This is a genomic window from Lentilactobacillus kribbianus, assembly GCF_013184075.1.
Classification (GTDB): Bacteria; Bacillota; Bacilli; order Lactobacillales; family Lactobacillaceae; genus Lentilactobacillus; species Lentilactobacillus kribbianus.
The window spans coordinates 1-57,543 of the sequence record NZ_JABEQQ010000002.1 but is presented as its reverse complement, the minus strand read 5'-3'; the positions used below and the strand labels follow the sequence as shown (position 1 = coordinate 57,543).

Genomic DNA, 57,543 nt, shown 5'->3' with positions numbered 1-57,543 from the left:
TCTAACCTTTTCCCCCACTTTTCTACCACCATTAGGATATTTACTGATAGAATTTTCAGCTGCTGCTCCACTACCGATAAACCAACTTAGCGGCTTGTCGTTGAGCAAACTTGCGTCAATACTTTGCCCAATGCTAGTGAAGTAGTGATTTGAAGAGTATTGCCATAGTACATGCTGACGTGCGGGGCGATAACTTTGATAAGCCGCAATCCAGTAACCATCATAGCTTGAAACAGCGGTTGAAGCGTAGGTTTGCATGAATCCTACATATGAATAAAAAAGGATTGGGCGGCTAGTCAACTTATTCATTTGGGTGTACCAAGCCTTGGTAGTTGCATTAGTTCCACCACTAGTAACAGTTTGCTCTTCATAATCATTGACGTAAAACTTGGCTTGTGGCGCTCGTTTATACAAGTCTTTGGCTTCTTGTTTAGCGTCATTCGGATTCAAATATTGACTAAACGAGTAAACCCCGTAAGGTACTTTATATTTTTTTAGTAAAGCAACGTTGTGATCAAAAGTGCGATCATAGTAATTACTACCATATTGAACCCGCAAGATTACAAACGGCGATTCTGACTTAAGTTTTTTAACTTGCCCTGCTGTCAAATTACCTTGCCATTCTGAAAGATCTGGCACTGATTGTGCCGCAAAAACGTTGGTATTTAAGGTAAATAAAAACGCCATAGCCAACGCCATGACGCCAACCACATATTTAATTTTATTTTTCATCTTTTTTCTTCATCTCCTGTTTTGGTAAATCCACTTTAGTTACATCACTTAAAACTCCAAGTGCGCCTAGGAAAGTAAGCACCGAATTTATTGTTCCAACAATTCCTTGCCAGTCAACGGGTACAGTAACCCCAAAAATAGATATTAGCTGCTGAATTAATACAATCCCCAAAGCTATAAGACTAGCCCATAATTTTCCATCTCGCCAATTAATTTTAGTCAATTCTCTATTCCTTTCGATCTTGGTCATTTTTTTCATTCAGTTGTTTCATAAGTTCGTCACGTTCGATCTTCATTTCAATATAAAGGTTTTGCCAGTTATCGAGTTCGTCTTGGTATTTTTGATGTTGCGATTTCTTGTTAGATAGTCGGTAGGCTAGGTAGGTCGTACATAGGGTGGGAATCAAAGCTATCAGTTGACTAACGATGTGATTCACTGAGTGTTGCTCCGATAACAGAGAATTAAAATGAACACCGTTAGCGCCATGTTTGAAATCCAAGGCATATCTATGCCTAAAACAAACCAATGGACTAACTGGTACATCGTTAACAATGAAGCTCCAAAAGTGGCCACAATTAATAAAAAGTGGTCTAGCCTTATGGACTGATATTTTGAAAGCACCCAATAAACCATGCCAACACCTACCAAAATGTATCCTACTCCAACATAGTTATTATTTACGAACGTAACTGCGGCCGGTGGCCATAAAAAATAGTGGTCATTGACCACTAAGAAAATACCAATGCCAATTAGCCAAAAACCAATAATTGAGTGAAACGGATTGCTTTTTAGTTGGCGCCAAATCAACATAAATAAATTCATGTCATTAGCCCCCTTTTATCTAGTGAGTGGTTCATTTAGTCACCTACTGTATTCTGATCAATGATTTTTCTTTGAAGCGTCAAAACAACCCCTTTAGTCATATCATCAACGGTACCTTTACCAATAGCGGTTAAATACTCCTCGTTTGTTAGATAAATTGTGCCGTTTTCACTATTTCCAGTAAGTGGATAATTAAACGCGTAAGAAACGTTCACACCTTTTTGATCACTATCAGGCATAACACTTCTAATATAGAAATTATTTTTCATTTTCCTTAACCTCCAATTTGGCTAATCGCAAATTCAGTTCTTCAATTTGTTTGGCTTGGTATTGATTTTGAGCGATTAAATAACCAACCAAGCTCCCTACGTCAATCGGACCTTCTCCATCATCTCGAACTAATTCGTTAGGCAATCCATACTTTTTTTGTCCGTGGTCGTTAATGTCATCAATGACCACACCGGTTTGCTTATTAATTTGATCAGCAGTGTTGATATAACGCCACTGCTGAATATCAGCTCCTAAAAGCACTTCGTTAGCGTGTTCAGGATCTAGCTTAGTAATGTCTTGCTTAGTACTTAATTTAGACGTGGAAATTAATGATTTCGCGTGAACACTAACTTGGTCGCTGCCAGTAGCACCACGAAAATAATAATCTTTGTTATTCATTTGGAAAAAAGCATTAGCTCCAGTACCGCCAATTTGCATACTAGTGCCACCAGAACCATTTACGTACGCATTTCCAAAATACAAATCAACGTTAGGATTTCCGGATCCAATCCCCTCTTCAAAATAAATAGCCCCGCCATCGTGTGAGTTAATGACGTGACCACTCATTTCTAGATTTCCACCAACAATTCTTGTATCGCTACCAATATCACCAGTTGAATACAGCGAACCATTAACTTGTGTAAATGGTAAAACCGCCTTGCCATTACTTATATAAATTTGATTACTGGCGGTGCTGGTATTAGGACGACCCGGTCCTTGAATAAAAGTAATTCTTCCACGACTAATCCAAACTGAATCATTTTGAATGCTTGCATTTTCCCCCATCGAATATTTCTCGTGAAAACCGTTAGGATCAATCCAGTATTCTTCATTCCACAAACGTCCGTTAGTCGGATTAGTTCCAGTAGCTTGAATGTACAAACTACCACCAGCAGTTGTTGGAGTGGCGTCAGGAGATTGCTCAACTGGCGGAGCAATCAGTTTCATAGTAGCGCCGTTAATATCGACAGCATTTAAAGTTCCAGCATTGATTTGACCTAAGTCAGCCGACAATGCGCTTAACGTTTTAACTGATAGTGCTTCTTGATCCCACTTATATAAGACCCATGCGCCATCAGTTAATTGATACATTCTGATAACTGTTCCATTGTCATCTACCACATACCACTGATCACCATCACTATAAGGCGTTAAATCATCAAGCGGTGGTTCGCTGGTGCTTTTATAAAGGCTACTCTTGTGCTTGACGGCTTCATTAGCATTATCAGCGCTATCTTGAGCTAATTCACCAGTCGCCTTGCTATCAGTAAAATTGGTATCTGTTGTTCCTGCTATCACGTTATCACCCCCTTTCTAGTAATCGAAGTGGCGATCTTCACCAGCGCCATAACGGATTAAATCCAGTTTTCTAGCTGCTGGATCTACCACAATAACGTCCCAGCAATCTTCTAATTCATTACCAATTTGACGCCCCTTAATGTTGCCACGATTGTAAATGGAGCAACACGTTTCGATGTTCCAAATACCATCTTTTTTAAGTGCCTTATCTTGATGGGTATGACCAGAAAAAACACCAATAATACGGTTAGAATTCTTGCCAGTAAAATCAACTGAAATTGAAGATTTGAAAAGGTGATTGGATTCAGCTTTTTCAGTCCATTGATTAGTTTTAGAATCGTAGGTAGAAAATCCGAAACCATCACCTTTATACTTTCCACCCGTTTGAAAGGCTTTTAGTATGCCCCAAATTTCGTTACCACCGTGTTGATCGTCCGCAAAAGATTCAAGGTTAGACGGATCACGGAAAACACCGCGAATTGAAGAATGACTAAAAAGCATAACTTGGCTGGTATCCGGAATGGATTTCAAGATAGCAGCTAACCAAGTAATTTGTTTTTGCATAAACGAAGAACGCCCATGAGTGATATAAAGCATAGTGCCATCGTCATGTGCGCCCTCTGGACCATCAAAAGAGTTCAAGAAAATAGCCACAATGTTTTTACCAGCGAAAGTATAAGATCCATAAGGATTTTGTGTTTCACCAGTATTCATTGAGGCGTGATTTACGAATTGTGATAGTCGAACGGGATAGGCTTCATGATGATTGATCTTTCCGGCATTTTGTTGGTTCATTATGTCACGTGCATAGCCCGAATTATCATCATGGTTACCATCAAGAATGAAATAAGGTGTTTGAGATAAATTCATCGCGCTTACAGCCGCCTTAACGTCTGCGATGGTATCTTCTTTGGGTTCTGTCCCATCATCAATATCACCGCCATGAACAATATAATCAAGTTTAGATAAAGCAGCGTAGTAACTAATAACTTTAATATGGCGCAACGCGTTAATAGTTCCGTCATTCTGTTGTAAATCTATATGCGTATCAGTAATAAAACCAACTGAAATAGTATCTTCATTTCTGACTTGTGCAACTCGATTTTCTAAATTATCTAGCAACTGAAGTTCCATTTCCGTAGGGGTTAATGACTCTAACGGATTATCAGGCTCAATAGTAACGTCTTGTCGCTCTATCATATCCATTTTATAAATTCCGTTGGTGCTATCCATTAAGAGATGTAAATTGTTTTTGAAATAAGAAATGGCAATCGCATCATTAATGCCAGTATTACCAGTTGTCATCGTGTAGGTAAAAATGGGACTTTGATTAATGATATTAATCCCCATCAACTTGCGTTCATCACCAATAATAAAAATATTGGGATACTTGCTAGTAATGGAATCTATGCTGCCTGAATAACCTAATTTTTTAACATCATAAATTTTATAGGTTGGAATAATACCATTGAAAATATCGCTACCATTTACAGCATAAATTGTTTTGCCGTCAGTAACGATAAACATGTCGGCACCCTCGTCATAGGTGAATAGGTAGTTGTCAGGCAAAGTGGTGATAACGCTAAGGGTATTAGCGTCAATCGTTGCTCCCGACTTAAAACCAGCAATGACAATCTGATTGTTGGCATTTAGTAGTAGCAAATTATTTTGACGGTAAGCGATTGACTTACCACCCAAATTATTAACCGTCATGACGTTTCCAGTTGATTGTTGGATAACTCGATTATCTGCTAACTTATACAATTCTTTGTTAATGGCTACTAGGTTTTCAGCTTTTACCGTGTCACCTGACTGGTTAGCACTGGATTGCGTTACTGATTGATGAGAATAAATTGATGGAGTAGTACTAATTTCATCAGTATCAATCGAAACCCGAAGCGTACCTTTAAAGTCATCATTCAAAGTTTGCATATACCCCACTTTTGATGTGTCAAAGCGATTAGAAAAGGCTTCATCTACTTTTCCGTTTTCGTCAATGTGTTGCCAAATAAAACCGTCTTTTTCGATGTAATTAGTTACATACTCCGAATTAATTAGCACCTGTGCGATTGCTCTTTTCTGTTGATCAGCCAACGCAAAATCTGTGCCATCTGGTGTTAAAACATTAACCTTTAACGCCCGACTATCTTTCTTAACAGCGTCAATCAAGGCTTCGATGTTTGATTGGTCTTTCATGTTTTTGATTAAGTTGGGAGTAGTTGGATTTAGCGTTCTAAATTCACCCAAAGTAATGACATTACTAGCAGGGTTATCATCATGAGTTTCACGGTCAACCACTTCTGCTAAGACTATCATTGCTGGCGTAATATCAAAATTAACGATCAACACTGTTTCACCACGATTAGGCATGTCTTCGGGAGCCATGTACTCCGTAGTGATTTCATAAGTGTAAGCCGGGTGATTATATTTATTCTTTTCGGTTTTAGCCCAATCTAGTAAGGCTTGGGGTTGTGCAATATCTTCACTGATCAGTTCGCCAACTGGATAGTTAGGACTACCACCGTTGTAGCGATCGTTAGCTTCTTCATCCACGATATAAGATTTACCGCCATTAACTGATGTGATTTGCGCGTCATTTAATCCAGATACATAAAACTTAGTATAAAATTGCGTCCAATCTTCGGTACGCGTAAAGCCAGCCAAACCATTATAGTATGACAATGTTCTACCGTTGTTTTCTGATACAAGTTCAGTAACATCGGAGTTTTCTAGTACCGTCCCCGTTTCAACGTCTACCACATTAGCAAAACCAGCATCAACTAGTGGATATAGATGATTGACCACATCAACGTTTTTAACCATGTTACCGAATTGGTCGAAGTCTATCCACGCGTCAACTTCGGCATTAAAAGCCGTCACTGCTGCCACAAAAGCATTCAACGCACCAGATTCATTAGCCCCCGCAACTTCATAACTGCTGGCACCATTATTCATAGTATCAACTTCATGCAAGTTCCAACCTGATCCAGCCATAATATATTCAAACACTTGTCTAGAAGTAGGTGTCATAAAAGTGTGTTCTTCAATCCTGCCTGCTAAATCAAACGAAAAAGCATTGACAGCGTTAATTGTTTCGGTTGGAGTTGGTCCAGCTCCAGATGTTGTTGACTTGCTTTGAATTCTGTAAAGGTACTCGCGATTATTACTATCAGACCAAATCAAATAAACGGCACTTGCTAAAACATCGTCAGTATCTTCATTAATTTTGACGTCAAAGCTAAAATTATCTTGCCACAAACGCCCGTTATCACTATCCGCAATTTGTACCTGTCTTGTGTGATTGAAATAAGGCGAACCTTTGCCAATCAGTGAGTAGGTATAAAGATAATTCATATTCACGTCATATAAATCAATTTGTTTCAAATTTTAGCCTCCTTAAATCCTAACTGGTCTGTGATCAATCAGCCAAGACGCATCCTTAATGCTTGGATAAAAACTATAAGTCTTGTCCGCTGCGTTATCTATCCCTAATCCTTGCAAGTTACTGCCGGGGGCTTTTAAAAGATGTCCATCAATAGAATTAAATGGCTTCCCGTTCTTATACACAATTCCGCTTGATGTATCAAACTTAATTTCATCACCCATTTTAACGATTGGCGTTGGGTTAATAACTTCGTTTTTACCGCCATTGATAATTTCAAAAACCTTAATATCTTCAAGTAACATACGGTCTTCTTTATATTCTACCTTTGGATTTACAAGGTCTTCTGTGATAGGCCATTTCCCAAAGAATACTGCTAAGCCACTTAATTTGTGGCCATCATAGTCACCTTTTTTGTCCGTCCAATTAGTAGTAATTGGAGTTTTCCAAGGCTTATCACCAAGTTTGGTAATTTCAGCTTTGTACTTGTGGCCAATCTTAGTAATGCTAATTTCGCCATAAAAGTTGGTAAATGTACCCGTTGCGGTGCTACTAGCTAATGATTTAGTGACGTAATCTACTTTGGTTTTGGTCTTACCTTTGGATTTATACTTAATAGTTTTCTTTTTATTATTGCGGTAATACTTAATTTTTTTATACCTGGTTTTCCCTTTGCGGACGGTTTTACCCGTAGAATAGTAAATATCATGGTGTTTAGCGTGATTACCCACTCGAGCCTGAGCATAAACTTTTTTGGATTTATCGCGATCTTTCAACATAGTTTTGACCATGGGGTTTTGGTTTTCATCAAGACCATAAACTTCAATTTTTCCCATAGCTCTAGGATCTCGGTTCTGAATTTCAAACCGAACAACTAATTGAAAGTCTTCATAAGATCCTGGTAGAGAAATGTGCATGGCACCCGGACCATTCCAATAACCCTTAGTTAAAGTATTACCAAATGAATAGTGACCGTCCTTTAACTTTGGTCTGACGGAATTAGATGTCGATTCTAGTTGTGCGCCAGTGTTAATCATGCCGTTTTCAATTTCAAACGGCGCTGGATAAGATGAACTAAAGGCGCGCCAGTTTGCCATAGTGTTGCAACGATCCCATAACCGCCTTGGCTTATTGTCAACAATTTCATGTGGTGCTTCTTCATCTATTTCAGTACCCATGTAAAAATAATCATCATCATCAGCTGCCGTAATAGCGATCTTAGTAAGTTCTGACGGGCAAATTAGTGTAAAAACGGGATAACTAGTTTCATTGCTTAGATCGTCATGCAAAGTAACGCTAGTATCGTCATTTACCGTAACTAACGTTTCGTCCACCTTGCCCGTGTGCGTATTAACTGCTTTTTCATTTGCTAATTGATCAGATTCGTAAATTCGTAAATTACTGATGGTTAATTGCCCGCTTGATGTGATTTGTGTGATCTGCAATTTGACCGCGGTTGTATCAGGTTGAATGCCTAAATTAACAGCACCTTCAAAATGACCATCAGCAGCGTTTAGAACGCCAGTTACATCATTAGAAGACATTTCCCCATCAAGGCTTTCTAAAATTGCTACAACCTTAAATGTGCCTGCATTTTGAGCAGTATAATCAAACGACAAAAAGTTAGGCTTGATTGTCGTTACGCTATTAAACAAGTCGTAAAGTTTAAAGTTGTCCGCCGTGCTACTAACTGATTCACCCGCTCCGATAGCTAAATTAAAGCCGTTAATTGCATACTGTTTTTGTTCACCATACATGTGTGGATCAGAACAGCTAAAAGGAATCACAAACGCAAAATCATAAACACCAACTGGTGTAATTTCAAAAGATGAACTTACATGGGCATAAAACATCCACCGCGGGATAATGTCTATTCGTAATTCATCTTCGTTATCATCAATGGGCTTTAACCAATCGGCAATCATGTGAATGCGTTCTTCTTTTTCTTGATTAGACTTAATACCAACAGTACGAAAGCCAATGTTGATTGCTTTGGATTGCATATTTACACCCTCGTAAACATCACCAATAATGGCTGGCACGTCTTGAATTTGTTCAGTCATTGTTCCAAATGGCTGGTCAGCAACGGTCTGGAGCTTCAGACCGAAGTTTCGGGAGTGAATGCCCCGAAACACAACCCCTAATTCGTTTGGAGAAATTAAAGGACTTAGCATAGTTAATTGTTCTGTCATTATTAGACCCCCTTATACTTTGCCAACTTGACCTGTCCAATACATAGACCGCGCAAGTTTTTCATTACTTCGATTATCCATAATCTTTCCGACTTTTTTGCCATCAAGGAATACATCGCCTTTGACCGCAACATTGCTAGTACCATTTGATAATTTATCAAGCAATTGACCCAGTTTAGATTCTGCTTCAGTATCAACAGAACTTCTTGCAGCTGCGTTAGGAACTGATGAAATGGTTGGTAATCCTTGTTTAACTTTGCCTGCTACCATTGCCATTTTTCCTGAAAAACTGTTAGGAGCTTCTTTGGCACGGGCTTGAATAGCTTCGGCAATATGACCGTCAGCAGTTGCCCGCTTAGGGTTAATTGCAAGTTCAGGTTCGCCCGGAACTTCTCCAAAGATATTAAGTAATCCGGGAACAGCCCAACCACCATTAGCAAATCGGCGATGACCAATAGGACCAGAATGTAGCCAATCAATCTTGTTGGTTCCCCAAATATTAGTGTGTCCAATTGAATTTTTCCAATCGCTATTATTAAAGAAAGCCAGCAACTGATCATATGGATCCATGATGTTTTTGTGACCTTTAACAGCGAAAGTATTAAAGGTACCCGGAGTAAATTGCAAGATCCCACGCGCTTCATTACCACCAGAGTTCACATCATGAATCTGTTGAACAATGTTTCGCCCACCTGATTCTGATTGAATAGTAGCTTGTAACATTTTAATAAATGCGTCAGTTGGATTAACGTGCATGGCGTGAGCTGCTTTTAAGATCATATCCTTGTTGTAGTTACCGCCACCAGACCCAAAGTCATCTTTAGGAGCGAATTTATCCGCTAACTTTTGAATGAACTTGAAGAATCTACCACCAACTTGACCTTTAATCTTCTTTTGAAGACCCTTATCAGACTTACCTTTATTCTTTTTAGAAACTCCGGAAGATCCACCACTCATCTTCATAAGGTCTTCCCAACCTCTGGTAGTCAATCCGTTGTTATTAAATGGTGGATTCTTTGAAACACCAATGTGGACATGCGGACCAGTTCCAAGACCAGAATTACCTAATCTCGCAATCTTTTGACCAGTTTTGACGGTGTCGCCCTTAGAAACAAAGGCGTCACTTGCATGACCGAACTCTTGGTAAATAACATATTGACCGTCATCGCCTTTAGTAACGATGTTATAGCCAACAGGACCCCAACCGCTAGGCGCGCCACCAACACGAGTGACTTTGCCACCGTGAACAGCGTGAATTGGAGTGCCTTGTGCAGCTGAAAAGTCATTACCATCATGCGTACCGTTAGCACGACCAGAACCAAAAGTATCCGTATGAGACCAACCAGACCCCGGACTATGTGACCAGTTTCCGCCAGCGGCTGATCCATCTAAGTCTGCCATTGACCAAAGATTTCCCCACCAGTTTTTGGCTTCTTTGCCTACCATTTTTGCGCTACCGGTTGCAATATTTTGAATAACACCGGGAATCTTTTTACCGCCAAACTTAAACGAACTAGCAAATGCTTTCATCGGATCATCAATGATCTTTTTAGCGGTGTTATAAAGATTCTTTAATCCGTTTAAACCAGATTTAACCCAACCACCAACGGTTGAAGCTGCTCCACCAACTGCCTTGCCAATGCTACTGGTGACATCACTTAAAAAGCCACGAGATTGTTTATCTTTCTTGTTATCACCTAGCAAGCTGTCTAATAGATCACCAAAAGCGCCAGTACCAGTTGCAAAATGTTCTATTCCAAGCATAGGAGCCATAATAGCCGATTCACTTGCGCTAGCAACTTCATCGCCCGGCATAAGCAACGTCTGCGCGTTCTTGTGGTTAAACATTTCAACAGCGCCAGAACTACGGAAAATTAATTCACGATTATCAGATTCCATACCATCATTAACAATGGCTGGTGTTGGCTTAGTAATTGCACGTCTAGGAGAGTTACCAAAGGCACCAGTACCAGTTGCAAAGTGAACAGTTGGAATAGTACCGATGGCATTACTTTTACCACCAAATGCTTTGATTACTTTGTCAATACCTTTAATGCCATCATTCAAGAACCCAATAACACCGTTGATTCCATCTTGAGCAGTCTTTTTAATGCCTTTCCAAATGTCACTAAAGAAACCAGCAACACCTTTCCACGTACTCTTCCAAGTTTTAGCGATAGAATTACCGATTGACTTCATCGAATCACGTAATTTACCAAAAATCTTTTTACCAGATTTATAGATTGAATTAGCAACATCTTCGATTGTGTCTTTAATCTTTTTCCAAATTTTTCTAATCCACTTAAGCAGCGGGTTGAAAATATCATGAATAGCGTTAGAAAGACGGTTAAACCATTTCTTAGTATTTTTCCAAATGGATTTAGCAAGATCAACAATGGTGCTTTCAATCTTTTTCCAAATCTTCTTAACCCACTTGGCTAATGAATTAAAGACATCATGAACGCCGTCAGCAACACGTTTAAACGCCTTTTTGACTGGCTTCCATAAACTCTTGGCAACATCAGTTACCGCATTACCAATTTTTTTCCACGTCTTTTTAACCCATTTCAAAAGACTATTAAAAACGTCACGAACAGCGGAAGCGATACGTTTAACTGTCTTAGTTACAGTTTTAACCGCGCTTTGAATTGGACTAATGATGTATTTAGAAATAGCTTTCCAAGTGGATTTGGTAAATGACTTAAGCCCTTTGAACGCTGACTTAATGACTTTAGTAATTGCATTAGTAACGGCAATAACTGGCTTTTTAATTTTGCCCCAAACGGCTACTACGGTAGCAGCAATCAAAACGATAGGAGCTAACAAAATAATTTTTAGCCCTTTAACAAAAGTGTTAATGCCAATTTCAATGCCTTTCCAAACCAAACTAAATGCTTTTCCAACGGGAACAAGAATTTTACCGATACTCTTACCCCAACCGCTAATGACTTTAGTTACCGACTTCCATCCTTTGCCAATGGCTTTGGGCGCACTCTTCAAGGCATTACTAAACCATTTAGAAACACTCTTACCTAACTTAGTGTCAGATAAAAACCATGTAGCTAATCCCGCAAAGGGGTTAATAAGTGTGGTGATAATCACTTTTTTGTTTTGACTAAACCACTTAGCAAGTCCTTTAAAGAATTTAAACGCTGCGTCAGCACCAGCACGAGCATAATAGCCCGCACTTTGTAGAATACCTTTAGGTGGTTTAGCGTCACGACCTTTTTTGTTCCAACCGTCAGTAAATGACTTAATAGCTTTACCGCCCCAACCGCCAATAACTTTTCCGAATGTGGCACCTAGCATGGCACCCATTGGACCACCAAAGAATAATCCAATGCCGCCACCGATAGCCGTTCCAATACCTTTACCAGCATTCTTGAATTTCCCTTCCGGGTTTTTAGCTTTAAACGCCTTATAAATATCAAGTCCAGCGTCAGCCGCTACACCAACACCAGCGGCGGCATTAACTGTTTTAGCCATGGTAGACGCACCACCAGCTTTGATTGCCTTCCCACTTGCGCCTTGATTGCCTTTCCATAAGGTTTTAGCACCGCCGCCAATACTTTGCACCGTTGAAGCAAGACTACTTAATCCACTCTTAACTTTAGTGTTGCCAATGGCTTTTAATAATCCCGGTAAATTTCTTAAACTTTTATAGCTTCCTACCATTCCTCTTAATAAAGAGTCAACAACATTTAACCCGTTCTTAGCAACTTTGTAAGCCATCATAGCAATAATAGCATCACTGATAACCTTAACAGCAGTCTTATTTTTAGCAATATGACCGATTATGTCACTTACTGTATCGAGAGCTTTATGTTTGCCGTCTCCAGCAATTCCAAAGAGATTCCCAAGTGTTTTAACAATGCTACTTAATATCTTAACCGCCGATTTAATAACCGTACCGCCGATAACACCAATAAGTTCACCCGTTGCTTTATTTAAGGGTCGAAGTGCAACATACCATTGATTAAAAGCAGCGGCAATCTTAGAAACTGATTTGCCCATTTCTTTACCATCAAAACTTTTCTTGACGCTTCCAAAACCATTAGCAATGCCTTTTAATAATCCAGCAAACGTTCTAAAAATGCCGGCACCAATAACCCCAGCTAACCCGCCTACGGCTACACCAACTGGTTTAACCTGTTTTGCTAACTTGGAGAAACCATTGGATATACCATCTAAAGTTTTGCCTAATGACTTACTACTTAATGGTGTAAAAAGATTTGCTTTAAATGATTTTCCAAACGTTTCTAATGTTTTGCCAATTATGCTAAAAGCAGAACCAAAAATTTTACCAAAATCATTAATAACTGGTTTACTAGATTTAACACCATTAGTTAACGACTTAAATAATTTTCCGGCCATTCCAGTAACGGAATTAATTGATCCGGTTAATTTGTTTTTTCCGAAAGCATCAATCATGCTACGAATTCCACCAGTTATTTCAGCTTGAAGGCTACCAAATGCCCCCTCAAATGTCTTGGTTGATTTAGCTGCTTTTACAGCACCTTGGTTCATACCTAATTGGGTAATAGCTTTATTGAACTCGTCAGAACTGATCTGACCTGCTTCCATTGCGTCACGAAAATTACCTGTATAAGCACCATTTTTTTTCATTGCTTTTTGCAGTACCCCAGATGCACCGGGAATGGCGTCGGCCATCTGATTCCAATTTTCAGTGGTTAGTTTACCAGCACCAGCAGTTTGAGTTAGCACCATGGCAACTGATTTGAAAGTGTCAGCAGTTCCACCGAAAACAGCGTTCATATTTCCAGCCGCTTCTGTAAGCTTCATGTAACCTTTAACACCGTTAGCAGCTAATTGTGCTGTCGTATTAGATACATCACCAAAATCATACACAGTTTCATCAGCATATTTTTGCACTTCTTTGCTAGCAGCCTGTATCTCTTTTTTACCAAATCCGCCTGCATTCATGGTAGCTTTAAATTTATCCATCGCATCAGAAGCATCTAACGTTTCAGAAATAAGATCACCAAAAGATCCCCCAACTGCTTGTATACCTTGAAGAACTGCTCCACCTAAGAAAGTGCCGGTAAAAACATCTTTCATTTTTAAACCGCTGTTCTTTGCTTCTTCGGTATTATCTTTTAACTTGGCAAGATATTCGTTGGCATTCCCCTCGCCATTAACTTCAACATCATGTTTACCGGTTAATTCAAAAAGATAATTTTTCATCTTTTTAAAGGCGCCAACCGAATCACCTTTGACGTCAATTTTAGAAACGTGGTCACCAGCGACTTCTTTAATTGCTTTTTCGCTTTCTTTGGTGGCTATTTTAAGTTCTCGATCGTCTAAGGTAACTTTAGCTTTGACGGGTTTGCCTAGGCTAGAATCGATGTTTTTAGCCGTTTTAGTTGCTTGCTCTTCTACTCTTTGGGCATTTGATTTCATGGATTTTTCCATTTCATCGCCAGCGCCTTTGCCTAGATCTTTAAAACGATCATTAATCTTATTGATTACGGAACTAACGTTATCTTCAACGTCTAGCGAAATTAAAACTGTACCATCTGCCTTATTCATTTACTCACCTCCCAAAATTTTCAACAGCTACATTACGATCGTAACGACTGTTTTTTAGTCCATAAAACTTCTTTTGTCGATTAAGAGAAACCATAAAATCAGCGTCCTTAATTTCTTCTTTAGACGGTTCACGTTGCCGAATTGACATAATTTGTTTGAACATGGATTGTTCCGGCATTGCCATAAGTAGCGATTGAAACTTATCCCAATGAAGTCTTTCACTTGGTGGCTTCATCAACTCTTTATAAAGGTCAATACCCGCATACATTTGAAATGCCGCATAAATAACGCCTGCGTCTTGTTCTAGATCGTAATACTTGCCGTTGTTATCACGGTGCATAACTTCGCCAGTAATATCTACATCGCTTTGGCTACTGCCATATGGCGTGTAATTGATGTAGTCCAGCAAATAATCCAGCAATTCAATAATTTCATCAGGCGAAAGTAAATCATGTGGCAATTTAGGGATCAAACTAAAAAATGCCCGAACGATAATTTCTTCGTTCAAGGTATCGGGATCAATCAAGTTATAAAAGCGAATAACATTATCGAAACTCAAATCAATAAAATACTTTTTGCCGTGGATAACTATGCTATCTAGCGGCGTTTCAATTAAAGAGTGTTGACTGGCAATGTCCATAACTATTCATCTTCTTGGGCTTTTTCATATGCGCTCTTAGTTAATTCAGATAATGAATCGTTGGCACTATCTGTAATGTTGTCTACCATATCGGCGATTTGATTAAAGAAACTAGCCAGTAAGGTATAATCATCAAAAAACGCTGCAATCTTTTCGCCAGCTTCACATGGTTGATCGTTTTCATCAAGCAACGCCTTGTCGAAGAAATCAATATAAACAGCTGGAGCTTCCTTTTCAATTTCTTTGGTAGCTTTAATCATTTCATCGCTATGATCATTAGCAAACTTAACGTATTTTGCCATAGTAGTAATGTTTTCAGCCTTATCAATTAAACTTACCTGCTTAGTGTGGCTACTAAGAATCTTAGCCTGTGCGCCACGTGCAATTTGAACAAGTTCAGTCAATTCAGAGTTATTAACTAAGTTGTAAGTTACTCCGTTAAATTGGATTTGGGTTTTTGGTGCTTTTTTAAAATTATCAAGATTAATTACAGTCATATTTTTCATTTCCTTTCGTATAACAGAAAAAAGGGTGAACAGCATTTTAACAGCTATTCACCCTTTCTTTTTATTTAACGTATTAAGTTAAGCTCCAGCTTTAGCAGTAATTTCGATTGGAATCATAGATACTTTAGATTCATCAGATTTAGCAAAGACTTGAACCACAGTCTTACCAGCAGCCACACCAGTCAAAAGACCATCAGCGCCAATAGTTGCGATAGTTTCATCTTGCACAGACCAATCAACGGCGTTGTTGGTTGCATATTCAGGCGCGATAGTTGCAACTAATTGAACAGTAGCACCAACTTCTGCTTTTGGTTCTTCTGGACTGACAGTTAATGAATCAATTTGGCATTCAACACTACCATCAGTATGAATAACGTAAGGTTGTCCATCGATGGTAAGAGTAAATGAAACTGGTGAGTTAGCATTAACAGCACCAGAATAACCCAATGGAGTTGTAATGGTTGCTGCACCAATTCGAACAGTGCCGTCAGGGTCAATAATAACTACCACAGTCTTTAATTCGTTACCTAATTTAGAAAACTTATCAAAGATGTAGTCTTGGGCAGGGTCACCAATGTAACGATTACCAGTAAATGCGTAAGTAATCGCTTTGGCTGAAACTTCGGAGCTTTGGAACCCAGCACTTAGCATATCGGATTCAGTATCAACAGTTTCAGCAGCGGCTGGAGTTAAGTCAGTAATGCCTTTCCCCAAACGCTTCATATTTGTTCCTTCTGGGAACTGTTCAGACATAATGTCTTGCAATTTTGAACCATAGAATTTAGTAACGTCAACATTACCATCTACGTCAATATAGGCACGAGCTTGGTAACCTCGTGAGTGTCGTTGTGTTAAAGCCATATTTTGTCACTCTCCTAATCTTTATTTTGAAATTCAACAAGTAAACTAATGTCAATGCTGAAATAACGATAGTTTTCGTCCCATGAAGTTAATTCAGGGTCGGTAATATCAGGATCTTCAACAATTTCAAAAGAACCATTACTTGATTGAACTTCGTTGATATTGTCAGAAATAAAAACCGCAACCTTTCTAAGCTGCGGGATCAAATTATCCTTGGATTTAACTGTTAGTTCATACGTTAGTTGTTTTCTTACGTTTCCTAACATGTCTTCGGATATTAAACGTTCATTTGGTAATTTTTCTAAGCCAACAAAATTTTGAGTAGCTGGGTAAATGTAACCAAACTTGCCATCAGGTAAATCAGGGCATTGCCTAATCACATTTCCCAAACTTTCAAGAATATCATTTGGCGTTCTAGCCATACTTACTCAACCCTTTCCTCATCGTATCAGTCCAACCAGAAATAAATAGTGGCTTGGCTTTTTCGTCCCAATGATCTCCAGTACCCGGAGTAGTCCAACCGATTTTAGGCTTTGATCCCGGTGAATATGGATGAATTGGATGTTTACCACCATGTCCGTCAATAATTTCTCCTTCATACATTCGTCGAGCATATTCAGTATTGTAAACAATGCCAGAATTATCACCTAAGATAGTGGCTGACCCACGCAAGTTAATACGATCATTGCGCCGTGAGTACGGAACAAACTTATTCATATCAGCTTTCATTTTTTCTAATACGCCATACTTTGCCTTATCAATACCACGTTTAGAGAAACGGGAATTAATGCCGTCCATTTTTACGGTAGTTTTGACTTTCATCTAAGCCACCTCAATTTCGTAAGCAAACACTTTGTTACTAAACGGCTGTCTAACAATGTTCACATTGACCACGGTTCGGGGTTCTCCGTTGACCTCAATTAACCAGTGGTCATTAGTTGCCAATGATGTTAAATCGATGTTAAGCGGCTCGCCATTGAACAGTGAGTAGTCAGCGTAAACAAGGTATAACGATGAGTAACGCACGTTTTCAGATTTTCCAGTAGTGAAACCAGCCGTTGGATCAAGACGCACCTTAGTAACGTCATAGGCAGTCTTTTCACTAGCATTACCCCAATCATCGTTTTCGCCTGTATGAATCAGCGTAAAAGAATCAACTAGCATTTTCTGCATTAGCAAAGGTAGCTTAATATCTTGCATATTAAAGCCCCCTATACAATAATCCAGTGCCAATTAACACTGATCGCGCTTCGGGTGCTAACATTTCTTGGAGCGGTGAGCTATTGCTGTAAGTTACCGTAGTATCTTTCTGATAGCTAATAGTTGTTCGCCCCATAGAAATCGATTGTGGTTGCTGGCTAGATTCCAAACTAGAATCAGTACCAAGCTCGTTAAAATACGATATTTGTAGCGCTAACGCCTGTTTAAAACGTCCAGACCTAATTGTATCTGGATCGTCATTTAAAGCGTGTAGCTGATAAAAATTGCGGGTTAATTCATCAAGTACCAGCGAAGACTTACCAATAAACTTCTTGAAAGTCGTTTCGTCTACCGTTTCATCGTGAATTGGTAGTGATTGATATTCTTCAAAGGTCAAATATCCCATTATCCCGCCCCCTTTAGTCTAATCGTGATAGTAACTGCGCTTTAGTATCACTGGAATTCCAGTCAACATTGTTTTGGGTTAAATACTCTTGAATTTTGCTCTTGTTCCAAGTTATATCGGGAGTTTCGCCCACGTAAGCAGCAGGCGCTACTATTTTCCCGCTGTTTCACTTGGAGTTGTTGGCTTTGATGGAATAAATTGATCAGCTAATTTAGCCTTGTACCCGACGACCTTGATGTTACGTGGGTCAGTAATTGAAGCCCATGTTTTACCATTACTCAATTCTTCAACGGTTACTGTTTGACCAGCTGGCACAAAGTCTTTAGCAACACTTGTACCATTTACGTGCATTGATACTACTCGGCGGTTAATAACGTTAGTCATACCACCTTTAGAACGTGCTTCACGTTCAGTTTCAGAAGCATTAGTTGGTAATGCAACTGCGTATTGAACAGCACCAGTCATGGCAATATATGAAGTAGTAGTTCCGTCTTCATTTACTGGAATTTCGTCATCAACCACAATTTGCATTCCGTTATAAACGTTGATTGGAGTTACTGCGTTACTTGGTTGAATAGTGTCAATCATGTTGAGTAACTTCATGTTTGCGTAAGTTGCGGAGTTGACAAGGATCTTGTTGAATGAAGTGTCTTGCAAGTCACCCATGAGTGAGATTGCGCCTAAGAAACCGGCTGCGCCAAAGGTATTGCTTGGAGCCTTAACGGTTTCGTCATACATCTTAGTTGTTGCAATATCAGTATTTGACAATACACCTTGCAAAAGAATAAGAAGCTGATGTTCGTCAACAGTATTCCAGTAGTTGGAGAAACGCTGACCAATAGTGTTTAATGCACCAGCACCCGATACCATGTCAGAAATATCAGTTGCACCAAATGCTTGTGCTTGGCGGAACTTGAACATGCGTTGTGTGCCAGTAGTAAGTCCATTAACATCAATATCTTTGGTGTCGTCCCAAGTTTGGGGATCGCCAGTAAGATCATTGATATATGGAGCAGTAACGTAATCGCCTGGTTGTAATAGTTGAATGTTTAATTCGTCTGATGAACTAGGGGTAATGATTCCACTTTGAATAAGACGGTTTGTCTTTGTTGATTCATTTAAAACATAGTTAGAAAAAATCTCTGGGACGAATGTGTCCGCTAGCGTAAATTGTGCCATGTGATAGCCTCCTATTTATTTGACAATTCCTTATATTTGGTTGGGTCATTTCGGTACAATTCCATTTGTTCCGCTAAGGTTAGATCATCAAGGCTTTTAGCTGATGAAAGATGACCATCAGGATTGCCGCCAGTCGTGATTTTGACTTTGGTTTTATCTTCCTTAGTTTGAAACAAATAGGCGTCTGATTCTTGTAACGCCTTTAATTGATCGTCCAACCCAATCAAGTTTTCTCCGTCAACACTGATCGCGTCTGAATTTAGTAACGCCTTAACAGCCTTTGGGTTACGTGCGCCAGCTTGAATCAAAGCCATTTCTAGCTTGCTGTTCTTGGTAATTGCTTGAATTTTATCTTCATAAGCATTCTTAGCAGCGGCATTATCATCTTGTAACTTTTGAAGTTGGTTCTTTAATTCTTCGTTATCACCAGCCGACTTCTTAAGCGTGGTTAATTGCTTATCACGATCAGTAATTTGATCATTCAAATCTTTAACTTGTGCCTGAGCAGCTTCTAATTGGGCTTGTACTTCGTCCAACTTTTGACCTTTGGTGATGTCTTTGCCAACTTCTGTCATAATTTTGTTGATAACATCTTCGCTAATTCCTTGTTCAGATAAAAATTCTCTAGTTAATGCCATTATTTGTACTTCCTTTCGATATTTTTACGTGGCGACGACCACGATGTAGGTACAAAAAAAGAACAGTTTAACGACTTATTCAGGTCGAATATTTAATTTATAACTTTTTCACGTCTATAATCACGGGCTAAAACTTCCGAATGATCATCGATTAAACTTCTCAAAGATCCTTGTTTGATACGAATGTCAGACTTAAATTTATTAATTCCCTTTTTATCGCCCAACGCTTCGGCAGCTTTGAGCTTAGACTTACTTTGACGAATACCAGCTTCTAGTCTTCGTTGTTGCTGCGTAAGTTCGTAATTTTTAACTGCTTGTTTGGGGTCAACGGGATCAAGATTATTAGTCATCGTATCGGGATCAAACACCGTATAGTGCCAATGACTACAATTAATGCCTAACGTTCCACCAGCTTCACCATATCCGTGATCATAAACCGTGGGGTAACGTTTGTCATAGCCTTTAGCACCTTTGGGCAATAGATTAACTACCTTACCTTGTAACGGCGCACAAGCTGGACGTGATGAAGCATGAGCGGGATATAAAACTAAATGGTAATCGTAATCGTCCATACGCTGCTTAACTACTTCACCATAGATACGTGGTATAGTCGATTGAATGACGGTGTTTGCGTAACCTTGTGCCGTCCAATGATGACCACCTTTGTCAATTAAACCCGATTCTAACCCGCGATCTTGCCATTTATAAACTGTTTCGGCAAGTGCTTGTTCAGGCGACTTCATACCAGTAGCAACTTTGGCAACGGTGTTATTAACGATGTCAGTATAAGCCTGCGCTTGTGCCGTATCGCTAAAATTATCGCTAATCAGCTGCTGATTAACAAAGTTATTTAATTGCTTTTGAGTTTGACCCAAAAAGGCGTTCATCATCATATCTATATGGTTTGTCGGCTGATGAGTTTTACCAGTAACGCGCTGTAGCTTGCTATCAGTATCGCTTAAAGCCAGCTTGCCAATACTGTTTAATAATTCTTTCAACTGCGTGTTAGCTCTACCCACTTGTTGAGTAATGTAGTTGATTGTATCGCGGTTAAGCAGATTCAATTCAGATAATTTTTTCATCTGCCATTCCAATACATTATCACTGGTTAAATTGCTAAAATCAGCCGTTTTAAGGCGCTTAATGATTTGTTTGAGTATTTCATCTTGCAAGTCTGTATAAACACTAGAAAGAGTGGCTTGTTGGATTGTGAGCTGATGTTCACTAATCTTCTTCGCCATCGTCATCACCGCCTAAATTAAACGGGTTATCAGCACTTTGTTGTTCTTGAAATGACGTAGGCATAGCGTCAGCTTTTGATTGCTTGATTTCTTCCGCCCATTTTCTGGCTTCTGATTCAGGCAGATCATTAACTTTCATGATTGCGTACCAATCTGGTACCAAGCCATTATTAGTTAGCTCGATCATTAAGTCCGCTTGGCTCTTCTTATCAACAAAAACACCATCATCAAATTGAACAGTAATGTCCAAGTCATCAAAATCAACGTTACTTGTATCGATTGGAGTGTCATCAGTAAATAAATCAGGAGTGATTGCCAACTCTAAAATGGCTCTAACCATTTCTTTAATAACTTGTTCAACCTTAGTTAAGTAACTGGAACGAGTTTGATACGTCATTGAGTTATCAGAAACAACTTGAGTAGCTGTTACTGTGCCTAAACTATCAGCTTGACTGAAAGTGCCAGTAGATAAACCAATTTGAATTTCAAATTCTTTAATCAATCGATCCATAGCAGTGTTATAGGTATCCACTCGAATATCGTTAGTGATGTCTGTAGGTTTAAAGCCCGGTTCATCACTACCAACACCAACATAACCCTCTTCATAAGAATCAAAAATTGGGCGATGTTTGTCATCATAACGAACCATTTCTTCCGGAATGATTTGACGGCGTTTGCCCAACTCGATTTCACGAACAAAATTATCGTGGGTTTCATTGATTGCGTCTAATACTTCTTTAGAGTTATCAACTAGCCCAACACCTAATGGACTTTCTAAACTCTTGTTATTAGCGCCAGGAGTTTTAAAGTAAGCAAACAACGGATAGTTTAACCCGTGCAAGGTAACCGTTTCTTCCAGATCTGGATATTGTTCAGCTAATGAAACACGATCGCCAACAATAGCAGGATCAGTAGATTTATAAAGCTCGTTAGTAATGATGTAATCATCACCTTGCCACTCATGAAACTCTAACAAAGTATAATAAACGTTCTGATGATTTTCGATAATGGTTAAACGGCTGCTGATACATGCTTCGGTAACCGCATTGGTGTTAGATCGTAATGGATAAAACTGATCTGCTCTAATCCATGCAAGTTTAATCTTGTCATGGTCAGTTGAATCAACATAAGGACGGATAGCAAAATCACCAATCGCAATTCCTTTTTCTAGCTCTTCTTCAAAGCGGTTTTTAAAATCATTGTCTTCAAGCACGGCTTCAATAAAATCTTGAACCGCTTCGGATTTATCAGTCGTATTCACTGAATCGTCATCGCTCGCGGCAGCCGTTAAGCTACCGATATTAACTTCACACTTTTCATTAAAGATAATGCTAGCTAAACGTCTGGCAGCTGTTTTAGTCATATTTAATGGCTTAAATTCTCTTTGTTGCCGTTCTTTATAAACGTTAATAAAACTTACCATTGGGTACTGATCAGCGTAATAATGAATATTATCTTCAATACGTTGATACTCCCTTGGGTCAATACTAACTCTTGGATCATCTGTAACCTTAGTTAATGAATTTCCTTGCACTTTGTTCACCACCTTGTAAATATAATTTCTAATATTTGTAAATAATCCCAATTTAATCACCTACCACTTCAACCCAAAGTCTACTAGGTTATCCATAATTAGGTACATAAAAGCATCACATGTATGGTCGTTTTCTTTGATAACTTTTGGCTTATCAGACTGGATTGTTTTATCGTCCCAACGGTATTGTTGGTGTTCTTTGATAAATATTTCATTCTCTGGAATATCTAAATAATAAAAACGCCCAGTACCTAAAAGGTTCTGAACGTTATCAATCATTTTAGTTTTTTCAGTTTTAGCAACATGGTGATAACGCCCATCTTCTGGATATTCTTTAAACATTTCATGGTCCAAAGCAAAATCAGAAGTAGCACTATCAGCAGTTTTCTTCCAAGGGTTCATACCCCACTGTCTTATCCATTGATGTTCCACTTCGTGTAAGTCCTTAGCAATATCGCTAGGGGCTTTTTTGTTAGATTTACCAACTGGAGAATAGTAATAAGTGTTTAACAGAATTACCTTGCCAGCGTTAGTTAATCCGTAACAACTTTCAGTGGTTGCTGATACTTGTTGACCGCTATCTTGAGAAAAATAAATATTAACAAGATATTCGTCATCAGGTAGTGACTTCAATGGGTGAAATAGTGTCATGTTGTAAATATTAGTACCTAAGCCAACAGCTTCACCAAGATACAAATAGCGGTAAAGTTCTCTATCGTTATTCTTATACGCTTCAATCAACTTTAGTTGTTGCTTGTTAGTGATGTTTAACTCGTCATCGAGGTAAGTAGAATGGTCTATCAAGTAATCATCATCATTACGAACAGTTTCCACCCACTTGTTGATCCAACTATACGGATTACGTGGTGGGTTGTAAGAATAAAATATTTGAACCTGATTAACGAATGGTGACTGTTGCCGAATAAATGTCGGGTTAGTTTGGTCAAATACTTCAGCGGACTTAAAGTTAGCCGCTTCTTCGTACCACACAGCAATTACATTTCTAACAGTATTTGACTTAAGTTTTTCAGGTTTATCACCACCATAGAAATAAAACGTGCTGCCAGATGATTTATGAGTAATGCGCATTGGACTGACTGCGTAACTAAATTCATTAGTCATATGGAGCATATCCAACGCCCAAACAATTTGACCGTAAACAGAATCACGTAAATTGACTGTGTTCTCACGAATACAAATCACGTTAGCTTTATGACCAAGTTGTGCCTGCTTTTTCATCATCATAACCAGTTTCAAACTAATGGTTGATGACTTAAAACTACCACGGCCACCCTTAGCAACAACATATGGTTTCTTAGTACGCCATAACTTGTAAAAGTGTGGATTGATCATGCTAGTGATGTTTAATTGAGTTTCACTCATTTAAATCACCATCACCTTCACTTGGTACATCATCAACAATTAACGTGCTATCTTCAACGCTGTTAGCCCTGTTAATAGCTTTAGCCTTACCCTCGGCGATGGCAGCTTCAGCACTAGCTTTTCTAATTTGGGCTTGTCGCAACGCTGGGTCTGTTTGGTCATCAGTGTACTTTTCACGATAGTTGTTCTTTAAAAAGAATATCATTGCGGTAACATTGCCACTTTTAGCTTTCTTGTACAACTCATTTTCAATAACAAAGTTAGCTACTTCCTTACCGCCCTTTATAGCCTGTCGAATCTGACTATGTTCTTTCTTCCAGCGTTCGAACGTACGCGGTGCCACGCCTATATTTTCGGCTATCTGTTCATCAGTCAGCCCCTGCATTTTCCAGCCATGAAGAAGTACAATGCTTTCAGGTTCTAGCCATTTTTTATATTTAGCTTCTGCCATAACACACTCTGCACTCCTCCTTTAAATAACGAAAATTAAATCATGCTAGTTTAACTTCTCCTTAATTCCAATTAAGATACCGCCAAACATAACTAAAGGTAACCAACCTATTACAATGATTTTTAATAATTTAGCAATGAATAAAATCACAAGGAACACCCACGAATAATTATTGATTATTTTTAGGGCTTCTTTTTCGGTTTTGTTTAATTTTATTTTCTTCACGTTCCTTTTTCTCTCTCAACCACTTTTCTAATTCAGCATCAGCGTTGGCCCACTCTTGAGTTTCATAGCCGAACTTTGTATGGATCATTTTAGACATGGTAAATCTCCAGCTTCTCACTATTAAACTTGGCGATGTCGCCACTATGTACTCGGTGACCATTAATCAATAGCGGTGCGTGCTTTTTACTGTAATCAATATCAATTTTCACGCTAGCCATTGCTCGGTCTGAAACATGCCCTAGAAGCTCACAAAGCATGGCGTGACCATCATCTACTGAACTATATAATTCTAGGTGTCTCATATTTAAACCTCCTGTCTTAATGAGCGAATTGCTTCAATATTAACTATCAGGTCCTCGCCATCGTTGATAATGAATTTAACGAAAGCACCTAACTTGTTAGACGTTAACTTTTTATAAGTAGTAATTGGTACTAAAACATCACATGAATGTACAACACATATGCCGTCTTCCCAGGTATAGTAGAGTAATTCATACTGGCCTTTCATCATTATCATCAATTCACCTTCCTGATTTTTAAGCAATCAAAAAAGGACTGTCCCCAGTCCCTTAACCCGCATTTTGAATATGTCTGTTAATTTAGTTTTTATGCGGTGACCGCAAGTTGTTAATTTTGACCAAAAGAGGAGTAATCCTCCTAAGTCTTTATTTGGATAAATGCGATCTATGAGGTAGCAAGGAATCGAACCTTACAAGTGGGATATAGGCACTAGTAACCCTTTTTACGCACGTAGCAAACCTATGGCCACGCATCAACCAACTATGTAACCGATATTCCATGACGTCCATAGAAACCAGCTCATACGTCTAACCTTTCCGCTATACCTCAAAATTGCCCCATAGAGTTGTTGTTTTATTTCACTTGGTTTATTTTTGTTTGGGGCAAATAACTCATTGCGGAGTTGAACCGCACCTTGAGGCAAATCAATCCTTAACCGTAAGATGAGTTACGGGGTCATCGCTTGCTCACCGCTCCTAGGTGGCCGCTCTCCCAATTTCAGGTGTGAGTTATCCTGAACAATCACTACCAGGCGTGATAGTGATAATAACTTAGCAGTGGAATCGAACCACTCTTCTGCGTCCTACACGTCTAAGTTAGCTGACTAGATGAAATTGGTATTTGGTTTTGAACACATTGCAAATGTATTTATACTTTAGAAAGGAGTTTTATCAATGGAATTACTTTCTAGTCAGCAAATGTTGCCAGCTGGAATCGAACCAGCTTGAAGCTCCTAGCGACAACTTCGAGGCGTTCCTAATTATTTCACGGTATCATAATACCGCTTTATTACTATCATTTGCCTATCATGTTTCTATCAATTTACTATCATCTGAAAGCAAGTAGTTCGAATGTTTTCTGCATATCATTGTCGATGTAAACCGGAGGACAAACCTCAGCGAAACAAATTAACGCCTCATTTTTAATGCGATAAAATTGTGCTTCTTCAATTCGGTTACCGCTACTTGCAATATGGTCCATTACGCTACGATTACCTTGAAAGTTTGAAACCAAATATGTATCTTGCAAAATAATTCGGTAAACTTCATTTTCAATGACTTCAATAGCATTTCTAACCGTGCTACAGTACGATTTCGCTTGAACAAACCTGATAGCCTTATCTTCACTTGAATTATTAACATTTTGCGCTTTAGGTTCATCACTCATAATTGGTGATTGAAGCGAAACCAATTCTCTCAACTCTATATTGTGCATGTATTCATATTTTTCTAAAACTCGTCTGGAATTTTCTATTGTTTTATCTTTATTAATTCTTCCAAAATACACTAATAGCGCCTCTTTCCTCTATTTCAATTAGTTATTGTGAATGATATAATTAGGTATTGGCTAATTGAAATAAGAAGCTCTATTAAGTCGCCTGCCGGGGCGGCTTTTTTGTTATCTGCAATGCTATTGTGAATGTAATTCTTTCTGTTTAGGTTGATGACTAATTAAGAAATCAATATCTCCTGGTGATAAAATATCATCAAGAAAAATATAGTCGCCGTTTTGCTCCAATTTTTCAGCTACATGTTTTAGTAAGCGAAACTGGCTATAAAATGCCTTTTTGACATCTTCAATGCCGTTCTTCTCTGGAAACCGTAAGTTATATTTCCCAATGTTTCCCACTAAAAAACTTTCTTCAGGATCCAACTTTGGACTGGCTAACTTGCCAAAGGCGTCATACCAATCCAAATCACTATTGCGATAATAGCTTGGCTTAATGGTTGTCATTGCTACTCTCCCTTTTTAATGCCTTGTCAATTTCTTCATCACTAGCTCCCATCATAGATAGAAACGCCGCATACTTCTTTTGATCTTCCGTTAATTCATCGCTATTCATAATTTTCTCCAATAAAATTGTTATTTTAATGCCATCGCTTCACTTAGCAACGTTATAAACACATCGTCAGACTTAGATTTAAACACCCAATCACTGAAACTATACTCAAGAATATGAGTTCCTAAATTTTTAGCTGTATATCCAAGTAAAGTTTCACTCGGACCGAATTTTTGGATAATATCGTCCATTGAGTAAAGTTCAGCTTTGTTAGGATCGCTTGTATATCCGCCAAATGAACGTTTTTCATTATCTTTAGTGCGACTACCCCAAAACAAAGGGTGTTCTACCGACGCATGCTTAGAAGTCATAAGTACATATTTTCGTTCTGAATTTTCCATCGTTATTCCTCCACTTCAACCGGTGTTACGGTGTAAATTAACCCTTGGGCGTTATTTGAAATAAAATCTTCAATGATGTTGCCAGATTTAAACTTCATAGAGTGATCAATTTGAGATAGATCTTGAATAACGCTAACAGCCTTTTTTCTTGTTTTAAAAACTCCTATCGGATTAGTAGCACCGACTTCGTTGTTTTCACTGGAATACTCGGTTGAATATGCTAAATACATAATCATGGTTTCACCTCACTGAATGTAGTTACATAACCGTTGACATCTTCAGCCACGTCTTTAGCTTCGTCATAATTATCAAAGAAATAAATATCAGATATATCACTTGTGATCATGACCTCGTCAACCATATACTTGTATTTTTTCAAATAAACAGCGTCATTAAATTTCACAGCATAAATTTCCATATTGGCTCTCCTAGTTCATTCTTATCACTCGGTAAGAGTGATTTTTGTTATTCCTTTGGGCATAGTGAGCAACTTGACTTGGCTTGCAATGCAAATACCTAGCAATCTTCATGGTTGCTCCATATGCAATTAAATGGTGATTTTTATAAACTGCGTAATCAGTCATCTTCACCGACCCCTTTCAGTAAATCCTTGCTAACAACAATTTTTCTACATAATTGAATTTTGATATTGTCTGGCATACTATCGGTTTCGGAAATATCCAAACAGACGCTGTTCTCATAAACTTTAATGATGGTGCCAGCTATATTGCTTATTTTTAGCCATTAGCTACCTCCTTATCTATTTCGTTCATCCATTCTAACCATTTTGGCAAACAACATACTTGTGAAACCATTTCTTTCTATTTACTGCAGATTTTCTGCAGATAATAGCTATAAAAGTCGATATAACAGCACTTTTTTCTGCAGGTTTACTACACCTCTGTCATATCTTTTAGAATTATTTTCTCTGGCAAAATATTGTGACAAATGTAGTTGGATTGATAAGTTGGCGAATTTAATTCCAAATTGTCTGGATTAATAAATTTAACTCTTGGATACATCACTAAAATTTCGTATTCGTGTTCTTGAAACAATTTTAATCGTTTCTTCGCATCAAACAATCCGGCCATGTTACCAATCATTGCGAACGGTTTTCCTAATTCAAATAGTCGTTTATAAATTTCATTTTTCTTGCTGAAAGGCGGGTTACTCACAATAGCGTCACAATCTTTATATGTGCTAAAGAAGTCCCCACCCTCAGAAATATGGCTGTAAACAACTTCATGGTTTTTCGACAACACTTTAACAAACTCACTTTTTGAAGTGTCAAACGGGCACCAGATTTTTTTGAAGTCTTTAACGTAAGGTTCGATAACCTTAACGGCACTTGCGGGTGTGTACCATTCATCACTCTTTGCTTTTTGTCTTTGCATTTATTTTCTCCAATCAAATTATTATTTCAATAGCCTTAACAGTCGCTTACTAACGACAATCCGGCGACATAATTGCGCTTTAATCTCATCCGGTATGTTCTCAGCATCCGAAATATCCAAACAGACGCTGTTCTCATAAACTTTAATAACCGTACCAGCTATATTGCGGTAGGTTATCCTATCCCAGCGGAAATTATCAGCAACGACATTTTGACCAATCTTATAGTTAGCATGATTAGCAAACTTGTCGCCGTCCTTTAAAAAATAGCATTGGGTTTGCTTGTTAAAATGCTCTTTGGAATAAATGTTTGTTCCTATGGTTCCTAAAGATAATCCAGTATGAAGTGCCGCTTGCCGAACACTATAGTAAATGTGTAGCAAATGCTTATTTTTGTCGTACTGCCTAATTTTTATGTTTGCCACAATGCTCTCCAATCTGGCAACAATCGCCAATCTTCATGATGACAATGCCCTTAGGATTTTTATTATTTCTTCTCGAGCGATATCCTTCAGCTAACGTTGAAGAAACTTCTAAAGCTTTGGCAATATCGGATACTGTTGAACCGTCCGCAATAACCGTAGTACCAACAACCGCTTCATAATGCGAATAAGTATCTTTTCTAGGATTTCTTGGAGTATATGTTTCCTTTGGTTGAAACAGTGACTGTAATTTAGCCAACTTGGAACTATCTTTATTTCTTTTTGCCCAGTCCTTATCTTCGTCTTCTAGTTGATACAGCAACTGATACATTTGCTTTTGTTTGGGCTTTAATCGTTTTTCAGCTGCCTTGCTAAAAGTGATTGGCAATTTAACTCACTCCTTCATCAATTTCATCCATTCGTTTTCTGGTCATGATGTGTAACCTAATCAGGTCATCGTTCTGGCATAAATCATTAATTTCATTTTTATAATATCTTCCTCTTAAAACATCACTTATGGTGTTCTGAGAAACACCTATTTCTTTACTGATTTCTCTTTGAGTAATTCCTTTGAAACTCAGATGAAAAATATTTTGAATATCATCTATATTCAATTTTGAATCCCAATGCTTAACACCACTTCCGATTAAGCCTTTTTTATAAGCATGAGTAATGTTCCCTTTACGATCAGTCCACTCTAAATTTTCAGATTTATTATTGCTTTTATCTCCGTCTTTATGATTTATTTCTTTTAAGCCTTTAGGATTTTCAATAAAAGCCTCTGCCACAAGTCTGTGGACATATCCTAATCGATTTTGATTATCACCGTGAACATATAGATATCCTTTACCGTTATTTCCTGGGATTAATAATTTCCAATCAGTATAGGAGTTATTAGAGTAGTCAAATACCCTTCGATTAGATCGAATACGCCCCATATTAGATACTTGATACATAGAATTAATGCTTTTCCAAACTTCGCCTTTCAAACTTGGAAACGGAACATATCTATTGAAAGTTTCCGCTACTAGAACGTGTAAAAAATGTGTATGTGTTTTTCCTCTTTTATCAGTCAATCCGTAGGTGAAAGTTCCGGGACATCTCTTGTTAACACTCGGTTTCAATATACGTTCCTTAACATGGTTTATAGTTCCCCCTCTGTTAGTGAACTCCCTATATAAGCTTTTGACCTGGCCCCTTTCATTAACTTCATACAACCCTTCATATCCTTTTATTGGTTTCCAAATCATACTAAGACCCCTCCATCTCGTATCGCTTATTCCAATAAATAATCTGCTTTCTAGTCATAATTCCCAGCATTACAAGATCATCCTCGGGTATTTTGATACCTCTAACTTGATATTTTTGTGCAAATTCTAATGCTGGAATATTTTCGGCTTCTTGATGATGAATTCTACATAATGGTAAAAATCTAAATTTACGGTGATCTGTAAAATTACGTTTACGATTCCCTAATACATCTACATGATGTAAGTCAGCGTGCTTACCACAAATAACACACTTTCTATGGATGATACATTGAAGTGTAAGATGATAATCAACAATAATTGAATCCCACAATTTAGTTCTAAAAGGAATATCCCACTCAAAGCAGAAGTCCAATATAAACGTTAAGAACTGATTAGCCGTAGTTACATCACAGTTAGACATTGAGAAGCTATCAGCGCCCGTTTTAGCGTAGTAGCGATACTTTAATACCATCTCGGCATCTCTTTCGTCATATCCGGTAAACTGGCTCACATCGTGAATTAGAGCGAATATCTTCTTACGTTGATCTGGACTAATCATCCGTTCATCTTGGATCGTTAACTCAGCGGTTGGTTGCTTGCCATTGGCGAATCGCTGGAGCTGATCCATATTCAATTCGTCATCTAGCTGCAAGGTTACTTGGTTGCCCTGCAGGCTAATTATTTTGGCAAACAACACTTAACCTCCTATTACACGGGAACATTTAGAAATTTATCGATAAAATATTGCTGCCCTTTACCGGTGACTTTAGGCGTCTTACTGATCGATGTATGCCCATCAGAATGATTAACCACCGTTTCCTTGACTTTAAATAACCCTAAATCCATCGCTCGCTGAGTTGGCATATTGCGATCGGTTCGATTACCGCTGATCAGATAACCGTTCTTTCTCATCCACTCAAACAATCGGTTGGCACCGATATTTACTCCGTTACCACGCAAAATCTTTGCAAGATCGCCAACTAAAATTGATGTATGACTAGTGGCTACTGAATCAGCAAATAATACTTTTGGCTTCTGCAACTCAATTTGCTCCGCTTGATCAGCTGCTAATTTTAATGCTTCGGCATAACTGCCCGGAATTGAATAACCCGTTTGAATTTGTTTTTCCATTGAATTAAAGGCTTCAATGTATTTTAGTTTGAAAGTTAATGCTTTCTTACCTGTGAAGCCCATGGCTAACAATGTGAATCCGTCTCGGTTCATGTAGATAACACGATATTGTTGTTTATTTTGGGGGTGAATGTAAGCATCTTCATAAAATAGGTCTGTCCAATTTTGGACACCCTCTTTTAAATTATCCAAATCTCGTAAAACATGTTGATGACTTTTCCCAAATGTTTCTGCTACTTGCAAGCTACTCGTTACCGCTTGCTGGTTTTTCATAATTACTAAGTCGTTCATTAAAATTCCCCATTTCATTTTTAAAATATTTTGATTTACTTTTAGCCTAAGTCTTTAGCCTGTTTCCAAAAACCTTTGCTACCAGCATTTTTATGTTTTCGATATTCCATGGCGTTTTGGTATCCATATAGCCCCAATTCCAATAATTGTTGCTTTCTTAATTGCAAAATCCTAATACATAAATCATTTAAATCATCGGGATTTAAGTCATAAAACTCGCGTTTCCAACCATATTTCGAAGCCATATACCTTGGGCCTTGGTAGTTTCTAATTACATTAAATCTGTAATTTAAGTGCTGCTTACCTTTGTGGTCACTCAAACGAATGCTGTACAACAGTCCATAATCAAGTTTTAAGTAGATGCTGTTGGTTGAGTAAGCGTCATATCTCATGACCTTAATTCCTTTACTTTGAAAAAAACTAATTAAAGTTTGAGTCACCTTTTTTAATTTCATAAAATTACTCCTTAAGCGATTCTCGCCAATCATAATTTGTATTTCTGACGATTAACGCTTCGCATGGATTACTAGTTTTGCGAGTTTTAGTTGTCCCAAATCCAATCACTTTGAAGTCATGCGTTCTAACTACCACAGCTTCCACAGGAATGCCATATTGGCTCGCAAATAAAGTGAACCGTAACTTTACCACTGGATCAATCGAATACACCGTAAAGCCGTTTTTAACGTCATAGACGTGTTCAATATTTCCTTGATTGTCGTAGGTTACTACATCTGGTTTATAGCTAATAGCTGGGGAATTAAATTCATCTTGCTTAACTAATGGCTTCAGCATAAATTTGGGGTGAACTTTAAAGCTTTCAACCTTGCCTTCAATAAATCGTTTGAAGAATTTGTATTCTTTTTCGCTATCAAAGACCCAATCTTTGTAGTAAACCTTGTTTCCATGCTTATTTAAGGCTGTTGGACTAACCACAATGCACCTCGTTATTTGTAATAATGGCTTCACAAGCATTTAAAATTTGGTCGAAAACTCCATCTGATTCTTTAAAACGTCCATCAGTAATTGCTATAAAATGTTCTAATTTTTGCAAAGAATCATCGTTACCATCGTTTTTAACTGTTAACCAGGCGTCTAAAATACGATCGTCATTAATTGTTAACTCAGTCATGGACCACCTCATATGTTACTTTCTTGACCACATACCAACCCCTGGATTTATCGCCTTTATTAAGTGCTTCTGCCTGCATTTAGGCTTCCCACTTTCGTTCGAATTCGGTGTTCATTGATTTACCATCTCCATATGAAAAATGTGTTGTCGCTTAACAAGTACACGCCAATTACTATCTGGATCATTAGCATTTAACAGTTTGCAACGTTCTTTAACTTTGAGCAGATTATCAAAATAATATTTATCAGATTTAATCATTAGATTTTTGTCAATTAGTAGTCCGCAATAATAAACATATGGGTAATCATTCATTAACTACACCTCCAGATTGAAGCGCTGCTAATCTTTGATTTAATTGATCCTGTTGTTCAGAAGTTAAAGGCGTTGGCTTAGCGGGTTCGTTAGATTTAGACTTGCTAGCCCAATCAGGTAAAGTTTCTTTAACTTGGGTACTACCTTTTCTTCCTTTTTTATTTTGGAAATTTTCAATTGATCTTTTAGCTTTATCAATCGTATTAACATTGTGATTTCGCCAATTTTCTAGCATTCGTTTTGCATATGAAAATCCTGCGCCGTTATTAGCAGCATACATAAAAGCTAAATTAACAATATCGTTGCCAAACTCATTTGCTAAATCACTGATTGTATTCACTAAAACTCCTTTTGCTGATATTCCAAATGCCTCTTGATAAGTTGATAATGGATGTTGATCTTCTTTTTTTGTTTTCGAAGAATGCAAATCAATATCAGGCAATTCATCTGGACTATTTTTCTGAATATCAAAAGAATGTTTACTTTTATTTACTTTACTTTTATTTACTTTACTTTGTGCATTAATGTTTACATTAATGTCACTTTTACTGGGGTTAATGTTTGCATTAACTCTTTTAGGCTTAGTTTCAGTTGGAATTAACCAATATTCAGTTGGTTTCTTACCTTTTCTTCGTTTGATAGCTTCAATATAAGTTTCTTGAATGCGAAGGCTTGTTAATACCTTAGCCGAGTTGAACAGATCTTTATCAAAAGTTCCGTAAACAACTAAGCGGTTAACAACTTGATCAACTAATTCAGGTTTTGCATTGACCCGATTAGCTAACTGCATCTTAGATAGTTCATTCCACTGCAAGAAGTATCCTTTGGAGTAAACCGCCGGCAGCAGATAAACCATGACTAAAACACCTTTAGCACCAAACTCACCCATAATGGCTTCAGTTTTTTCATTGGTAGGAAAATCAACATCAAATGGAAAGTAATCCAGCCCTTGCTTAATTGGTCGGGCCAATTATCATCACCTCCCTTAATTCATCAGAATGGGATATCGTCATCTGAAATATCTATCGAATCGCCGGTACCACCGAACGGATCAGCAACGCCGTTTGATGAGTTCCCCGATTGATTGCCGTAACCTGCAGGAGGCGGCGTCTGTGAAGCACCGTTTTGACTGTCATTGCGACTTTGAAGTAAGGCAAAGTTATCAACTACTAATTCCGTGACATAAACGCGAGTTCCTTGGTTGTTTTCGTAGTTACGGGTTTGAATACGTCCGTCAAGCCCAACTAGTGAACCTTTATGAACGAAGTTAGCGAAGTTCTCTGCTGACTTACGCCAAATGACGCAGTTAACGAAGTCCGCTTCTCGTTCCCCTTGCTGGTTTTTAAAACTGCGGTCAACAGCTAGAATGAAGCTTCCTACTGCTGTTCCAGATTTGGTGTAACGAAGATCAACGTCTTTAGTCAATCTTCCAGTTAAAACTGCTCGATTTAACATAGATACCTCCTAATAGAATTCAATATTATCAATACTAGTAATGCTTTCTAGTTGCTTAGTAGCACGACAGTAGTCGCAATGCTCACAGCGTTTAGGCTTCTCTTGACCATTCTTAATAGCTTCAATACGAGGCTGTTTTTCATTAATTTCTTTCATGCGATAGTCCATCAAATAATCAGGAATACTAAGAACTGCTTTGTCTGGAATATCTTGCTTAGATACAGCGATAATATAAGGAGTACATTCAACCCCTAAGGTCTGCTTGATGAGTTCTTGATAAATTGCCATTTGCATATCATAGCCACGAACTTCAGCAAAACTAACATAAGCATGCTGTTCTGCGCTCCAATGTTTCTTATGGATATCATCAACTGTTTTTAAATCTAGAAAAATGTGTCGATCAAGATCAAGGCAATCGATTTTGCCTTTCCACTTAACTCCAAATAGTTCACCTTCAACCGGAACTTCTTTATTTCCTTGATACAATGCGCGGAATTTTTCATCTTCATCAAGTGCCGTAATCATTTTATTGGCTTTAATAAAATCGCTCTTTAAACCTTTTTCAGGATTACCGTACTTAAATAGTTCTTCTGGGTGTTCGTCAAGAAATGACTGATGAGCTTTGCTATTCTCAAAGTAGCTATGAAGATAATTACCAACTAACAATGGGGTCAAGCTTCCATTAGGTTCCCAATCACCTTTAAGCTCTGCTAATGCTTCAGCTTCACAATTTATAAATTTGGTAAACCAAGTTTTAGATTGATATTCCCAGTCACTTTCATTGGAATAGTAATTATCACTATTCAGTAAGGTCTCCGATGTTTCTAAAGAGTTCTCCTTGGTTGCTGTTTCCATTTGGTTCTGCCTCCTTATCAACTGAATTACCAACTTCATCCAGAGGATCATCATCGATAATGATTTCATCATTGGTTTCTGGCTCTGGCTCTGGTTCTGGTTGTTTACTAAGCAAATCATCAACCGTTTGTGCTGGTTCAGTTACATCTTTACGTTCATCTTCATATTCACTGTTAACAGTATCGTTTAATGAAGCAGCTAATAAATCTGAGTCATCTGATGTATTAATGAAATTCTTAGCAATTCTATTGATAACAGTTCTCTTTGCCATTTCTTCAGGAAATTCTTGTTGCACTTTTCCTTTGTTTTCACGATGGCTCCATGATTGTTCAATCATTTTTTTAGTCATTACTTCATATACTTTTTCATCATCTGTTTTTTCAACAATCGCATAAGCACCAACGATTGGTTTATCCATATTTTCAAATTTGGGCTCAAACTTCTGAACAACTACTCGTCCATTTTCATAACCAATTTCGAAAATGTCATTTTCGTGAACTGTGTTTGCCCAAACATCTTTAACGTTATCTAATCGTTTAAGCGCTGCTTGTTTACCGAAATAGGATACTTGAAGTTGTAATTGATTGCCTCTAACAATGAAATAGCATTGAGTTTTTGCTGGAGTTAATCCTTGGACAACCATGTCCAAAAGTGCCTTGCTTACTGAACTAGCCGTAACAACCTGCCAAGCAGGCCGTTTGTTTCGATCAACAACTTTATCAATAGTTAGTAATGCACTTTTCAAAGCGTTAGATGGACTATAATTAATCGGAACATGCAATCCTTCTGTTCGCATTTTTTCAACTTGCTTTTGAACGTCTGAAACGATTTCAGATGGTTTTTTTGTCGATACTTCATTAGCCATTATTCAAGCACCCCGCTTCTTTCTTTAATTCGAACTTCGTTATTCCGAAAATTAATCAATTCAGATAACGTGTCCTCATACTCTTTGACTTTAATGTCATGTAGCAACATTTCTCGGTCATAATCGTGATTTATCTTATCGATAACTTTATTAATGCTTGCAATTCTTCGATCAGAATCATTTATCATGTTTTCACTAATTACCATCCGTAACGATCCTCCTCGTACAATTCTTTTTCCTGGGCTTTTTTATCAAAATCTATCGGATCTTCGTATTCATCAGCTTTACGGTCGTAAAATTCATCTTCTGGATCTATATTCTTAATCATGACTACGACCTCCTAATAACCGTTGCGTCCAAGTTTTTTTCGGTTTAGAATAGGTGTATAAAACATTTGAAATATCAATCAACTTTTCATTTGTGGTCTTAGACAGTGCCAGCTGTTTAAGACTATTTTTTTGCTCATTTTTCGAATCCGAAAAAGTCATGAGTTAGCTCCTTCCATACATACTTAAGTCTTGGTAAGTCAAATAATGTTTTACGATGTTCAATCGCAAGCATGATTCCCCCATAAAAGCCTAGACATAAAACAAAATTGAAGATTCGTTCCAGCATACTGTTCACCTCCTTAAACTGGTTGGCTGCTGTTCAACATCCACCGTTCAACAGCTAGCCGTGAAAATACTTTCTGTTTTCCTTTGTGATTAACTGGAAAGCCCGGTTGATACAAATAAAAATTTGTAATCATTTCTGGCGAACAGTGAAAGACTTCTTCAGCCAGCTGTTGAGCAGTTAAAAATTCATCGTTCTTAGTTTTTTCGTTGATCTTTTCAGTTACGATTGGCAACAACTTTTCAACCACTCGATCGGCTAGCATTTCAAGAAACACATCGTTGCTAACATCTACATCAACTGCGATAGCCATTTTCTCATCTCCTTTTAAATTGCCCGTTGCGGAAACTTATTAACCTGCCTATCACGCTTATAAGCCATTTCCTGCCAATTTTCATCTGGATAAGTGCTATACAAACTAGCAAAAAAATTAGTTAGAAATTTGAAAACGTCATACGCTTGCTTGAAAGCTTCAACAACATCACGCCTATCAGTTACCACGCTAGGCATTGACCTTAGTTCGTCTGCGGCGTCATTAAAGGCGATAATCATTTGTTTAATCTCGTCTTCAACACGACCAGTTAAATCATAAGGATCAACCCTTATTAGCTCACCGCTAACAGTTGACGGGATTATGTGACCTGTTATTTCAGAAGCAAAGTTAAACGATAGTAGCGCCGCTTCTCCCGGCTTCAGCTCCTTCATTAACCTTGGGAAATCCTCAATTTTTAACTTCATATTTCCTGACTTCATTTTGGAAATAGAAGATTGATCATACCCTAAAACCTTTCCGGCTTTAACTGTGGTTAAATGTGAACGCTCCATAGCATCCGCTAACACTCTGCTAACATCAGCTTGATCCGATATTTTAATTGTGTTCATCGGTACCATCTTCTTTCATAAAATTATGTTCAGTAGGCTCATTTATGGCACTACAATTGAGTTAAGCAAACATAGCTCTTCGTTTCCTTACCTCCTAGCTGGGTTTCACCTCTGTTAAAATGGAACAAAGGAGGTGAAAAATAATGCCCAAACGTATAAAAACAACTAGTGAAAGTGCTTCTGGTAGAAACGAGCAATTTCACGACAACTTTACTGGTAAAGATATGTCCCGTTCACAGTTCGTTAAAGAAATTAAAAATGGGAACTACGATAATTATTCGGTCAAAAAGATTAATGGTTTAGATACCCCAGTATCAAAACCAGATAAGACAAAGAATAATAATCTCGATTAATTATCTTCACCAATGTTGAATAAAACATGGTAGCCATTCAACTCAACGATTTCTTCTGGATCAATAACTGCAACGGGCTGGTTATCGGAATCTACTACCGTGATGTTTTTATAGATGGCATTGCCAATTACGATTTGGCTTTTGCTATCTATTTTTTCTTCATTCACATAATCACCTCCTAGCTGGGTTGTTTTGAATCAAAGTTCGATTATCGCACGTTTGAAGTGAAAAATTTTTCAATCGGTGTTTCTAATACTTCTGAAAGAATAGGAAGTTCATCGCTTTGAAATTTGTACTCACCATTTTCTCTTCTCGTGTATTTTTCAACAGACTTAAATCCAAGTTGATTAGCCATATAAGATTGAGAAAAGTGTTTATCTTCTCTAAGCTTCTTAATATAGGAAACGTCAATAGTTTTTCTTTTTATTGGAGTCAAAGTAACAGATCACCTCTTTTGTGTTCTAATATCGCAACCTATGTACATAGTATACTGTGCGCTTATCGCACTGTCAATAGTTTTGTGCGAAAAAAGCACAAAATATTTTCTTTTATCGCACCTATGCTAGAATGATAGTGCGTAAAACGCAAATAATTAAGGATGTGTTTTAATTTGGATGAGAAAACTCAAAAATTCGTAATAAGATTAGAAGACTTAAAAGAACAGTCTGGATTAACGCAGACCGAAATTGCTAAACGTATCGGTATCGATAGGACTGCTTACAGTAAAATAAAAAACGGAACTAGAAAGTTATCCAGTTCTGAAGCTAAAAAGCTAGCCAACTTATTTAATGTTTCGACAGATTATTTATTAGGAGAATCTTCAAAAACATCTGACAGCACTCCCGATTGGGCAACAGAAAAAGATATTAGCGATTTGCATGATTTCTTAGCAACTAATGGTCAAATGACATATAAAGGTATGGATTTAACCCAAGAGCAACGCGAACGTGTAGATCAAATTATTACCCAAGTTTTCTGGGAAGAACTTGAAAAGGATAAAAGAAAGAATGAACGATAATCAAGTAAAAAGTTTGGTGGAACTATTGGGACACCGGTATAGTACGTTTAATCCCTTCACTATTGCTGAAAAACTTAATATCGACATTCAGTATCGTCCCTTTCTAAAAGCTCCTCTGGGTGACACTATTGACTATTTAGGACGACCTATTATTTTGCTAGCTGATAGCTTGAAATATTCTAATCAAAAATATTTTGTTTGCGCTCACGAGTTAGGTCACGCTATCGAGCATGCAGATATGCAGGCTTACTACATATCAAGCAAATTTGCATCAACTCATTACGAAATTCAGGCTGATAAATTCGCTGTTAGCCTACTAGGACAATTTTATATGGAAGAACATGGACACGTTCCAGATAATTGGATGGATCTTGTTCATACATACGGGTACCCTAGTTTATAAATTAAAACGACTAATAAATCGTTTTTTTATTTAGTTAAGCATGTGAACATTCGCACTATATCTTATTAAGAATATAAGAATTACGACCAACAATCTGATTGTCGTTAAAAGCTGTTTAGTTTGGAGGAGTTTTATTATGTCAAAGAAGACAGTGACTGGTGAAGATGGAAAAACATATACCGTTCAGGAGAAGAAGCCATGGTATAAAAGATTTTGGGTTTGGGCTTTAATAGTTTTAGCTATTATTATTATTGGAGGTTCAATGGGAGGAAGCAGTGATGATTCAAGCTCATCAAGCGACAGTGATACTAAAACAGAATCATCCAGCAAAACGGAAGCTTCACCACTTGATAAGACTTATAAAGTCGGTCAAACAGTCACATATAAAGGATATTCATTTAAAGTTAATAAAGTAAGCTATTATGATGGTGACGGCGACATGAATACTCCTGATAAGAGCGGTGATCAATTCGTTATTGCTAACGTTACAATCACTAATAAAGGTGACGAAAAGCAAGACTATAATTCATATGATTTTCAGTTAAATGCTGATGGTAATTCTACTGATTTTGATGGAATAATCACGGATGGAGAATATGCCGACAACGATTTAGACAGCGGTACATTGGATAAAGGTGCCAACGTTTCTGGTAATTTAATTGGTGAAGCAAAACCAAATGCAAAACTCAAACTAGAATATAAGCCTTCATTCTGGGACGATAAAACTGTAGATGTAAATCTCAACTAAGCATCATCCCCCACTCTGGTGACTAGCAGCGGTTCGATTCCGCTGGTGGGTATTATTTTAATAATTAAGGAGATAATATATGGCACTAGAAATTGTAAATAACGAAAAATTAATTGAATTAGATGGAAGTACTCATCTTAATGCTAACCATGAGCTGGATTGGTTTAATTTGAATTTGGAAATTGAAAAGAATAGACAGGCTTTCAATTTAATTAAAATTAACACCAAAATACGGTTTAGTGGGAATGAATATTTGGTCATAGATTTAAAACATGAAAAAGATAATACCAATCTATATACAATAACTGTGAAACCTAATTTTGCACCATATGAAATGGTTCAAGAATAAAAATATATCCCCTTTTGGGGTTTTATTTTTAAAGCAAAAAGAACATATGTACCCCTATTTTTTAATCATAGTCAAGATAGTTTTATGAATTTGGAGATGAAAACGATGAGAGCTTGGGAACCGATGAAAAAACACCCTAATATTTATGTTTACGAAACTAAGAAAGGCAAACGCTATGGCGTTAGAAGCCGCTATAAGAAATCAAATGGTAAATTTTCAGAGTGGACTAAATCCGGATTTTTAAGTTGGCGTGACGCTGATGTTGCTCTAAAACGTTTTGAAGTTGATCTTGCTAATGGCTTAGTTGGCAAAATCGATAGCAGAAATGTTTCTTTAGACGCCTACTTTACTAATATCTATGAACGCAAAGTAAGACTAAAGATTTGGCGCCCCATCACTGCTAGAAGTATGAAAAACTACTATAATGAGTGGTTTAAACAGCCGTTTGGTAAAAGCAACTTGCAAGATATTAATCGTATAAGTTATCAGGCGTTTCTAGATGATATTAGTGCCAAGGGTCTTGCTGAACTTACTATCAAGAGAATTGATTCAGTTATGCAAATGATTATGAATGACGCTGAAACTAATGACATCATTTTTAAAAATAAGCTGCGGCACATGAATATTAATGGCAAAGCTCCCAAAAGCCAATCTCTATCCAAAGAAGACTACGAGAAATTTATGAATTATGCAAAGGAACATCTTACTAGGTACAACTATTGTATGATCTACATGCTTACACTAGGTGAACGGCGCTCTGAATTAATGGGGCTTAAAAAATCTTCATTTAAATTTGAGTATGACAAACAAACAGAAAGAGAAATATGTGGTATCACTTTTGACACTGGTAGAACACAAGACGCAAAAAAAGGCGGTCCACTAAAGACCCCCTCGGCTTACAGAACTATTTGGGTTTATGGTGAAATTGTTGACCTAATTAAGGAAGCCATTGAATATTCTGACAACATACTAAAAAACAAAGGTATGGAAGTTACACCCGATCACTTTCTGTGGCTTAATCCAGCAACCGCCAAACCATACCACCCTACTCAACCATCTGCTTTAATGAAACGTTTATCAGAACGATCTGGAATTCAGGTTCACCCACATTTGTTGCGTCACTATTTTGCCACCCGTGCTATGGCTAACCGAATGTCTAGCACCGAAACTATGCACTGGTTGGGTCATGCTAATATCCAGCAAACGGCTGACTATACCCGGGCTTCCAAAGACGGAGCTTTAAACTTATTTGGCGGAGTAGAAGAAGACGTGAAGAATTAAGCTGTTTTTGTGGTACATTTTCTAATTTTTTGTACCACAAAATGTACCACAATTTCATCGAGTTTTATCAAATTTAAATAGATTATTGCAAATAAAAAAAGACTGACAAATCAATGTCAGCCTTTGATATAATCCCATCCGATTCGATAGAATTTTTTGGGGAGCTATTCCTTTCCAATTGTTGGATCTATCATAGTCAGTTGAATACGATTCCGATTAGTATCCACTGCATCAATCCAAACCGTAACAATGTCGCCCACTGCGGCAATTTTAGCCGGTGAATCAACATAATGATCACTCATTTTAGAAATATGAACTAATCCGTCTTGCTTAACACCAACATCGACAAAAATACCGAAATCAACGACGTTTCTAACGGCTCCTTGTAATTTCATTCCTGGAACTAAATCACTCATTTTCAACACATCTTGCCGCAATAATGGTGCTGGCATGGTATCTCGTAGGTCACGACCAGGTGTTTTCATACCATTTAAAATGTCAATTAACGTGGGTTCACCAATGGCTAAGGCTTGACTAGTCTGTGATAAGTTAAGTTGATTCAATCGTTGTGCTAATTCTTGGCTACCCAACTTATCTATGTCTACCCCTAGTTTTTTTAATACTTTTTCAGCCACTGAATAACTTTCTGGATGGATATCAGTATTATCTAGTGGATTGTTACCACCAATAATGCGCAAAAAGCCCACGGACTGTTCAAAAGCTTTCGGTCCCAATCGAGGAACTGACTTAAGCTGTTGTCGATTATTAAAGGGACCATTTTCATTTCTGAATTGAACAATGTTATTAGCGGTGGTTTTAGTCAGACCAGCAATATGTTCTAATAATTCAGCACTGGCCGTATTAACATTGACCCCCACTTGGTTAACCGCCGTTTCTACCACTTGATCCAACTTAGTAGCCAAATTCTTTTGGGATACATCATGTTGATATTGTCCCACTCCGATAGCTTGCGGATCTATTTTTACCAATTCAGCTAATGGATCTTGCACCCGACGACCAATGCTGACCGCTGAGCGTTCTTCAACATTAAAATCGGGAAACTCATCTCTAGCCACTTGACTAGCTGAATAAACGGACGCCCCAGCTTCGTTAGTAATTACGTAATAAACTGGCCGTTGCATTTTTTTAATAATGGTGGCAACAAATTGCTCCGATTCGCGACTAGCCGTTCCGTTACCAATTACAATCATTTCGACTTGATACTGCTCTATTAAATCAATTAATTCACCCTCAGCAGCTTTTCTTTTAGATTCACTGGCTGGCTTATGAGGATAAATGACTTTTTTAGCTAAAAACTTACCATTAGCATCTAAAACCGCTAACTTACAGCCCGTTCGATAAGCGGGATCAAAACCTAATACTACCCGTCCCTTCATCGGTGCTTGCATTAATAAATGATACAAATTGCTACCGAAAACGTTAATAGCATGCTCATCAGCTACTTCAGTAAGTTCCGCTCGAATTTCTCGTTCGGTCGCTGGACCAATAAACCGCTTGTATGCATCTACGGCCGCATCAGTTAAGAGATCAGCAGCCAAGCCTTGATGTTTACCCACCAATTTAAAGTGCAAATAATTCAAAATTTCGGTTTGATCCGTTTCGATCTTAACTGATAAAACTCCCGCTTTTTCACCCCGATTAATTGCTAAAGTACGAAAAGTGGGTAGCTGTTTAATAGCTTGATCAAATTCATAATATTGCTCATATTTACCTTCAGGATCTTTATCCTTACCCCCTCGTTTGGTATTAGTCACTATTCGACCTTTGTTCTTAGTCGCAGTTAAAATCCAATCACGAAATTGGGCATGGTCACCAATGGTTTCAGCAATAATTTCATGAACGCCAGCTAAAACGGCTTCACGATTAGCCAACTCTTCTTTGGAACCGATCATGGCTTCAATTTGAGCATTTAAGTTAGGAGCAAAAGCAAAAACGGCTTGAGCAATTGGTGTTAAACCCAACTCCTTGGCAATAGTTGCCTTCGTCCGGCGCTTTTGTTTGTATGGTAAGTATAAATTATCGACTTGTTGAATTTTTTGAGCCGCTTTAATCGCACTAGCCAATTTGGGGGTCAAGGCCCCTTGCTCGTCAATCTTTTTTAATACATCATTCTTTTTCTTATCTAATTGCTCTACCTGCTTGGCGGTAGCTTCAATCGCTCTAATTTGAACTTCATCTAAGTTTTGGGTGCGTTCTTTACGATAACGCGCAATAAATGGTACCGTATCGCCTTCAGTTAACATCGTTAAAGTTGCTTTGATTTGCGTTACCTTAATTTCTGGTAACTGCTGGTGAATTGCTGCTGCTAAACTGGTTTCTTCCACGATTTCACCTCATATTTTTGTATTGAATCATTAGTATCACAAAAAAATATCAACTACCATTTCGATAGCTGATATTAATTGTACTAGCTTTTAGAGCATATTCATAATTCTGGTAGTGTAATCAGATACTTTAGCGATCGCAGCTTCTTGATCTTTTTCTGATTGGTTAAAAGCGTCAACGTCAATTGTGTTTTCATCTGGCAAAATGCTGTTAGTCATAATTTGGCAAGCTTGAGCATATGAACGATAGGCACTAATCATTTGTTTTTGCCGACCAATTAACTTTACTGGCGTTGCCACTGCTTCGAGTTTTTGTAAGTTATTTTGGTAAACGTCGGTTCCTGATTGAAAATGTTGTTTAATGGCTAATAGTTTTTCACTACCAATTTCTGCCACTTTATCATTATCAATAGCGTTACGTACCAATTCAAAGTCATCATTTAAATCGGAACCATTTTTAGAAGTGGAATCAATGACTTGTGATAACACCCCAGTATATACTTGCACGTTTGCTTGTTTCATAATCTTCTCCTTAGTCTAAATGAAATCCTCGTCGTTGAATGAACTTAACCGTCTCAACAATCAATACCATTAGGATACCACCTAATACAACAATTAACCATTGAAAAGCGGTAAGTTCAGTCACATGAAATAGTTGATTAAAACCAGGCACCGCAATTGTAGCAATTAATAGAATTGCTGAAATTAAAGTCGCCCAGTTAAAGAATTTGTTCTTAAATAATCCATTGGTAAAGATAGATTGGTGAATAGTTTTGGAATTAAATGCATGAAATAACTGCAGCAATCCCAGCGTTGCATACGCCATCGTTAAGGCGTCCGCATGGGCTAGTTCCGCGCTGGTATGCACTGGAAAAGTGATGGCAATCGCATAAACTCCCAACGTAATGAGGCCTTCTAAAATACCCTGATAGATGATGTTTGACATGACCCCACCAGATAAGAAGTTAGACTGCCGACCACGAGGTTGACGATCCATCAACCCTTTTTCAGCTGGTTCTACTCCCAAAGCAATGGCTGGAAAAGTATCGGTTACGAGGTTAATCCACAAAATTTGTACTGGCGCTAAAATTTGCCACCCCATAAAAGTCATTACAAACAAGGTTAATACTTCTCCCAAATTAGCTGACAGTAAATATTGTAACGCTTTTTGGATATTAGCAAATACTTTTCGTCCCGCTTGAACCGCCTTCACAATAGTAGCAAAGTTATCATCGGCTAAAACCATGTCACTGGCTTCCTTGGATACCTCAGTCCCGGTAATTCCCATCCCAATACCAATATCAGCAGCTTTTAGAGCCGGGGCATCATTAACCCCATCTCCCGTCATCGCAACTACTTTTCCTTGTTTTTGCCAAGCATTTACAATCCGCACTTTATGTTCTGGAGCCACTCTAGCATAAACTGAATATTTGGTTACATTTTGGTCAAATTGCTTGTCCGTTTGTTGGTCCAATTCTGATCCAGTAATCACTTGATTTTGGTCATCACTGTCAGCCAATATTCCCAACCGCAATGCAATTGCACTAGCGGTATCACTATGATCACCCGTAATCATAATCGGCTTAATACCAGCAGCCTTAGCGTCGGCCACAGCTTGAGCCGCTTCTGGTCTTTCTGGATCAATCATTCCGATTAAACCTACAAAAATGAGCTCTTGTTCCTGCTGGTCAGCTGTTAATGCTGCAGGTGATGGCAATTCATTAACTTTTCGATAAGCTAAGGCTAAGACCCGTAAGGCTTGGGCCGCCATTTCATGATTAGCCGTCATGATTTCTTGTCGATCTTCAGCGGTAATGGCTCGAACCTGTCCATTTATTTCAATGCGATTAACTCGCTGTAGTAATTGATCCGGGGCCCCTTTCATTGTAACCAGAATATCGCCGGCTGGTGTTTTATTAAAGGTCGTCATTAATTTACGTTCTGAATCAAATGGTAACTCAGCCACACGTGGATAATCCTTTAAAATGGTAACAACGTCGACACCTTGCTCTAAATAGTACTGTTGTAAAGCCGTTTCAGTAGGATCACCAACTAGTTTGTCGTCCACCATTTTGCCGTCATTATTTAAAATCATGATAGATCGAACCACTTCTGGAACTGCTAGTTGTTCAATTTGATCTTCTAACTGTTGATTTACAAATAATTTTTCGACCGTCATTTTATTTTGTGTTAACGTTCCCGTTTTATCTGAAGCAATAATATCAGTACTACCAAGTGTTTCAACTGCGGGTAATTTACGAATCAGCGCTTTTTGCTTAGCCATTTGTTGAGTACCCAACGCCAAGGTAATAGTAACAATTGCCGGTAGGCCTTCAGGAATGGCTGCTACTGCTAACGAAATAGCGGTTAAAATCATATCAATCAGGGATTCTTGGCCGCGCCACATGCCAATGCCAAAAACAATCACCGCAATAATTAATATTAAAACCGTTAGGATCTTACCCAACTGTTTTAAATTTTCTTGTAATGGTGTCGTGGTTTCACTAGCCGCATCTAACATAGTGGCTATTTTCCCCACTTCAGTTTGCATCCCGGTACCAACTACGACCCCCACCCCACGACCAGTAGTGACGTTACTATTCATAAATCCCATATCCGTCCGATCCCCTAATGGTAAATCAGGATCAGTAATTTTTTCAGTTTGCTTCATGACCGGCACCGATTCCCCGGTTAAAGCGGCTTCTTCTACCTTTAGGGTACTGGTACTAATCAACCGCATATCGGCGGGCATGATATCCCCGGCCGCTAATAAGACAATATCTCCTGGTACTATATTGGTACTTTTAATTTGGATTTCATTGCCATCCCGCAGGACCGTAGCCATTGGTGACGCCATTTGTTTTAGTGAATCAATGGCGTTTTCCGCCTTTGCTTCCTGAAATACACCAAACACCGCATTTAAGACCACCACCAATAAAATAATGATGGCATCGGTGCGTTCTCCAGCTAGCCCTGCAACTAGAGCGGCCACCAATAAAATAATAATCATTAGATCCTTAAATTGACTAATAAACTTTTCCAACAATGTCGATTTACGTTTCGCCACTAATTGATTCGGTCCCATTTGTGCTAGTCGCTGCTTAGCTGCTTCAGTTGTTAAACCTTGTCTAGTGGTATTCAGCTCTGTTAAAACGGTGTCGCTATCTTGCTGATAATACTGTTTAGAATTGGGCATAATGGTTCCTCCTGTATTTATTAGGGGTTAAAAAAAGAGACTTATAAACCTAACTAAATAGGTTCATAAGTCTCACCGTTTAAGATCTCCCGGAAACATAACATTTCTGGCTGTCGAGATAAATCGTGGCTAAGTGGCCACCGGTTACTCCCTTTTGATTATCATTAGTATAACTGTTAACTATATTTTTGTCACGTTTGATCAACGCCAAAAGGTATCAAAAATAGTTACTGGTAAATGCCGCTTATGTTCGGTGCGGCTATACCATCCTTCAATCACTTCGGCCGCATGAGTGGAAACTTCACGGCCTTCTAGATAGTCATCAATTTCTGCATAAGTCACCCCTAGAGCCTGTTCATCAGGTAAGGATGGCCGCTCATCTTCTAGGTCAGCGGTGGGAACTTTTTCATACAAAGATTGGGGGGCCTTTAAAGCAGCCAGTATTTGTCGACCTTGCCGCTTATCAAGCCGCCAAAGTGGGGTTATATCAGCCGCACCATCCCCAAATTTGGTGTAAAAACCCGTTACCGATTCAGCCGCATGATCTGTTCCAATTACCGCACCTTTTTTTTCGCCGGCAATGCCATATTGCGCAATCATTCGTTGTCGCGCTTTAATATTGCCCTTATTGAAGTCACTAACTATTAAACCATTCGCTTCCAGCGCGGATACTGTAGCATCAGTAGCCGCTTTGATATCCACTCGAACGGTTTGATCGGCCTGCATAAATTGAATCGCAGCTAGCGCATCAGATTCATCGGCTTGCACTCCATATGGTAAGCGGACGGCAATAAACTGATATTTGTCATTTTGCGTTTCTTGTCGCAACTCGGTAACTGCCATTTCCGCTAATTTGCCGGCCAAGGTGGAATCTTGCCCGCCGGAAATACCGAGGACATATGTTTCTAAGCCCGTTGTCGTTAGATAATCCTTTAAGAAATTTATGGTTCGACGAATTTCAGTTTGTTGATCAATTTCTGGTTTTACTTTTAAAGCTGCTATGATTTCGGCCTGTTTTGCTCGCACTTTTATCCCTCTTTTGTGTCGTGGTTAAACTTTAACGATTTGATGTATTCATGAGTTTTATTAATAATCGCATGCTTGTTATCCCAACATTTTTTAGATAAATCTACTGGATAGACTTGAGGATTTAATTCCCGTTTGTATTCTGGCCATAATGACTGTCGATTAGCTTTCGCATATTGGGCCACATCTTGTAGGCTAGGAATAGTGTAAACTAACTCACCATTTTCAAAAATGGTTTGCATTACTGGTCGAGCATTAAAGTGTACCAATGTTCGATTAAGATATGGATAGCGCGGATTAAACATGTACAAACTATCTTCTTCACGCGGATCTTCATCAGCTAAAGCGACGTAATCCCCCTCACTTTTACCATCCAAAGTATTAGTAATTCGCCAAGTTTGTTTTTTACCTGGTGTCGAAATTTTTTCGGCATTACTAGAAATCTTAATAGTATCTTCCATTTGACCGTTTTCATTTTCTACGGAAACCATTTTATAAACAGCTCCCAATGCTGGTTGATCAAAAGCCGTAATAACTTTTGTTCCCACACCCCAGATATCTACTTTAGCGCCTTGCATCTTCAAACTACTAATAGTTTTTTCATCTAAATCATTAGAGGCATAAATTTTAGCATCCGGATATCCGGCTTCATCTAACATTTCTCGTACCCGTTTAGAAATGTAGGCCATATCACCCGAATCAATACGCACTCCTTGGAAATTAATTTTATCCCCAAATTCATCGGCCACTCTAATGGCACTAGGAACCCCACTTTGTAAAGTATCGTAGTTATCAACTAAAAAAACACAATCGTGATGGGTAAGGGCATACGCCTTAAAGGCATCATAGTCGTTACCATAGGCTTCCACCATGGAATGCGCATGGGTTCCACTAATAGGAATACCAAATTTTTTACCAGCTAAAACATTAGAAGTAGCGTCAAAGCCACCAATAATGGTAGCCCGAGTTCCCCAAATAGCCGCTGCCGTTTCTTGAGCTCGTCGACTACCAAATTCAAGTAACGGATCGTCGCCGGCAACATTACGAATTCTCGCTGCTTTAGTTGCTACCAATGTTTGATAGTTTAAAATATTAAGGATAGCAGTTTCTACCAATTGACATTCGGCAATGTTACCTTCAACCTGTAAGATAGGTTCATTGTTAAACACCAAGTCCCCCTCTAATGCCGAGCGAATAGTGCCTTTAAATTCAAAGTTTCTTAAATATTCCAAAAAAGCTGGTGAATAATCTGACACCGACGCTAAATAATTGATATCATCTTCAGTGAAGTGCAAATTTTTAATATAATCAATAATATGTTCTAAGCCAGCAAAGACCGCGTAGCCATTACCAAATGGTAGTTTGCGAAAATACGCTTCAAAGACCGCGTGACGTTGCCAAATTCCTTGTTCAAAGTACGTATCCATCATATTGATTTCATACGCATCAGTATGTAACGTTAAATTTTCATTCTCAGGCATGATTTCAAGAACCCTCCTTGCCAACTTATATGATTAATGTTCATTCTAACATTTTCAAAAATGAAAATACTAGCTTTAGAGCAATAAATTGAAAGGAAATTCCTATGAAAGCTAATACCGTTTCAATCCTTGGGGTTTCATTTACTAAAACTACCCTTCATAATTTTACCACCAAATTACATAAAGATATCAACGAACATCGTAATGAGTTTGTGGTAACTGCTAATCCAGAAATTGTTATGTATGCTAAAAAACACCCTCAATATTTAGAAACCATTCGTTCTGCTGATGCTATTGTTGCTGATGGCATTGGTATTATTATTGGGGCCAAAATTTTAGGTACTCCTTTGCCCCAACGAGTTACTGGTTATGATATTTTTACCGAGTTACTAGCTTGGGGCCATCAAAATCATAAATCAGCTTATTTTATTGGAGCTAAGCCAGAGGTCAGTCAAAAATTAAAACAAGTACTCCGTGAAAAATATCCTAATTTGCGAGTGGCCGGTGTTCAAGACGGTTATTTTGACGATGAGCAACCAATTGTCGCTGATATTCAAAATACTAGTCCAGATATGGTTTTTGTGGCCACTGGTTATCCTAAACAAGAAACCTTTATCGCCAAGTATCGTCACGTTACTAACGCTGTTTGGATTGGCTTAGGTGGCTCCTTTGATGTTTTAACCGGAACCGTTAAACGGGCCCCTAAACTTTGGCAACAATTACATCTAGAATGGCTTTATCGGGCAGTTAAAGAACCCAGTCGTTTTGGCCGGTTAATGGTATTGCCTCAATACTTGCTTGCTGTTATACATGAGCGCCAACAACATAAATAAAAAAGCTCCCTCAATGAGGAAGCTTTTTTATTAGCCTTTTTCAAGGAAAAATTCAAATCGATCACCTACATATTGGGTCCGAACGTATTCAAATGGTCGGCCATCTTGTAAGTAAGTAGTTTGGCGAAGTCGCAAAATAGCCTCGCCTCGTTTGATATCTAAAAATTCTGCAATTCTTTCCGAAGCTAACATTGCTGAAACGGTCTGTTCGGCTCGTCCTGGTTGCAGATTCTTTTTTTGTTCTAGTGCATGATATAGCGAGCTTGTTACTTCGGTTTTTTCTAACCCCGTAACAATTTTTTCTGGGACCGTTGCCACTTCAAAACAAATCGGAATATCATCCCCATAACGAATTCGTTCCATTCGCAAAACTGGTTCGTCTTGATCTAACTTTAACCGTTCCATTTCACTCAGTGACGGTTCCATCGTATGATATGAAATGGTTTTGCTAGATGGTTTCTTACCCGAAGCCAACATTAAGTCGGTAAAACTAGTTACCCCGGTCATTTTTTCTTGAACTTTTTGATTAGCTACATAAGTTCCTGAGCCAACCCGTCGTTCCAAAATACCTTCATCCACTAAGGTTTGAATCGCTTGTCGTAAAGTCATTCGACTCACCCCAAAGTTTAAAGATAACTCACGTTCCGACGGAATTCGATCACCAACTTGCCATTTTCCGGCTTCAATATCTCGTCTAATTTCATTATGAATTTGAATATAAATTGGCAATCCCAAAACGCTCACTCCTTTAAATTAGTCGTTAACCGACTTTCCATAACTATAAGTATCTACAATTTGCATTTGATTATCAAAAATATTTAAATCAGCATCAAAGCCAACTTCTAGCTGCCCTTTATCCACCAAGTTAAACTCAGTAGCTTGGTTGGTAGAACTCATCCAAACGGCTTCTTCCATACTGCAGCCCGTGAAATCCATGATATTTCTAAAAGCGTCATCAAAACGGAGTACCGAACCGGCTAAATTACCAGATTCTAAGCGCGCCTGCTTATCTTTAACAATCACTTTTTGACCACCAAGTTCACTAATTCCTTCGGGCATGCCCTTAGCTCGCATGGAGTCCGTTACTAATTCGATTTTCTTAGGCCCTTTTTGTTCATAAGCTAATTTAATCATATCTGGAACAATGTGGAAACCATCACAGATTAATTCGGCATAAATATTATCTTCTAACATCACGTGCCCAGTTACGCCTGGTTCCCTGTGCTTAAATTCACGTTGTGCATTGTAGAGATGAGTAGCATGACTAGCTTTACTATCTAATAATTGCTCTCTAGTAGCGTTACTATGTCCCACAGAAGGTACCACATTGTGAGCTAGACACCAAGCTTCAAATTCTTTAGCCCCTGGATCTTCAGGTGCGTAGGTAATTAATCGTACTCGATCTCCCGATAATTCATCCCAGTTAGCTAATAGATCAACATTTGGATCTTGAATATATTCTTCTGGTTGAGCCCCTTTAAACATTGCTGCAATAAATGGTCCTTCCAAATGAATACCTTGAATCAATCGATTATGTTGAGCTACTTCATTAATAGCTTGCATCGATTTATCAATATTGGCTACTGATTGGGTCATTGTGGTAGGAAAAACACTGGTGACTCCTTCTTTAGCCATTGAATTAACCATTTGATCAATTTCATCTGGGTTACCATCCATAGTATCAAAGCCGTAACCACCGTGGGTGTGGACATCGATAAATCCTGGAGTAACCACTTTATCACGTAGATAATGAATCTCATCATCAGGAAGTGCAACATATTCACTCATTGGATCAACGGCTTCAACCTTTTCACTGAAACGAATGTAGCCATCATTAATTACTCGATCACCGGTATAGATTTTTACGTGCTTTAACACAATACTCATTGGAAGACCCTCCTAAAATTTTTCCATTTTAATATGGAAGTACACCTCTTAGTATATCCGGTCTATACCAAAGTTTCAAATGGTTTTATTATTTCCGGTTGATTTTTCAATTGTGGCATCAATTCCTTTAATCACCGCATTTAGTAACCCATTTTGCTCCATAGCTAGTAACCCGGCAATGGTATCTCCACCAGGTGAACATACCTGATCAATTAAATTAGCCGGCGTATCTTTCGACTCAATTAAAGAATTAGCCGATCCTAAAGTGGTTTGAGCAGCAATTTGAGTGGCTATCTGCTTGTTCAAACCATACTTAACACCCGCTCGGCTCAAAACATCTATAAAGTAATCAATATAGGCCACCGCACTGCCAGAAATGGCCGAGAAAACAGGAAATTGTTCTTCTGGTAAATCAATAATAGTTCCTGTAGCAGTAAAGACAGTTTTAGCCTGACTCAGTAAGCTACCATTCAAATTAGAATTAGCTACCACCGCTGTCATGCCTTGACCATATTCAGCATTAATATTAGGTAAAGTTCTTAAAATCGGTTGATCATAGCTAGATAACTCTTCCAACCGTTGTAAGGATACACCGGAAACAATCGAAATTAACGCTTTTTTAGTAGTTAAACTGTCAGCAATTTCTTTCATTACTGCTTCTAATTGCTGCGGCACCACTGCTAAAACCACCAAATCACTTTGACTGACTAATTCCTGATTACTGGCGATTGGAGTTAAGCCATATTTTTGCGCATACGGTTCATAATTGGCCTGATGAGCACTATGGACCAATATATCGCTGGCTGGTCCAATTTGAGCCTTTAAGAGTCCTTGAATAATGGCTTTGGCCATCGCCCCTACTCCGACAAATCCTATTTTCATGGTCATTCCTCCGTATCCTACAATTAATTAAATAATTCTATTGGTTCTTATAAATTCCATTATACCAATTTATCGTCTAAAAGATTTAGAAAATAAAAAAAAGATGCTAATCGAAATTAGCATCTTTTTATTTAGTTGGGCTAGCTGGGATCGAACCAGCGCATGACGGGATCAAAACCCGTTGCCTTACCGCTTGGCTATAGCCCAATAATAAGATGGAGAGGAGTGGATTCGAACCACTGAACCCGAAGGAACGGATTTACAGTCCGTCGCGTTTAGCCAGACTTCGCTACCCCTCCATGATGTTTGCTGGTAACTGATATCTCTTAACCAACGAATATAATAATACAAAATATATTGATATTCGTCAATAGTTTTTCTAAAAAAAATTAATTATTTTTGTCTGCTGTTGCCATTCCCTTATAAAATCAGGGTTTTGCCACTCATTATGTCGTCGATTATGATATCCTACCGCCACATTATAGTAACGAGTATCTTTAATTGTGATGGGAGTAAACCGTCGATGTAAGTGACCAAATACCACCAGCGGCACATGGTATTGATTAATTAATCGTTCAAGGCCAATCCCGCCTAACATTCCATTAGCCATATTAAAAAAACGATCATCAGCCGTATAGTGAATGAAATGTTGATTAGGTACAAAATGAGTCAATAAAACCGTTTTTCGGCCGTGTTGTTTGGCCTGGAGTAAATTGGTATTGACTTGGGTTAATGCACGCTGAAATCGGCTTATATCGCTTTCTGGTTGCTCAATTATACGATCAGCCCAATAGGCTTGTTTCCAATGGTAAAACCGATCAGCACTTCGTTGTAAGTGTGCCGCGTATGAGTAATCATACCACCCATTATTACCAATAATACGCCAATTTGTCTTGGGCAAATCCACAAATTGATTATGAAAATAATTAGCATCTACTTCATTTTCTAAGTCTTCATAATTAATTCCGTTGAACATATCGTGGTTGCCGGCTAAAAATTTGATGATTACCTTAGGTAAGGCCTGTTGAAGTGAATGAACGTAATTTAATGTTTTTTGAAAGTCATTAAAGCTGTCTCCAATAATAAAGTAATAATCTACCGCCTGGCGCTTTAAATAATTGGCTTGTAGTGACACCACTTGATTCACGTCTAAATGATTAATATCTAAATGAATATCACTAGAAAAAGCTACTTTCATCAATTTCACCCCACAAAAAAAGCGTTACCCATAGGATAACACTTTTCAACAAATATTATTTTAGTTAACGCCTTCCATTAACTTCTTAACTGGTTTGACCATTAAGGCTAAGATAATTCCGGCGATAATGGCAACTGCCCCAATAACACTGAAGTACATGATTTCATTGTCTGGAGTGTAGAAGTGAACAATTTGGGAGTTAACCGCTTGACCAGCAGCATCAGCCAAGAACCACATACTCATCATTTGAGATTCAAAGGCTTTTGGTGCCAACTTAGTAGTTACTGACAAGCCGATTGGTGAAATCAACATTTCCGCAATTTCAATGATGGCCCAACTACCAACTAACCAAAGTGGACTAACTTTAGCGTGAGCGCCAAATAATGAAACTGGGATAACCATGAAGAGGTATGATGCTCCGGCAAAGAACATCCCAGTAGAGAATTTAGCAGGAGAACTTGGTTGTCGTTTTCCTAACTTAGCCCAAAGGGTTGCGAAGATTGGCGTGTAAATCATGATAAACAATGGGTTTAATGATTGATACCAAGAAGCAGGAATATTAAAGCCCATCAAATTGTTTTGAGTTTGGTTTTCAGCAAACAACGCCATAACCACTGAACCTTGTTCTGAGATTGCCCAGAAAATAGCTGCAGCAATAAACAATGGAATGTATGCCATAACCCGTGAACGTTCAACTTTAGTAACTTTTTTACTTGATAAAATCACAATAAAGTAAACAACTGGAGTTAACACAGCAATGATACTCAAGAGTGAAATAATGCTGTTAATATTTAGCTTACCAATCATAGCCAAGAGAACCAAGATAAGAGCAAAAACTGCAATGCCGCTACCAACGTAAATTGATAGTTTCTTAGCATCTTCTGGTTCTAATGGATCTGACGGGAACAAACTATTACTTGGTAAGTGTTTTTTACCACCAAGATAGTATTGCAAGAGACCAAAGAACATACCTACAGCGGCCAATGAGAAACCTAAGTGGAAGTTAATGTTAAGACCAACGTAACCAACTAGCAATGGAGCTACGAAGGAACCTAAGTTAATCCCGAAAACGAAAATAGTAAAACCAGAATCGCGTCGGTCATCAGTTTCGGTATATAATCCCCCAACCATTTCAGAAACGTTAGGTTTTAACAACCCAGTACCTAAAACAATTAAAGCGATTGATGAGAACAGTGCTACAGATCCCATTGGTAAAGCCAAAACAATATGACCAAACATAATCAAGACCCCGCCATAAAAGACAGTTTTACGACTTCCCCACAAGCGATCACTTAAGTAACCACCGATAACAGATGATAAATAAACTAAGGAACCATAAATGGCCATAACAGAGGCTGCGTCGGTTTGTGAAAATCCTAAACCACCCTTTGAAACACTGAAGTACATGTAGTACAACAGAATGGCACGCATGCCGTAGTAACTGAACCGTTCCCACATTTCTGTAAAGAACAGTGTGGATAATCCTCGAGGTTGTCCGAAGAATGATGCATCTTGCCGTTTTTCCATATCTAAACGTGCTGTCGTCTTATCTTGCAAATTAATACCTCCATGTTAAATTCAAATTCCCCGTAGGTTATTCGAAAGTGGTTTTTAGCCTACTTCTGAATTTCGAAGTAAATCATATTTAGTATTATAAACTTATAAAACTTTAAATACAATAAAAAATGAGAGAAATTCAAATTTTTCTCTCATTTCTAATGTTAAATATTCTAATTTAACTTGGTTTTGATCTCACTTAGGAATCAACTTAACCAAATGCTTAGTGATAAATAACAACTCTTCTGTATTCATCAGCGTATCTTGAGCATGGGTGAATAGTAATGAATAAGTTATCCGATCACTAAGAGCAATTACTTTATTTTGTTCCTTATGAGCCATAGTAAGCTCCTGATGCGCCTCTGCTAATTTTTCAGATAGTTTAGCTTCTGTTAAACGATGATTCTCTAAATCAATGAGAATTTCGTTAATAATGTTCTTAGCATGACCGGCTTTAGCAATCATGGTCATCGAAATTTGATTTAATTCAGCTTCATTCATGATTTATACAACTTGTGACATTGGAAGTGAAAGTTCATTCATAGTGAATTTAACTAGTTTTTCACCATTAGCCCAACCATATACATCATCAGGAATTTTACTTACTGGCACATTTTTACTCATTAGTTCATCCACTTCTTCATGATATTGAGCTTGTGGAGCTACTAAGATTAAGTCAAGATCATTTTTGTCATATGTACTAGCATCACTAAAATCAGTGGTTACATAGTTAATTGGTGCATGATAGTGTTCAACAAACAGTTTAGCTGATTTAGCTAAAAAATCACTGGAAATACCGGCTTCACATACTAATAATACTTTTTTCATTTTATAGGTTCTCCTTTATTAACATCTAATCTTTTCATTAGATGTATAGTAACACTTTATTTGATATACCACAAGTTAATTATATTACAAAAAAGCCTATTTAATGCATTTAAAACAGTTTAATTAATATATACCAATTTTAAAATGTCACTGATTATATTAAATTGGTATATATAATTACGTTTATTAATTATCATATTAACAGTAAATTAATAGCAAAAAAAGAGATTAGACATTATGTCTAATCTCTTTAATAGTGCCGGCTGCAGGACTTGAACCTGTGACCCTCGGTTTACGATACCGATGCTCTACCAACTGAGCTAAGCCGGCAAGGAAACAAAGGTCATTCA

At 38.1% G+C, this 57,543-nt stretch carries 70 protein-coding genes and 3 tRNA genes (1 of these 73 only partly in view); 7 read left to right on the top strand and 66 right to left on the bottom strand.

The annotated features are described in order from the left end of the window. The 49 genes from HII32_RS04940 to HII32_RS04710 all read right to left on the bottom strand — a co-directional run. Window positions 1–732 carry the 5' portion of a GH25 family lysozyme gene (locus HII32_RS04940; RefSeq protein WP_172188941.1) on the bottom strand. The gene continues 396 nt to the left of window position 1, outside the view, so 732 of the gene's 1,128 nt are visible here — the first part of the coding sequence; it begins with the start codon at window positions 730–732; its stop codon lies beyond the left edge, outside the window. After that, complete coding sequence (locus tag HII32_RS04935) at window positions 722–955, bottom strand: phage holin (protein WP_246224865.1); 234 nt, start codon at window positions 953–955, stop codon at window positions 722–724. Before HII32_RS04935 ends, HII32_RS04940 begins: the two co-directional genes overlap by 11 nt. Window positions 956–959: 4 nt before the next feature. Next, a complete protein-coding gene (locus HII32_RS04930) occupies window positions 960–1,169 on the bottom strand; it encodes a hypothetical protein (protein WP_172188937.1) in 210 nt (69 codons plus the stop codon). Further along, window positions 1,166–1,555 carry a hypothetical protein gene (locus HII32_RS04925; protein WP_172188935.1) on the bottom strand — a complete coding sequence of 130 codons (390 nt, stop codon included), beginning with the start codon at window positions 1,553–1,555 and terminating at the stop codon, window positions 1,166–1,168. The genes HII32_RS04930 and HII32_RS04925 overlap by 4 nt, the downstream gene beginning before the upstream one ends. A gap of 35 nt (window positions 1,556–1,590) precedes the next feature. Beyond that, on the bottom strand, window positions 1,591–1,824 hold the full coding sequence (locus tag HII32_RS04920) for a hypothetical protein (protein ID WP_172188934.1): 234 nt from the start codon (window positions 1,822–1,824) through the stop codon (window positions 1,591–1,593). Next, window positions 1,814–3,124 carry a hypothetical protein gene (locus tag HII32_RS04915; protein WP_172188932.1) on the bottom strand — a complete coding sequence of 437 codons (1,311 nt, stop codon included), beginning with the start codon at window positions 3,122–3,124 and terminating at the stop codon, window positions 1,814–1,816. Before HII32_RS04915 ends, HII32_RS04920 begins: the two co-directional genes overlap by 11 nt. Before the next feature lie 15 nt (window positions 3,125–3,139). Next, window positions 3,140–6,508 (bottom strand): phage tail protein, encoded by a 3,369-nt coding sequence (locus HII32_RS04910; protein ID WP_172188930.1) that lies wholly within the window; start codon window positions 6,506–6,508, stop codon window positions 3,140–3,142. Window positions 6,509–6,520: 12 nt separating this feature from the next. Next, window positions 6,521–8,698 (bottom strand): hypothetical protein, encoded by a 2,178-nt coding sequence (locus tag HII32_RS04905; RefSeq protein ID WP_172188928.1) that lies wholly within the window; start codon window positions 8,696–8,698, stop codon window positions 6,521–6,523. A gap of 12 nt (window positions 8,699–8,710) precedes the next feature. Then, the gene (locus tag HII32_RS04900; RefSeq protein WP_172188926.1) at window positions 8,711–14,248 is read right to left on the bottom strand and encodes a tape measure protein; all 5,538 of its coding nucleotides are present in this window, start codon (window positions 14,246–14,248) and stop codon (window positions 8,711–8,713) included. A gap of 4 nt (window positions 14,249–14,252) precedes the next feature. Continuing rightward, on the bottom strand, window positions 14,253–14,888 hold the full coding sequence (locus HII32_RS04895; protein WP_172188924.1) for a Gp15 family bacteriophage protein: 636 nt from the start codon (window positions 14,886–14,888) through the stop codon (window positions 14,253–14,255). A 2-nt stretch (window positions 14,889–14,890) separates the two neighbouring features. Then, window positions 14,891–15,385: a hypothetical protein gene (locus HII32_RS04890; protein ID WP_172188923.1), complete on the bottom strand. Its 495-nt coding sequence runs from the start codon at window positions 15,383–15,385 to the stop codon at window positions 14,891–14,893. An 87-nt stretch (window positions 15,386–15,472) separates the two neighbouring features. Continuing rightward, window positions 15,473–16,255, bottom strand: coding sequence for a phage tail tube protein (locus HII32_RS04885; protein WP_172188921.1), 783 nt, complete (start codon window positions 16,253–16,255; stop codon window positions 15,473–15,475). A gap of 14 nt (window positions 16,256–16,269) precedes the next feature. Further along, window positions 16,270–16,677, bottom strand: coding sequence for a hypothetical protein (locus tag HII32_RS04880; RefSeq protein ID WP_172188919.1), 408 nt, complete (start codon window positions 16,675–16,677; stop codon window positions 16,270–16,272). Continuing rightward, window positions 16,670–17,077, bottom strand: a complete 408-nt coding sequence (locus HII32_RS04875) for a minor capsid protein (protein ID WP_172188917.1) — start codon at window positions 17,075–17,077, stop codon at window positions 16,670–16,672. Before HII32_RS04875 ends, HII32_RS04880 begins: the two co-directional genes overlap by 8 nt. Next, a complete protein-coding gene (locus HII32_RS04870; protein ID WP_172188915.1) occupies window positions 17,078–17,455 on the bottom strand; it encodes a putative minor capsid protein in 378 nt (125 codons plus the stop codon). 1 nt (window position 17,456) lies between these two features. Then, entirely contained in the window at window positions 17,457–17,861 is a 405-nt protein-coding gene (locus tag HII32_RS04865) for a head-tail connector protein (protein WP_172188913.1), read from the bottom strand. Window positions 17,862–18,011: 150 nt separating this feature from the next. Continuing rightward, window positions 18,012–19,040, bottom strand: coding sequence for a replication protein (locus HII32_RS04860; protein WP_172188912.1), 1,029 nt, complete (start codon window positions 19,038–19,040; stop codon window positions 18,012–18,014). A gap of 11 nt (window positions 19,041–19,051) precedes the next feature. Next, window positions 19,052–19,678 carry a phage scaffolding protein gene (locus HII32_RS04855; RefSeq protein WP_172188910.1) on the bottom strand — a complete coding sequence of 209 codons (627 nt, stop codon included), beginning with the start codon at window positions 19,676–19,678 and terminating at the stop codon, window positions 19,052–19,054. A gap of 92 nt (window positions 19,679–19,770) precedes the next feature. Then, window positions 19,771–20,919, bottom strand: coding sequence for a phage minor capsid protein (locus HII32_RS04850; protein ID WP_172188908.1), 1,149 nt, complete (start codon window positions 20,917–20,919; stop codon window positions 19,771–19,773). Next, window positions 20,903–22,453, bottom strand: a complete 1,551-nt coding sequence (locus tag HII32_RS04845; RefSeq protein WP_172188906.1) for a phage portal protein — start codon at window positions 22,451–22,453, stop codon at window positions 20,903–20,905. The genes HII32_RS04850 and HII32_RS04845 overlap by 17 nt, the downstream gene beginning before the upstream one ends. Before the next feature lie 60 nt (window positions 22,454–22,513). Further along, complete coding sequence (locus HII32_RS04840) at window positions 22,514–23,836, bottom strand: PBSX family phage terminase large subunit (protein ID WP_172188904.1); 1,323 nt, start codon at window positions 23,834–23,836, stop codon at window positions 22,514–22,516. Continuing rightward, window positions 23,829–24,179, bottom strand: a complete 351-nt coding sequence (locus tag HII32_RS04835; protein WP_172188902.1) for a small terminase subunit — start codon at window positions 24,177–24,179, stop codon at window positions 23,829–23,831. Before HII32_RS04835 ends, HII32_RS04840 begins: the two co-directional genes overlap by 8 nt. A gap of 277 nt (window positions 24,180–24,456) precedes the next feature. Then, window positions 24,457–24,609, bottom strand: a complete 153-nt coding sequence (locus HII32_RS04830; protein WP_172188900.1) for a hypothetical protein — start codon at window positions 24,607–24,609, stop codon at window positions 24,457–24,459. Then, on the bottom strand, window positions 24,602–24,814 hold the full coding sequence (locus HII32_RS04825; protein WP_172188898.1) for a hypothetical protein: 213 nt from the start codon (window positions 24,812–24,814) through the stop codon (window positions 24,602–24,604). Before HII32_RS04825 ends, HII32_RS04830 begins: the two co-directional genes overlap by 8 nt. A gap of 2 nt (window positions 24,815–24,816) precedes the next feature. After that, window positions 24,817–25,029: a hypothetical protein gene (locus tag HII32_RS04820; RefSeq protein WP_172188896.1), complete on the bottom strand. Its 213-nt coding sequence runs from the start codon at window positions 25,027–25,029 to the stop codon at window positions 24,817–24,819. A gap of 830 nt (window positions 25,030–25,859) precedes the next feature. Beyond that, the gene (locus HII32_RS04815) at window positions 25,860–26,318 is read right to left on the bottom strand and encodes an ArpU family phage packaging/lysis transcriptional regulator (RefSeq protein ID WP_172188894.1); all 459 of its coding nucleotides are present in this window, start codon (window positions 26,316–26,318) and stop codon (window positions 25,860–25,862) included. Between the two features lie 123 nt (window positions 26,319–26,441). Then, a complete protein-coding gene (locus HII32_RS04810; protein WP_172188892.1) occupies window positions 26,442–26,765 on the bottom strand; it encodes a DUF3310 domain-containing protein in 324 nt (107 codons plus the stop codon). After that, window positions 26,752–26,874, bottom strand: a complete 123-nt coding sequence (locus tag HII32_RS07865) for a hypothetical protein (protein ID WP_281355389.1) — start codon at window positions 26,872–26,874, stop codon at window positions 26,752–26,754. The genes HII32_RS04810 and HII32_RS07865 overlap by 14 nt, the downstream gene beginning before the upstream one ends. A gap of 20 nt (window positions 26,875–26,894) precedes the next feature. Beyond that, complete coding sequence (locus tag HII32_RS04805; protein ID WP_172188891.1) at window positions 26,895–27,212, bottom strand: hypothetical protein; 318 nt, start codon at window positions 27,210–27,212, stop codon at window positions 26,895–26,897. Between the two features lie 2 nt (window positions 27,213–27,214). Continuing rightward, window positions 27,215–27,448, bottom strand: a complete 234-nt coding sequence (locus HII32_RS04800; RefSeq protein ID WP_172188889.1) for a hypothetical protein — start codon at window positions 27,446–27,448, stop codon at window positions 27,215–27,217. Further along, window positions 27,445–27,630: a hypothetical protein gene (locus HII32_RS04795; protein ID WP_172188887.1), complete on the bottom strand. Its 186-nt coding sequence runs from the start codon at window positions 27,628–27,630 to the stop codon at window positions 27,445–27,447. Before HII32_RS04795 ends, HII32_RS04800 begins: the two co-directional genes overlap by 4 nt. Before the next feature lie 475 nt (window positions 27,631–28,105). Next, a complete protein-coding gene (locus HII32_RS04790) occupies window positions 28,106–28,606 on the bottom strand; it encodes an adenine-specific methyltransferase EcoRI family protein (protein ID WP_172188885.1) in 501 nt (166 codons plus the stop codon). A 21-nt stretch (window positions 28,607–28,627) separates the two neighbouring features. Next, on the bottom strand, window positions 28,628–29,029 hold the full coding sequence (locus tag HII32_RS04785; RefSeq protein WP_172188883.1) for an NUMOD1 domain-containing DNA-binding protein: 402 nt from the start codon (window positions 29,027–29,029) through the stop codon (window positions 28,628–28,630). Continuing rightward, a complete protein-coding gene (locus tag HII32_RS04780) occupies window positions 29,010–29,414 on the bottom strand; it encodes a hypothetical protein (protein WP_172188881.1) in 405 nt (134 codons plus the stop codon). The genes HII32_RS04785 and HII32_RS04780 overlap by 20 nt, the downstream gene beginning before the upstream one ends. A 1-nt stretch (window position 29,415) precedes the next feature. Next, window positions 29,416–30,276, bottom strand: a complete 861-nt coding sequence (locus HII32_RS04775) for an NUMOD4 domain-containing protein (RefSeq protein WP_172188879.1) — start codon at window positions 30,274–30,276, stop codon at window positions 29,416–29,418. A gap of 1 nt (window position 30,277) precedes the next feature. Continuing rightward, complete coding sequence (locus HII32_RS04770; RefSeq protein WP_246224861.1) at window positions 30,278–30,904, bottom strand: putative HNHc nuclease; 627 nt, start codon at window positions 30,902–30,904, stop codon at window positions 30,278–30,280. Between the two features lie 80 nt (window positions 30,905–30,984). Next, entirely contained in the window at window positions 30,985–31,698 is a 714-nt protein-coding gene (locus tag HII32_RS04765; RefSeq protein ID WP_172188875.1) for a phage regulatory protein/antirepressor Ant, read from the bottom strand. Between the two features lie 41 nt (window positions 31,699–31,739). After that, window positions 31,740–32,153 carry a hypothetical protein gene (locus HII32_RS04760; protein WP_172188874.1) on the bottom strand — a complete coding sequence of 138 codons (414 nt, stop codon included), beginning with the start codon at window positions 32,151–32,153 and terminating at the stop codon, window positions 31,740–31,742. A gap of 4 nt (window positions 32,154–32,157) precedes the next feature. Continuing rightward, window positions 32,158–32,631, bottom strand: a complete 474-nt coding sequence (locus HII32_RS04755; protein ID WP_172188872.1) for a DUF1064 domain-containing protein — start codon at window positions 32,629–32,631, stop codon at window positions 32,158–32,160. Then, window positions 32,624–32,827: a hypothetical protein gene (locus HII32_RS04750; RefSeq protein WP_172188870.1), complete on the bottom strand. Its 204-nt coding sequence runs from the start codon at window positions 32,825–32,827 to the stop codon at window positions 32,624–32,626. Before HII32_RS04750 ends, HII32_RS04755 begins: the two co-directional genes overlap by 8 nt. A 111-nt stretch (window positions 32,828–32,938) precedes the next feature. Further along, on the bottom strand, window positions 32,939–33,139 hold the full coding sequence (locus tag HII32_RS04745; RefSeq protein ID WP_172188868.1) for a hypothetical protein: 201 nt from the start codon (window positions 33,137–33,139) through the stop codon (window positions 32,939–32,941). Next, window positions 33,132–34,109, bottom strand: coding sequence for a Lin1244/Lin1753 domain-containing protein (locus tag HII32_RS04740; RefSeq protein ID WP_172188866.1), 978 nt, complete (start codon window positions 34,107–34,109; stop codon window positions 33,132–33,134). The genes HII32_RS04745 and HII32_RS04740 overlap by 8 nt, the downstream gene beginning before the upstream one ends. A 23-nt stretch (window positions 34,110–34,132) precedes the next feature. Further along, complete coding sequence (gene ssb / locus HII32_RS04735) at window positions 34,133–34,594, bottom strand: single-stranded DNA-binding protein (protein WP_172188864.1); 462 nt, start codon at window positions 34,592–34,594, stop codon at window positions 34,133–34,135. A 9-nt stretch (window positions 34,595–34,603) separates the two neighbouring features. Further along, entirely contained in the window at window positions 34,604–35,449 is an 846-nt protein-coding gene (locus HII32_RS04730) for a PD-(D/E)XK nuclease-like domain-containing protein (RefSeq protein WP_172188862.1), read from the bottom strand. Then, a complete protein-coding gene (locus tag HII32_RS04725; RefSeq protein WP_172188860.1) occupies window positions 35,394–36,314 on the bottom strand; it encodes a recombinase RecT in 921 nt (306 codons plus the stop codon). The genes HII32_RS04730 and HII32_RS04725 overlap by 56 nt, the downstream gene beginning before the upstream one ends. Beyond that, complete coding sequence (locus tag HII32_RS04720) at window positions 36,314–36,520, bottom strand: hypothetical protein (RefSeq protein WP_172188858.1); 207 nt, start codon at window positions 36,518–36,520, stop codon at window positions 36,314–36,316. Before HII32_RS04720 ends, HII32_RS04725 begins: the two co-directional genes overlap by 1 nt. Beyond that, on the bottom strand, window positions 36,514–36,642 hold the full coding sequence (locus HII32_RS07860; RefSeq protein ID WP_281355388.1) for a hypothetical protein: 129 nt from the start codon (window positions 36,640–36,642) through the stop codon (window positions 36,514–36,516). The genes HII32_RS04720 and HII32_RS07860 overlap by 7 nt, the downstream gene beginning before the upstream one ends. A 300-nt stretch (window positions 36,643–36,942) precedes the next feature. Beyond that, entirely contained in the window at window positions 36,943–37,239 is a 297-nt protein-coding gene (locus HII32_RS04715; RefSeq protein WP_172188856.1) for a hypothetical protein, read from the bottom strand. Window positions 37,240–37,253: 14 nt separating this feature from the next. Beyond that, a complete protein-coding gene (locus HII32_RS04710; protein ID WP_172188854.1) occupies window positions 37,254–37,808 on the bottom strand; it encodes a hypothetical protein in 555 nt (184 codons plus the stop codon). Window positions 37,809–37,951: 143 nt separating this feature from the next. On the opposite strand from HII32_RS04710, the gene HII32_RS04705 reads away from it, so the two are divergent. Further along, entirely contained in the window at window positions 37,952–38,161 is a 210-nt protein-coding gene (locus HII32_RS04705; RefSeq protein ID WP_172188852.1) for a hypothetical protein, read from the top strand. On the opposite strand, the gene HII32_RS04700 is transcribed toward HII32_RS04705, so the two are convergent. Both HII32_RS04700 and HII32_RS07825 read right to left on the bottom strand, forming a co-directional pair. Continuing rightward, entirely contained in the window at window positions 38,158–38,328 is a 171-nt protein-coding gene (locus HII32_RS04700) for a hypothetical protein (RefSeq protein WP_172188850.1), read from the bottom strand. The genes HII32_RS04705 and HII32_RS04700 overlap by 4 nt on opposite strands. Window positions 38,329–38,369: 41 nt before the next feature. Beyond that, the gene (locus HII32_RS07825) at window positions 38,370–38,597 is read right to left on the bottom strand and encodes a helix-turn-helix transcriptional regulator (RefSeq protein ID WP_246224860.1); all 228 of its coding nucleotides are present in this window, start codon (window positions 38,595–38,597) and stop codon (window positions 38,370–38,372) included. Between the two features lie 174 nt (window positions 38,598–38,771). Between HII32_RS07825 and HII32_RS04690 the strand changes: the two genes are divergently transcribed. The 5 genes from HII32_RS04690 to HII32_RS04670 all read left to right on the top strand — a co-directional run bounded on the left by HII32_RS04690 (window position 38,772) and on the right by HII32_RS04670 (window position 41,960). Then, entirely contained in the window at window positions 38,772–39,179 is a 408-nt protein-coding gene (locus HII32_RS04690; RefSeq protein WP_246224859.1) for a helix-turn-helix domain-containing protein, read from the top strand. Next, complete coding sequence (locus HII32_RS04685) at window positions 39,169–39,582, top strand: ImmA/IrrE family metallo-endopeptidase (RefSeq protein WP_172188846.1); 414 nt, start codon at window positions 39,169–39,171, stop codon at window positions 39,580–39,582. Before HII32_RS04690 ends, HII32_RS04685 begins: the two co-directional genes overlap by 11 nt. 136 nt (window positions 39,583–39,718) lie before the next feature. Beyond that, window positions 39,719–40,330, top strand: a complete 612-nt coding sequence (locus HII32_RS04680) for a DUF4352 domain-containing protein (protein ID WP_172188844.1) — start codon at window positions 39,719–39,721, stop codon at window positions 40,328–40,330. Window positions 40,331–40,409: 79 nt separating this feature from the next. Next, a complete protein-coding gene (locus HII32_RS04675) occupies window positions 40,410–40,679 on the top strand; it encodes a hypothetical protein (RefSeq protein WP_172188843.1) in 270 nt (89 codons plus the stop codon). A gap of 105 nt (window positions 40,680–40,784) precedes the next feature. Next, complete coding sequence (locus HII32_RS04670) at window positions 40,785–41,960, top strand: tyrosine-type recombinase/integrase (RefSeq protein WP_172188841.1); 1,176 nt, start codon at window positions 40,785–40,787, stop codon at window positions 41,958–41,960. Window positions 41,961–42,124: 164 nt separating this feature from the next. Here HII32_RS04670 and HII32_RS04665 read toward each other — a convergent pair whose 3' ends face one another. The 5 genes from HII32_RS04665 to HII32_RS04645 form a co-directional block, all read right to left on the bottom strand. Then, the gene (locus tag HII32_RS04665) at window positions 42,125–44,305 is read right to left on the bottom strand and encodes a Tex family protein (RefSeq protein ID WP_343034661.1); all 2,181 of its coding nucleotides are present in this window, start codon (window positions 44,303–44,305) and stop codon (window positions 42,125–42,127) included. Between the two features lie 90 nt (window positions 44,306–44,395). After that, window positions 44,396–44,827 carry a hypothetical protein gene (locus HII32_RS04660; RefSeq protein ID WP_172188839.1) on the bottom strand — a complete coding sequence of 144 codons (432 nt, stop codon included), beginning with the start codon at window positions 44,825–44,827 and terminating at the stop codon, window positions 44,396–44,398. A 10-nt stretch (window positions 44,828–44,837) separates the two neighbouring features. Beyond that, window positions 44,838–47,501 (bottom strand): cation-translocating P-type ATPase, encoded by a 2,664-nt coding sequence (locus tag HII32_RS04655; protein WP_172188837.1) that lies wholly within the window; start codon window positions 47,499–47,501, stop codon window positions 44,838–44,840. A gap of 201 nt (window positions 47,502–47,702) precedes the next feature. Then, the gene (gene nadE, locus HII32_RS04650; protein WP_172188835.1) at window positions 47,703–48,527 is read right to left on the bottom strand and encodes an ammonia-dependent NAD(+) synthetase; all 825 of its coding nucleotides are present in this window, start codon (window positions 48,525–48,527) and stop codon (window positions 47,703–47,705) included. 2 nt (window positions 48,528–48,529) lie between these two features. Further along, window positions 48,530–50,008 carry a nicotinate phosphoribosyltransferase gene (locus tag HII32_RS04645; RefSeq protein ID WP_172188833.1) on the bottom strand — a complete coding sequence of 493 codons (1,479 nt, stop codon included), beginning with the start codon at window positions 50,006–50,008 and terminating at the stop codon, window positions 48,530–48,532. Between the two features lie 104 nt (window positions 50,009–50,112). Here HII32_RS04645 and HII32_RS04640 point away from each other — a divergent pair, with 104 nt between their 5' ends. After that, a complete protein-coding gene (locus HII32_RS04640; protein WP_172188831.1) occupies window positions 50,113–50,841 on the top strand; it encodes a WecB/TagA/CpsF family glycosyltransferase in 729 nt (242 codons plus the stop codon). Window positions 50,842–50,871: 30 nt separating this feature from the next. On the opposite strand, the gene HII32_RS04635 is transcribed toward HII32_RS04640, so the two are convergent. The 10 genes from HII32_RS04635 to HII32_RS04590 form a co-directional block, all read right to left on the bottom strand. Next, the gene (locus HII32_RS04635; RefSeq protein WP_172188829.1) at window positions 50,872–51,576 is read right to left on the bottom strand and encodes a GntR family transcriptional regulator; all 705 of its coding nucleotides are present in this window, start codon (window positions 51,574–51,576) and stop codon (window positions 50,872–50,874) included. An 18-nt stretch (window positions 51,577–51,594) separates the two neighbouring features. Continuing rightward, window positions 51,595–52,728, bottom strand: a complete 1,134-nt coding sequence (nagA, locus tag HII32_RS04630; protein ID WP_172188827.1) for an N-acetylglucosamine-6-phosphate deacetylase — start codon at window positions 52,726–52,728, stop codon at window positions 51,595–51,597. A gap of 75 nt (window positions 52,729–52,803) precedes the next feature. Then, the gene (proC, locus tag HII32_RS04625) at window positions 52,804–53,610 is read right to left on the bottom strand and encodes a pyrroline-5-carboxylate reductase (RefSeq protein ID WP_172188825.1); all 807 of its coding nucleotides are present in this window, start codon (window positions 53,608–53,610) and stop codon (window positions 52,804–52,806) included. A gap of 135 nt (window positions 53,611–53,745) precedes the next feature. Continuing rightward, window positions 53,746–53,817, bottom strand: a tRNA-Gln gene (locus HII32_RS04620). Window positions 53,818–53,826: 9 nt separating this feature from the next. After that, window positions 53,827–53,909, bottom strand: a tRNA-Tyr gene (locus HII32_RS04615). An 80-nt stretch (window positions 53,910–53,989) separates the two neighbouring features. After that, window positions 53,990–54,808, bottom strand: coding sequence for a metallophosphoesterase (locus tag HII32_RS04610; protein ID WP_172188823.1), 819 nt, complete (start codon window positions 54,806–54,808; stop codon window positions 53,990–53,992). Window positions 54,809–54,868: 60 nt separating this feature from the next. Then, window positions 54,869–56,335 (bottom strand): peptide MFS transporter, encoded by a 1,467-nt coding sequence (locus HII32_RS04605; protein ID WP_172189994.1) that lies wholly within the window; start codon window positions 56,333–56,335, stop codon window positions 54,869–54,871. Between the two features lie 225 nt (window positions 56,336–56,560). After that, window positions 56,561–56,866: a PTS sugar transporter subunit IIA gene (locus HII32_RS04600; RefSeq protein ID WP_172188821.1), complete on the bottom strand. Its 306-nt coding sequence runs from the start codon at window positions 56,864–56,866 to the stop codon at window positions 56,561–56,563. A gap of 3 nt (window positions 56,867–56,869) precedes the next feature. Then, window positions 56,870–57,193 carry a PTS sugar transporter subunit IIB gene (locus HII32_RS04595; protein ID WP_172188819.1) on the bottom strand — a complete coding sequence of 108 codons (324 nt, stop codon included), beginning with the start codon at window positions 57,191–57,193 and terminating at the stop codon, window positions 56,870–56,872. A 257-nt stretch (window positions 57,194–57,450) separates the two neighbouring features. Then, window positions 57,451–57,523 (bottom strand) — tRNA-Thr (locus HII32_RS04590). Window positions 57,524–57,543: the final 20 nt, after the last annotated feature.

Coding starts and splice junctions, on each gene's coding strand:
- HII32_RS04795 (WP_172188887.1), bottom strand. CDS start 27,630: ATGGAAATTTATGCTGTGAAATTTAATGACGCTGTTTATTTGAAAAAA.
- HII32_RS04720 (WP_172188858.1), bottom strand. CDS start 36,520: ATGGTAATTAGTGAAAACATGATAAATGATTCTGATCGAAGAATTGCA.
- ssb (WP_172188864.1), bottom strand. CDS start 34,594: ATGTTAAATCGAGCAGTTTTAACTGGAAGATTGACTAAAGACGTTGAT.
- HII32_RS04870 (WP_172188915.1), bottom strand. CDS start 17,455: ATGCAAGATATTAAGCTACCTTTGCTAATGCAGAAAATGCTAGTTGAT.
- HII32_RS04670 (WP_172188841.1), top strand. CDS start 40,785: ATGAGAGCTTGGGAACCGATGAAAAAACACCCTAATATTTATGTTTAC.
- HII32_RS04655 (WP_172188837.1), bottom strand. CDS start 47,501: ATGCCCAATTCTAAACAGTATTATCAGCAAGATAGCGACACCGTTTTA.
- HII32_RS04715 (WP_172188856.1), bottom strand. CDS start 37,239: ATGGCTATCGCAGTTGATGTAGATGTTAGCAACGATGTGTTTCTTGAA.
- HII32_RS04855 (WP_172188910.1), bottom strand. CDS start 19,678: ATGGCATTAACTAGAGAATTTTTATCTGAACAAGGAATTAGCGAAGAT.
- HII32_RS04725 (WP_172188860.1), bottom strand. CDS start 36,314: ATGGCTAATGAAGTATCGACAAAAAAACCATCTGAAATCGTTTCAGAC.
- HII32_RS04830 (WP_172188900.1), bottom strand. CDS start 24,609: ATGTCTAAAATGATCCATACAAAGTTCGGCTATGAAACTCAAGAGTGG.
- HII32_RS04680 (WP_172188844.1), top strand. CDS start 39,719: ATGTCAAAGAAGACAGTGACTGGTGAAGATGGAAAAACATATACCGTT.
- HII32_RS04900 (WP_172188926.1), bottom strand. CDS start 14,248: ATGAATAAGGCAGATGGTACAGTTTTAATTTCGCTAGACGTTGAAGAT.
- HII32_RS04925 (WP_172188935.1), bottom strand. CDS start 1,555: ATGAATTTATTTATGTTGATTTGGCGCCAACTAAAAAGCAATCCGTTT.
- HII32_RS04885 (WP_172188921.1), bottom strand. CDS start 16,255: ATGGCTTTAACACAACGACACTCACGAGGTTACCAAGCTCGTGCCTAT.
- HII32_RS04645 (WP_172188833.1), bottom strand. CDS start 50,008: ATGCCTGAGAATGAAAATTTAACGTTACATACTGATGCGTATGAAATC.
- HII32_RS04920 (WP_172188934.1), bottom strand. CDS start 1,824: ATGAAAAATAATTTCTATATTAGAAGTGTTATGCCTGATAGTGATCAA.
- HII32_RS04860 (WP_172188912.1), bottom strand. CDS start 19,040: ATGGCACAATTTACGCTAGCGGACACATTCGTCCCAGAGATTTTTTCT.
- HII32_RS04605 (WP_172189994.1), bottom strand. CDS start 56,335: ATGGAAAAACGGCAAGATGCATCATTCTTCGGACAACCTCGAGGATTA.
- HII32_RS04840 (WP_172188904.1), bottom strand. CDS start 23,836: ATGAGTGAAACTCAATTAAACATCACTAGCATGATCAATCCACACTTT.
- HII32_RS04660 (WP_172188839.1), bottom strand. CDS start 44,827: ATGAAACAAGCAAACGTGCAAGTATATACTGGGGTGTTATCACAAGTC.
- HII32_RS04805 (WP_172188891.1), bottom strand. CDS start 27,212: ATGGAAAATTCAGAACGAAAATATGTACTTATGACTTCTAAGCATGCG.
- HII32_RS04865 (WP_172188913.1), bottom strand. CDS start 17,861: ATGGGATATTTGACCTTTGAAGAATATCAATCACTACCAATTCACGAT.
- HII32_RS04745 (WP_172188868.1), bottom strand. CDS start 33,139: ATGAATGATTACCCATATGTTTATTATTGCGGACTACTAATTGACAAA.
- HII32_RS04850 (WP_172188908.1), bottom strand. CDS start 20,919: ATGGCGAAGAAGATTAGTGAACATCAGCTCACAATCCAACAAGCCACT.
- HII32_RS04750 (WP_172188870.1), bottom strand. CDS start 32,827: ATGACTGAGTTAACAATTAATGACGATCGTATTTTAGACGCCTGGTTA.
- HII32_RS07865 (WP_281355389.1), bottom strand. CDS start 26,874: ATGAATAGCGATGAATTAACGGAAGATCAAAAGAAGTATGCGGCGTTT.
- HII32_RS04880 (WP_172188919.1), bottom strand. CDS start 16,677: ATGGCTAGAACGCCAAATGATATTCTTGAAAGTTTGGGAAATGTGATT.
- HII32_RS04675 (WP_172188843.1), top strand. CDS start 40,410: ATGGCACTAGAAATTGTAAATAACGAAAAATTAATTGAATTAGATGGA.
- HII32_RS04895 (WP_172188924.1), bottom strand. CDS start 14,888: ATGGACATTGCCAGTCAACACTCTTTAATTGAAACGCCGCTAGATAGC.
- HII32_RS04890 (WP_172188923.1), bottom strand. CDS start 15,385: ATGACTGTAATTAATCTTGATAATTTTAAAAAAGCACCAAAAACCCAA.
- HII32_RS04600 (WP_172188821.1), bottom strand. CDS start 56,866: ATGAATGAAGCTGAATTAAATCAAATTTCGATGACCATGATTGCTAAA.
- HII32_RS04810 (WP_172188892.1), bottom strand. CDS start 26,765: ATGACAACCATTAAGCCAAGCTATTATCGCAATAGTGATTTGGATTGG.
- HII32_RS04730 (WP_172188862.1), bottom strand. CDS start 35,449: ATGGAAACAGCAACCAAGGAGAACTCTTTAGAAACATCGGAGACCTTA.
- proC (WP_172188825.1), bottom strand. CDS start 53,610: ATGAAAATAGGATTTGTCGGAGTAGGGGCGATGGCCAAAGCCATTATT.
- HII32_RS04790 (WP_172188885.1), bottom strand. CDS start 28,606: ATGCAAAGACAAAAAGCAAAGAGTGATGAATGGTACACACCCGCAAGT.
- HII32_RS07860 (WP_281355388.1), bottom strand. CDS start 36,642: ATGATTAAGAATATAGATCCAGAAGATGAATTTTACGACCGTAAAGCT.
- HII32_RS04875 (WP_172188917.1), bottom strand. CDS start 17,077: ATGAAAGTCAAAACTACCGTAAAAATGGACGGCATTAATTCCCGTTTC.
- nagA (WP_172188827.1), bottom strand. CDS start 52,728: ATGAGTATTGTGTTAAAGCACGTAAAAATCTATACCGGTGATCGAGTA.
- HII32_RS04710 (WP_172188854.1), bottom strand. CDS start 37,808: ATGAACACAATTAAAATATCGGATCAAGCTGATGTTAGCAGAGTGTTA.
- HII32_RS04760 (WP_172188874.1), bottom strand. CDS start 32,153: ATGAAATTAAAAAAGGTGACTCAAACTTTAATTAGTTTTTTTCAAAGT.
- HII32_RS04595 (WP_172188819.1), bottom strand. CDS start 57,193: ATGAAAAAAGTATTATTAGTATGTGAAGCCGGTATTTCCAGTGATTTT.
- HII32_RS04765 (WP_172188875.1), bottom strand. CDS start 31,698: ATGAACGACTTAGTAATTATGAAAAACCAGCAAGCGGTAACGAGTAGC.
- HII32_RS04905 (WP_172188928.1), bottom strand. CDS start 8,698: ATGACAGAACAATTAACTATGCTAAGTCCTTTAATTTCTCCAAACGAA.
- HII32_RS04820 (WP_172188896.1), bottom strand. CDS start 25,029: ATGATAATGATGAAAGGCCAGTATGAATTACTCTACTATACCTGGGAA.
- HII32_RS04825 (WP_172188898.1), bottom strand. CDS start 24,814: ATGAGACACCTAGAATTATATAGTTCAGTAGATGATGGTCACGCCATG.
- HII32_RS04705 (WP_172188852.1), top strand. CDS start 37,952: ATGCCCAAACGTATAAAAACAACTAGTGAAAGTGCTTCTGGTAGAAAC.
- HII32_RS04610 (WP_172188823.1), bottom strand. CDS start 54,808: ATGAAAGTAGCTTTTTCTAGTGATATTCATTTAGATATTAATCATTTA.
- HII32_RS04800 (WP_172188889.1), bottom strand. CDS start 27,448: ATGATTATGTATTTAGCATATTCAACCGAGTATTCCAGTGAAAACAAC.
- HII32_RS04685 (WP_172188846.1), top strand. CDS start 39,169: ATGAACGATAATCAAGTAAAAAGTTTGGTGGAACTATTGGGACACCGG.
- HII32_RS04770 (WP_246224861.1), bottom strand. CDS start 30,904: ATGGATCAGCTCCAGCGATTCGCCAATGGCAAGCAACCAACCGCTGAG.
- HII32_RS04640 (WP_172188831.1), top strand. CDS start 50,113: ATGAAAGCTAATACCGTTTCAATCCTTGGGGTTTCATTTACTAAAACT.
- HII32_RS04775 (WP_172188879.1), bottom strand. CDS start 30,276: ATGATTTGGAAACCAATAAAAGGATATGAAGGGTTGTATGAAGTTAAT.